This is a genomic window from Corynebacterium sp. c25Ua_89, assembly GCF_047459735.1.
GTDB lineage: Bacteria > Actinomycetota > Actinomycetes > Mycobacteriales > Mycobacteriaceae > Corynebacterium > Corynebacterium simulans.
This window is the reverse complement of the sequence record NZ_JASBOD010000002.1, coordinates 284,177-341,600: the sequence shown is the minus strand read 5'-3', so window position 1 is coordinate 341,600 and position 57,424 is coordinate 284,177. Positions and strand designations below refer to the sequence as shown.

Sequence of the window (57,424 nt, the reverse complement as noted above, 5' to 3'; positions counted from 1 at the left end):
GGATTTGGGGCCAGGTGGGGGAGCGGGCCTGCCGCTGCGCCTTACCATGCGCACGGATCAGTGCACGATGGAAAACATCGCCAAGCTCAAGCAGGTGCTGGTCAATAACAAGGGCGAGTCAGATGTGTACTTAACGCTTGTCGACGGCGCGGAGTCCACCATGATGGTCCTTGGCGAACATTTGCGCGTGGAGCGTTCGGGCAACCTGATGGGTGACTTGAAGGCCACGATGGGTGCCGGAATTCTGGGCTAGACGGCCGCGTGATTTTAATGGGTGAACTTAGCGGGTGAATCTAAAGAGCCAAAAGCCTTAAAGCGCGTGGAGCCTTCGGTTAATCTAGACAGCACAGTCTAGAAGTGAAGAAAAACGGAGGTACACGCACTTATGGTCAACAAGATTCGCACGACCCACGTGGGTTCGCTGCCGCGTACGAAGGAACTGCTGGAGGCTAACCTTCAGCGTTCTGCCGGAGAAATTAGCGATGAAGCCTTTCACGAGATCTTGGAGCGCTCGGTAGACGACGTCGTAAAGCGCCAAGTGGATATGGGCATCGACATCCTCAACGAAGGAGAATACGGCCATATCACCTCAGGTGCCGTGGATTATGGCGCGTGGTGGAATTACTCTTTTACCCGTTTGGGCGGGCTCACGATGACCGATAAGGATCGCTGGGAAATCGGCGATAAGATTCGCTCGGAGCCAGGTAAGATTCGCCTTTCTTCGATGAAGGATCGCCGTGACCGAGCGCTTTTCGCGGAGGCCTATAACGACCCTGACTCGGGCATTTTCACCGGCCGCAAGAAGGTGGCGAACCCAGAGTTCACCGGTCCCGTGACCTACATTGGCCAAGACCAGGTGGATGCGGATGTTTCCTTGCTGAAGCAGGCGATGAGCAAGACAGGGGCCAGCAACGGCTTCGTGGCGGCATTGTCACCGGGCTCGGCGGCGCGCCTTCCCAACAAGTTCTATGAGGAAGACATCGACCTGGTCCGCGCCTGCGGTGAGGCCCTGAAAGCGGAGTACAAGGCCATCACCGATGCTGGTCTGACTGTTCAGTTCGATGCCCCTGACCTGGCAGAGGCCTGGGATAGCGTGGTGCCGGAGCCGTCAGTGGCTGACTTCCAGGCTTTCCTGCATGAGCGCATCGCTGTGCTCAACGAGTCCATCAAGGACATCCCGCGCGAGCAGACCCGCTTGCACATCTGCTGGGGCTCGTGGCACGGGCCGCACGTCACCGACATCCCGTTCGGTGACATCATCGAAGAGATTTTGCAGGCCAAGGTCGGTGGTTTCTCCTTCGAGGGCGCTTCGCCGCGCCATGCCCACGAGTGGCGCGTGTGGCAGGACCACAAGCTGCCGGAGGGAACCGTCATCTACCCGGGCGTGGTTTCGCATTCCACCAATGCGGTGGAGCACCCGCAGCTCGTGGCCGATCGCATCATCAAGTTTGCCGAGCTGGTAGGCCCGGAAAACGTCGTGGCCTCGACTGACTGCGGCCTGGGTGGGCGTCTGCACTATCAGATTGCGTGGGCAAAGCTACAAGCGCTTGTCGATGGCGCCGAGCTCGCCACCCGCGAACTGTTCTAGTCCTTCTGAATAGGTCTTCCACATACGAAAAGCGGCACGCGCCCTACCCCGCGAAAGTGAGGAGCGCGTGCCGCTTCTTTAAGGTTTTAGAACTTGACGCCTGCGTTGCGCAGCATCTGCTTGACCGGCTCGAGGATGGCCGGGTTAGCCTTAGCAACCATTGCGAGGACCTGGACAACCGTAGCGACGCCGGTCAGGGCGATGGAGACCCAAGCGAAGACTTCCTTGGTCTCCTCAGATGGGCGAGCGGACTGTGCCCACTCCGGCATCTTTGACCAATTTTCCTCTTCCTTGGCCTTAGCGGCGGCGTCCTTTTCTGCAGCAACGCATGGCGGGGTTGCCGGCATGCCGGAGGAACCGTAGCCGCTGAGGATTCCCTTGAGCAGCTCCTGTGGGCCCATGAAAGAAGAACCCGCGGTGCCGGCCTCAACAGCATCCTTGTGGTCCTGAACAGCCTTATCTACCTGGGCCTGGCATTCAGCGGACAGTTCTGGCGTGGGAGCAGCTGGAGCGGCGTTTGCGGCGACAGGGGTGATGAGAGCGAGACCGGTGGCGCAAGCTGCGACCATGGTGGTGGAAAGACGCATGAGAATTAGTTCTCCTTGGAGTGTGGCGCGGGAGCCAGTGAAGGCAATTAATAACTCATCTACCGTAGCAAGCTCGCGCGAATCAAGAGCCTAAAATTTTACTAGAAGAATTTTTCCAGTTCAGAGCGCAGATGTCCAGGCAGGAAGCCGAGAATCTGGTCACGTAGGCCCGGTGTGAAGGCCACACCGACCACCGCTGCGATCAAAGCGAAGATGCTCAGCGCCGCGCCCACGGAGGAGCCATGCGCGGAGCTTCCGGTCGAGCTCAGGGAAGAACCTTGCGATGAAGCCCCGGAAGAGGCGCGCGCGGGTTCGTCTGCGGAGGCGAGGTCTTCGATGTCGTAGGTGGTGGTCGTGCCGGAGACCTCATTGCCGACGATGAGCATGTAACGCCCGGTTGGCGAGTCCTCCTTGTCTACGAACGCAAAGCCCTCAGGGCCTAGGTCGCCGGCCTGGGAGAATTCATCGGTGCTGAAGTCACGGTTGTTGACGTAGGTGGTGAACTTAGCATTTGCGGGGTCGGTGACGTCGTAGACAAAGATGCCGCCGAGGCGCTCGGCGCCGATGAATGCGTAGGTCCTATCGCCCACCTTGCCAACGGCAAGTGCCTCTGGTTCCGGGCCCTTGTTATCAGAGCGATCATCAAACTCCGCAGACTCATTGTCGGCGTTGTGGTTTAAGAGGCCTTCGGCATGCAGTTTGGCGCTGATTTCCTCGAACTCGGAGCCAGAATCGAATACAACATTGCCGGTGGCGTCGTAGATAGAAAAGGAACGGCTGCCAAAGCTATAGACCGTATCGAAGCATTCTTTGTCCGCATTCCAGCCGGAAGCCGTGGTGACCTTCAGGTTGCCGGCGACTTTCTTGCTGGCAAGCTCGTCGAGGTTGGCGTCGCCAAGCGCGCCCTCACATACCTTTCCTGCCTTAATGAGGTCCTTCAGCTCGGCCTCCTCGGAGTAGACGCCCGTGCCGTCATCTTCCTCATCGATGCCCCATTCGCGGGCATCGCCCTCGTTTGCGGTGGCGAAATAGGTTTGACCGTTGGTTTGGAAAGCGCCGATGGAATCCGGCATCGACAAGCCCTTAACCCCCAAGGTGCGCAGCTCGGCGGCGTCATCTTTGTTGGAGGTATCGAGGGCTACTTGGGAGTGGTCAGTGATGTGGGCAGGCAGAATCTTTTCCACGCTTGCTGATTCGATATCAACGACCGCAATGGCATTCGCTTCCTGCAGGCTCACGTAGGCCTTGCCCTCGGCGGAGGTGATGTACTCCGGCTCGAAGTCGATGGAAGGCCTAGCATCGTGTGCTTCCGGGCCAAACACGCGCACGCCTGCGGGAAGCGGGGTGTTATCAAAAGAACGGAAATCAGCGATGCGAGCATCTGCCTGCGTCGGCGCTGCGACATCCTGCGGCAGCGCGATGACGGAGATGGAACCCTCCGGATCGCTTAGGTAGTCATCGCCAGCTGCGTTGAGCTCGTTAGAAGGCTCGCCCTCATTGGCAAGCAGAGCGTAAGCGCCATCGGTAGTGATGTGTACGTTATCCGGCAGTGCTCCGACGGTAATACGCCCCAACTCCTCGCCCGAGTTGACGTCAAAGAAGAGAGCCTCGCCCTGCTCGGTCTTGTCTTGTTGCTGAACGGCTGCGACGGCAAGGCCATCAGGGCGGACGGCGACGGAGTTGATTTCCTTGTCGCCGCCAGCGGAGACGGTAGAAACCTTGCGCGGGTGCGCGGCGTCGGAAGCATCCAGGATATCGACCTCGCCCGATACCGCGTTGACGGTCAGGATGCGCTGGGAAGCGGCGTGGAAGGCCACGATTTCCGCGGCCGATTCGCCATACACCCCGGACTCGTAGGTGCCCAGCGGGGAGAGCTTGATTCCGGCGTCGGCGGCAGATTCTTCTACCGGTTTCGCCACGATGGCGCCATGTGCGGGGCTAACCAGCGAAAAACTGGTCACGAGGGCCGCACACATTGCGGTAGCGCGCCGGCGGAGAGAAAAACGGGGAGCTTGAGACATAAGTTGTGAATTCCTCGAAGAAAGTAGGAAGAGAGTAGGAAAGGAGAGATAGTTCGTGCGAGAAAACGCAGCGAAAGCCATCGAATACCTTCGCTGGAGAAAGTTATCCGCATGCTAACTTCACCTAACACTCCAGAAAGTTCTGAGTGAACTTCCCGTAAACCGGTCGATTATTAGATAATCGCATCCCGCGGGGTAGCGGACACGCTAAACTTGGCGCATGACTGAAACTTCCGCTGCTTATTCACCCATTCATGCCTCCGATATTCAGATGGCACAGGCGAGAATTAGCTCGGAAATTTCTCCCACACCCCTGCACTATTGCCCGCGCCTTTCCCAAGAAATAGGCGCTGAAGTTTATCTGAAGCGCGAAGACCTGCAAGACGTGCGCTCTTATAAAATCCGCGGCGCGCTGTATGGCATCTCAAACCTTTCGGCGGAGCAGCGCCGTCTCGGCATCGTGACAGCTTCGGCCGGAAACCATGCGCAAGGCGTAGCTTATGCTTGCCGTTCGATGGGCATTCGAGGAAAAATCTTCGTCCCAGAACCTACTCCGAAGCAAAAACGCGACCGCATTAAGGTACATGGGGCAGACATGGTGGAGCTGGTGGTCACCGGTTCCACCTTCGATGAGGCCGCCGCAGCCGCGCATGCCGACGCCGCCGAGCACGGCGCCATTTTCATCGAGCCCTTCGACGCGCGTGACACCGTTACGGGACAAGGCACCGTCGCTGCTGAGGTACTCGCGCAACTGTCAGCACAGGGAAAGTCCCTGGATACCACGGTGGTTCCCGTCGGCGGCGGAGGGTTGATCTCCGGAATTACCTCTTATCTTGCAGACATGTCCCCGCGCACCCAGGTGGTGGGAATTGAGCCGCAGGGCGCGGCGTCGCTTAGCGCGGCATTCGCGGCAGGCGAGCCGGTGACCTTGGAAAGCGTTGATCCTTTCGTCGATGGTGCTGCAGTCAAACGAGTAGGGGCGTTGCCTTTCCAGATCCTGCAGGAAAACAGGCAACGCGTGCGCTGGGACAGCGTTTCTGAAGGCGCTGTGTGCACCGAGCAGCTGGGGTTGTATCAGAACGAGGGCATCATTGCCGAGCCCGCCGGCGCGCTTTCGGTGGCAGGTCTGCGCGAGCTGGAGTTAGCGCCAGGCAGCGTGGTGGTGTGCGTGATATCCGGCGGTAACAATGACGTCTTGCGCTATGCCGAAATCATGGAGCGCTCGCTGGTGCATCGCGGCTTGAAGCACTACTTCTTGGTTAATTTCCCGCAGGAACCAGGCCAGCTGCGTCATTTCCTGCAGGATATTTTGGGCCCGGATGATGACATCACGCTGTTTGAGTACTTGAAGCGAAACAATCGTGAGACTGGGGCTGCCTTGGTGGGACTTGAGCTGGGGCGTGCAGAGGACCTGAACGGACTGCTTGAGCGCATGGAAAGTTCCAAGATTCACGTTCAACAGCTGCATCCAGGCACCGCCGAATATGACTTCCTGGTGGGATAGGTAGACTGACACGCAGTGTTGACCAGCTATGAACGGCCCGTTCCGGGCGAGATTGAAAATGAGATCGAGATTAAGCGCTCGCGCTTTATCACGCTCGTGGATCGAGTGACCTGTGAGAGTGAGGCGCGTGGGTTTATCGACGCCGCGCGCGAACGCTTCCCTGATGCCCGCCACCATTGCTCGGCGTATATCTACCACGTTGATGAAGCCAACCCAGTGGAGCGCTCCTCAGACGACGGCGAGCCTTCCGGCACGGCCGGAAAACCCATGCTTGACGTGCTGAAAGGCTCGGGAATGCTGGATATCTGTGCCGTAGTCGTGCGCTACTTCGGTGGCGTGAAGTTGGGCGCGGGCGGGCTCGTTCATGCTTATGGCGGTTCGGTCAGCGAGGCGCTCGAATTGGTCGAGCGCAGCACGCGGGCGCTGCGGGAGCTATATACCGCCGAATTCAGCCATGCCCAGGCCGGCCGCGTGGAAGCGGAGCTGCGCAATCGTGGTTATGAGATTACTGATACCGCATATGGTGCGGCGGTGACCTTTACTCTGGCTATCGAGCCCGGCGGCAGAGAAGCCCTGGATGCCACGCTCGCCGCACTTTCCCAGGGCGAGGTGGAATCTAGCGAAGCCGGCACTGCCTGGGTGGAGCTTGGCGCCTAGGGGCGAGGGAAAGTCGGCGCTGCGCTAGAATGGCCGCCATGACTATGCAACGACGCCCCAACAATCCGATCGAGCTGAAGAAGCAGCAGGTTCGTAAGTACTCCCGGAACGGAGTAGTTAGCGTGGTCGGCGGCGTTGCTGGTGGCGTGCTGCTTGGGTGGGCCTTGTCTGGTTTCTGGGTCTTTATGACCTTGGGCCTTATCGTCGCCGTGGTTGGCGGTGCCTATAACTGGCGCAAGGTGCAAAAGATCGTCAACGAAAACCACAATTACTAGATCCGAAGGCTTAGATGCCGATTCAACCTGACTCAAAACCCGTCCGCATCGATGCCTGGGTGTGGTCTGTGCGCATGGCAAAGACGCGCTCGGAGGCCGCTGAGGCGGTGAAGGCGGGGCACGTAAAGCTCAACGGCAATGCGGTAAAGCCTGCCCAGCAGGTGGTTCCGGGAGATCGCGTACGTATCTGGCGCAACCACTACGAGCATGACTTGGAAGTTCTAGCCACCGTGGCAAAGCGCGTCGGAGCGCCGGTGGCTCGTGCATGTTACATCGACCATGCGCCGCCGCCACCGCCGAAGGAGTTCATGCCTTCGGTTCCAGTCCGCGAGCGCGGCGCGGGCAGGCCTACCAAGAAGGAACGCCGCCAGATGGAAAAGTTCCGCGGTGGCTTCCGCTAGTTATTGGCCTCTTTTTTCTCCGTCTTTGAGGAGTGCGCGCGGTAATTCTGCAGCGCTTTGTAGCGGCCATTGAGGCGGCGCTTGCGGTCTTTGCGGTCTCCTGCAAGGGCAGTGGCCTCCACGTGCTGCTTGCCAAATTTATTAAGCAGCAGGTCGTCGATGAGGCGCACCTGGCCGGGGCGGAAGCGGTAATTGATGGCGTCGTGTACGAAGGCGATGTCACCTGCATTCAGCAGCGACTTCAATTGGCTCATTGTGGTCACACCGTTGAGCTCCAAAATCTCTGCTAGGAAGCGGTAGTGCTCCGAACGCGAGCGCGGGAAGCGCCCGCCCATCAACACAGCCAAGACACCGGGCAGGGTCTCGGCGGAAAGCTCTACGTCTTCGCTGGTATCCGTGGAAGGATCTTTCAGCGCAGCAATCTGATCGAATTGCTGGTCCGCCAGCTCGATAAGCCCGGCGGCCAAGGTAAAGAGGCGGTCAACCTGCGCGGAAGGAGCCGCAGTGCCTTGCTTATAGCGGATATCGTGCTCGAACTCTGCCCACGCATGCTGCAGCGCGGTGCGTATTTGTACCTCAAAGGTCCAGCCTTCGTACTCTGCGAGCTCTTCAATCGCGTTGGTCACGCGCAGCACTAAATGGTGGGAGCCGTAGCCAAAACCGCCGGAAATGCGGGTCTCTGCGGCCTTATCCACCGAGCGCACCACCGCAAAGGAATCGCCCAAGACCTCGAGCGCCTGGGGGATAGCGGTGGAGTGGAAGACCGTAATGCGCACGCCGAGAACGTCGTGGATGTCTTCCCAGGGTCTGGGGTAATAAAGCTCGCCGTTTGCGTGGCGCTTTTTGGCCTTGGCTTTTAGCGATGGCCAGCGCTTGACGCGGGCGGAGGCGCGGTCGAAGATAACGCCGGCGTCGTTAAGCAGGTCCTCGATGGCCTCGTTGAAGTCTGCTTCTGCTCGTGGATGCCGGCGAACCCACTCGTGATACTGGTTGCTCAACCGAGAGATGGCGGATTCCTTCACCCCGCACCGACCTCCTGACTTTTTGCTTAAGCATGCGTTTATTCCCCTAAGCTTCTAGAGGAAATCCGTTAGCCCATAATAGTGGTTCGGGCGCAAGAACCGCACCGCGCAGGCGCCTTTGCTCGTTTATGCGCCGTGACCAGTGCCGGACGCGCTTTAGCGGCGAGTCATGCAAGGCCACCACCGTGGCGGGATCCGGAACCAGGTAGTACAACGTCTGCCGAGCTGTTGCATGGGTTAAGCGGCGCAGGTGCGAGTCCATGATGCTGAAAGTCTGCGGATGCGCCAACCACGCGCTAGCCTCGGCGCCGCGGGCCTGGATTTGAATGCCTTCCTCGCAGCCCGGCAGAATCTCCGCCGCGCAACGGGTGCGAAAGCGCAGGCCTTGGGCAGTAAGAGCGCGCCTTTGCAGGTTCGCTGCCGCCAAGTCCCACGCTTGGCGGGTGCTCAAGCCGAAACCGCTGATAGTGCGATGCGAAACAAAAGCCCGCGGAGCGTGTGCGGAGGTGTCTGCGAACTCGTCGCGCTGAAGGAATAGCACCGAAAGCTGGCGGGAGAGCTGCACTCCAGCGGGAGTATCGCCAAAGCCCTGGTCCGTCAAGGTAGCACCCGAGAAGTCCTTCCGGCGTGCTAGGGCCGGCAGCAACCCCGCTAGGGCGATGGCCTCGAAATCTAGCGACTCAAACTTTTCCGGCGCAATGGCAGTGGTCATGGCGTGTGTCCTCCCCGCAGGACGAATAATTCACTTTCTGCACTAATTGGACTGCCATTTCCCGCCATCGGTTCCCAACGGAGCAGGAGAGATTTTAGAAAGGCGGCTGCTCATTGAGCTGGAGTTCTTCCAGCAGCTTCGACGCCGGCCACAACGCGATGTCCTGGCCTTTTTCGATGAGCTCTTCGGCGCGCTTTTCCTTCGAGGTCTTCGTTGCCCACTCGCCGAGGACCAGGATGGTGGTCTTCTTGGTGACGTTCTTTCCAATCTTGCCGCCGCGCTCAGCGATGCCCTTCCAGAGCAGACCTTTATCGAAAGGCTCAAAGTCACCGGTCAGAGTTACGTTCTGGCCAAAGAGCGCGCCTTCCGGATCCGCATCGAGGTTCGGGTCCGGAATGGTATCCGGCGTGGCTACCGACTGCCACGGCGCGGGTCCGCGGCTGGACTTCCTTTCCCTTCCGCCGGTCTTTACGTCGGTCTTAGTACCCGACTTACGGGTCTTGTCGCGGAAGTCCGTGCCAGCGCCAAGGTCGGCCGCAGAGGTAGGCGCGGTATGCGCGCGCAGCACTGGCAGAATTGCCTCTTTATCCAACTTACCGAGGCTAAATTCGCGGGAACGGAAGAGCTCATCCACCGAGCCCACGTGCCCAAAGCGCCGCGCAAGGTCCGCGACGATGACGCCGGCTGCGCGGGCGTCGGCAGTTGCCTCGTGGTGCTGGAAGTCATCGGCGCCACAGAATGCAGCCACCGTGGGTAGCTTGTGGTTGACCACATCGATAACGCCGGCAGAAGAGGCATCGCGAGCCAGTGCTAGCGAACATGCCAAGGTGATCTCCGGAATCGAACTGCCAGCCTTCAGCAGGCCCTGGCGCAAAGCGGTGGAATCAAACTGCGCATTGTGCGCGACCAAAACATCGCCGTCCATGAACTCAAAAAGTTCCGCCGCGGCCTCTGCAAAAGGCTGGGCTCCCTCGACGTCGGCAGGCTTAATGCCGTGGATCGAGATGTTGATATCGGCGAACTTCTCAAGGCCCGGCGGGGGAGTGCACAGCCACGTGCGGGATTCGGTTTCCTGCCCATCGCGGAAACGCACCGCACCAATCTGGCACACCGAACCCCAATCATCGTTGGCGGTTTCCACATCAACGGCGGTGAAGTTCAGCCCGCTGACCGAGGCCGCCTCCGCCGGCGCCTCGCCGCGCAGCGCAGCCTCGACCGCACGCGCGAAAGCCGCCGCGTCCTGATTGGGGGCAAAGGCAATGCGCTTGCCGACGCCGCCTAATTCCACGTATCCAAAGCCCGCCGCGGTGGGGGCGCAGACGGTGACATCGGTGACGTCGCTTAGCGCAACCTGCTCCTGTTTAGCCTTGCCCAGGCAAGCAGAAAGCAAAGAAACTTGGAAAATAAGCTCCTTATTCGTGACATCGATGCGGGTGGCGTGGGCGTGAAAAGACACGAACTACCTTTCCGGGAAAATCGGAGGAAAATTTCTTAAGCGTCGAAGACTGGCGGCTCTTCCTGGCGGAGAATCAGCGTCGAGCGCGGTTGAACAGTGATCGTACCCTCTGCATCAATGTAGGTTTCCTCCGCGGGGTAGCCGCCGGAATCTGCCGTATCGACCATAAGCCGCCAGCGCGCGCCCAAGTTCTTGGTAGGCAGGGTGAACTCAATCTCGCCGTGGTGGGCGTTGAAGATCATGATGAAGGAATCATCGGTGATGCGCTCGCCGCGGGCAGTGGTCTCGGTGATTGCGTTGCCGTTGAGGTAAACCATCAACGCGCGGCCAAAGTCATGATCCCAGTCGTCCTGCGTCATCAGCTTGCCAGAGGGCACCAGCCAGGCGATGTCGCGGTCCTGCACGTCGGAGCCCAGCGGGCCACCGGCCAAGAAACGCTGCCTGCGGAAGACCGGATGCGCGCGGCGGATGGCGAGCACGCGCTTGGTAAAGCCCAGCATTGCCTCGGACTTTTCTTCTTCCAGCAGCGACCAATCCATCCAGGAAATCTCGTTGTCCTGGCAATAGACGTTGTTATTGCCGCCCTGCGTGCGCCCGAACTCGTCGCCGTGGCAAAGCATCGGCGTGCCCTGGGAAAGCAACAAGGTGGTCAGGAAGTTGCGCACCTGCCGGCGGCGCAGCTTCTTTATCTCTTCGTCCTCGGTAGGCCCTTCCACGCCGTGGTTCCAGGAGCGGTTGAAGGACTCGCCGTCGCGGGAGTCCTCGCCGTTTTCCTCATTGTGTTTGTCGTTGTAGGTGACGAGGTCCCGCAGCGTGAATCCATCGTGGGCGGTGATGAAGTTGATGGAAGCGGTAGGGCGGCGGCCGTTGTTGCCGTAAAGATCGGAAGAGCCGGTAAGCCGCGAGGCAAACTCTCCCAAGGTGGCGGGCTCGCCGCGCCAGAAATCGCGCACGGTGTCGCGGTACTTGCCGTTCCACTCGCTCCAAATCGGTGGAAAGTTTCCCACTTGGTAGCCATCATGGCCCACGTCCCAGGGCTCTGCGATGAGTTTGACCTGGCTGACCACGGGGTCTTGTTGCACGAGGTCGAAGAAGGTGGCGAGCTTGTCGACGTCGTCAAGCTCCCGCGCCAGCGTCGCCGCCAGATCGAAGCGGAAGCCGTCCACATGCATCTCCGTGACCCAGTAGCGCAGCGAATCCATAATCAGCTGCAGCGAGTGCGGATGCCGAACGTTAAGGGAATTACCGGTGCCGGTGTAGTCCATGTAGAGGCTCTTATCCTCATCAACCAGGCGATAGTAGGCGTGGTTATCGATGCCGCGGAAGGCGAAGGTGGGGCCTAGATGGTTGCCCTCCGCAGTGTGGTTATAGACCACGTCGAGGATGACCTCGATGCCTTCCTCATGGAAGGCACGCACCATGGTCTTGAACTCCGCGACGGCCTCGCCGGGCTTTTTGGCATAGGCATAGTCCAGATGAGGAGCGAAGAAGCCGAAGGTGTTGTAGCCCCAGTAGTTGCGGAGGCCGAGGTTGCGTAGGCGATCATCCTGCAGGAACTGGTGCACCGGCATCAGTTCGACGGCGGTGACGCCGAGCTCCTTGAAATAATTGATGATCGCTGGATGCGCCATGCCCGCGTACGTGCCTCGCAGCTCCTCAGGCACGTCGGGATGGCGCATGGTCATGCCCTTGACGTGGGCTTCGTAGATGACCGTCTCATTATCAGGGGTGCGGGGGCGGCGGTCGCCGGCCCAATCGAAGAAGGGGTTGATGACCACCGAAAGCATGGTGTGGCCGAGGGAATCTTCAGTGTTGCGCCCGGTACCTTCCTCTTCGGCGTGGATGTCATAGGAGTAGAGGGAGGCGTCGCCATCGAAATCGCCGTCGAAGGCCCTAGCATACGGATCTACCAGCAGCTTTGAGGGATCGCAGCGCAGGCCATTGGCGGGGTCATAGGGGCCATAGATGCGGTAGCCATAGCGCTGGCCCGGCCCAACGTTGGGCAGGTAGGCATGCCAGACATGGGCTGTTATTTCATTCAGCTCGACGCGCTCTTCTTTTCCTTCGCGGTCGATGAGGCAGAGCTCGACTTTTTCGGCGATTTCAGAAAAGATGGCGAAGTTTGTACCGGAGCCATCGAACGTGGAGCCTAGTGGCGCGGGTTTTCCTGGCCAGGCGTGGGTTGGGCAGACAGCGGTTTCAGTCATGCCCTAGAGCATAATTAATTTCCCGTGTCTGCGAGCGGGTTACTTAGGCCGTTTACGATGATCTCGACGCCGCGGTGGATATCTGGGCCGTGGTTTACGGGGGAGCTATCCGCGGCGTCTGCAGTGGCTGTGGCCTTAGCTGACTCCACTAACTGCTGGCGCGATTGCTCCATCTGGGTAGCGCCCAAGATCAGGTGCGCGATGGCCAGTGACGCTGCCTGAACTTCGGCTTCCGAGGCGTAGTGGCCTTCGACTGACTTAAATGAGGCGGCGATCTTTTCGGTGAGTACTTCCCACGTTTCGGAATCAGGGTAGGCGAGGCCAGCGCTGGCAACCTCTGCGCCATCGCGCCAGCTGAGCAGGGCAGAGTGCAGGCTCTTTGCGACGTCTAGCGGGCTCGTGCCGGAAACAGGCGCTAGGATTTTCTCGGCCATGGCGGCGATGAGCGCTTGCTTGTTGGCGACGTGCCAGTACAGCGCGCCGGGCGCTACGCCGAGTGCGGTGGAGACTCTGCGCATCGTAACATCCGCGAGCCCGTAGGAATTTAAGAGCTCGAGGGCTGTCGAAAGAATTCGGTCTCGGTCTAATTGCACGCTGTTATCTTACCTGTCCGGCTGTCGGTGCATCCGTGCGGCGCGGCAGGTGTATAAGGCCTGTGCGTCGAATAGTGGTGACTGGCTTAACATTTGACAGTAAATGTGTAGGAAAAGGCCTAGGTTCACAGGTTTCTTTGAGGGATCCGGCATGTATTCCGCACCTTCGCCTTGTTAGGATGAGGCGGAAAGAAATCTGGCTCAGCCTGTTTTGCTTGCGCTGAATCGGCGTCCATTCGGAACCGATTTACAGCGGTCTACATTTAGCCTTGACGCCAGCCATCATAAATATTTCAGGAGCCTAACCCTTGTCTTTTCTAACCCCTGCGAAGAAGTCCCTCGTTGCTGTAGCCATGGTTCTGCCGATGGCTCTCGTTGCCTGCGGTAACGACGAAGAAGCCAACAACGCTCAGGGCGGCGACAAGACCACCGCCGCGAAGACCACGCAGGCTTCCAAGGATGCGGGCAAGTCTGCTGCTCCGAGCGAGGAAAAGAAGTCCGAGGACAAGGACGCAAACAAGGACAAGAAGGACGGCAAGGACGCCGAGAAGAAGGGAGGCACAGACAAGGACTCCAACGCAGCTGCTGCGGAGGAGACCCTGGCTAACCCATTCGAAGGTGGCTCCAACCCGCTTGAGAACGCCGCGCCGGTTGCTCCGGTTGAGGGCGCTCCGGCAGAGCAGGGAGATGTCGACGGCATCAATCAGCTGGTCCGCGGCCTCTACGAGACCAAGACCATGCGCCAGTTCTTCAAGTACATGCCGGATCACACCTGCTCCGCAGTGCTGAACGCGCAGGGCTCTGAGGTTGCCAACATGGACTACAACCAGATCCCGGATGTTCCGATGAATGAGCTGAAGAACATGCTCGCAGCTTCCGGTCAGGACACCTCCCAGCTGGATGGCTTCGACTGGAACGCAATTGGCGTTGAGTCCATCAACGACGTTGTTGTCAACGGTGACGATGCTTCCGCAACCGTCAACGTCAACACCAACGAGGGTCTGGATAGCTCCACCATGCGATTCCGCCGCGAGAACGGCAACTGGACCTTCTGTGGCGAGGTCTAAACTCTCCGCGGAGAAAATAGCGTCAAACAAGGCGCTGTAATTTATTAGGAGGGAGTGCTTTGGCACTTCCTCCTTTTCGTTTTTAGTTCCTTCGAGTCAGGCCTTATAAAGAAATGGTGTCCAAGTCCAAGTTTCGTATTCCTCGCTCCATCGGGTTCGGCGCGGGGCTGCTTGCCCTAATCCTTGTTGTCTATTCGGCAGTGGGGGCGGTGTGGGGGATGTGGCGCCCGACTCTTACCGGCCGTGAAGTAGAAGACGGCGGCTATGCCATCGAAAATGTTGCTGACGTGCAATTTTCTTCCTTCATTGTCTTCGCTGTCTTGGTGGGTTTCTTGGGGCTTTGTTTTGGGCTGTTTTCTTATATGCGCGGCGCGACGTTCCGCGGTGTAGGGCAATTGCTGTGGTGTGGGGTGGCCTGCCTGGCAGGTGCGGCGGCTTTCTACGTGGTAGGCGGGGTAACGGCGCATTCCGCGCCGGCGGATCCGGGGCAGGTGGTCCAGTTTGTGCCAAAGTTTGCCCCGGGTATCGCGTGGGTGGTTTCGCCGTTTATGGCGATGTTTGCTTATTGGTCGGCGGCCTTCGTGGATGTGCCGGGCGCAGATTAGAGGCCGAGGATGTGGGGCTCGGGGGTATACATTATGTGTAATTGGCTGGACGTGTGGCGGGAATCATGCTGTGGAGTAAATCAGCATTGTTCCAGCTATGCGGGTCGATTTTGTCCAAAAACTAAATAAGCACGGAAAAACCATTGGTATTTCGGGGTGGGTGCGACACAATGAAAAATAAGTCACACTAGTGAAAAGTTGTATCTCTCACCACTGAGGAATTTTCCCATGGACTATGTATTGGCTCTGGGTGAAAACCCAGACTTTCCTATCTGGTTGCGGGCCTCGCACCTCATTAACTTCGTGCTCATCGGTATGCTGCTGCGCTCCGGCATCGAAATGCTCTCTTCCTTGCCGCGCCTGTGGTGGCGCAGTGATTGCGCGCCTGGCACCGAGTGGATCAAATTTACAAAGCGTGAGCTGCCCAAAGAGGAGGGCGTTTACACCTCCCTTATGGATGAGCTTTCAGTCTCGCCGATGCTTTCCCTGCCCGGCCGCGAGAACATCGGATTGGGCCGCCACTGGCATGGCGCCGCGGTGATGCTGTGGGTGCTCAACGGCTTTGTCTACGTTACCTTGCTCTTTGCCACCGGCCTGTGGCGCCGGCTGATCCCAACCTCCTGGGATATCGTCCCTGAGGCCTGGGAATCGGCCAAGGTCTACTTGAGCCTGCAGGCACCCTCGCTGGAGCACTTCACGCCATACGACGCCCTCCAGCAGCTCGCGTACTCCTTCGTCATTTTCATCTTGGCGCCGTTTATGATGCTCACCGGCGTAGCCATGGCTCCGGCCGTGCGAGTGAAGTTCCCGCGCTACGTGAAGTTCTGGGGTGGCCACCAAGGTGCTCGCTCCCTGCACTTCATTGGAATGGTGCTGATGAGCGCGTTTATTGTGGTGCACGTCTTCCTCGTGTTCTTCGTTCACCGCGAGCACAACATGGTCCACATGGTCTTCGGCGACGTGAGCGTGGAGCGCTACGCGCAGGCCTTTACCACCGTGGTCTTTACCATCGTGGTGGTCATTTTGTTCTGGATCTTCTTGTCCTACTGGTCCCTGGCGGATCGTGCCCGTGCCCAGCGCATCGTGGTGAAGTTTACCGAGCTCGGCCGCAAGCTCTTCCTGAACTGGTTGAAGGTTTCGCCTTCTACCCAGCAGGCTTATACCGATAAGGACATCTCCAAGTTTCACTGGACCAACGGCCTGCCGCCGACGCCCGATGAGTCGCCGGAGTGGACCAAGTTCCGCGAGAATGACTGGAAGGGCTACGAAATCACGCTGGCTGATGACATTAATGGCGTAGAGAAGGTCGTTACCATCGAGCAGCTACGTGAGTTGCCGCAGCAGTCCTATGTGGCAACGCATACTTGCATGCAGGGGTGGTCGGCGACCTCCCGCTGGGCTGGTCCTTCCATCGAGGACGTGCTTAGCCTGTTGGGCCCGCGCCCAGAAGGCGCCAACTACGTCATGGTCGAGTCCTATGGCCTAGCGCAGAAGATGTACGACAACCGCCCGCGCGAGCCCTTTTATGCCTGCTTTAGCATTGACGACGCCCTGGATGCACAGTCTGTCATCGCCCTGTCCCGCAACGGCCATGAAGTCGACATCCATCTCGGCGCCCCGGCGCGCTGCCGCGTGGAATCCAACCACGGCTACAAGGCTGTGAAGTGGGTTTCCAGGGTTAGCTGGATCGCTGATTACGCAGGCTACGGCGACGGCCGCGGCGGTACCCGTGAGGATTCTGCGCTGCAGGCGTTCAACGGCCGTATCTAAGTTCGGGAATCTAACGGCAAAAGTCGTACAATTTGACTCATGTCGATTATTGTTTCCACTCACTACCACGTCAGCGGCGTAAAGAATGACAACGATGTCCGCAAAGCGCTGCAGGCACTCTATGACATCTTCGCTTCCGGTGGCCTGGGCCAGGCCACCTTCGAAATCACGAACCATGAGTATGCCCGCCTTGTGGTCAAGCACAAGGACGATGTGATCCCCTCCGTCCCGGCGATGAACGAGGCCCTGGCTAAGGCCGGCAACTACGAAATCGTCCAGTAGTTTGAGCCTTTAAGGCATTTTAAGGGCTGTTAAGGCCACTGCACCGGTGAGGCGCCAACCGCCTCTCGGGCAATATCGTCGATGCCGTGCAGGATGTGTTTCATGCCGCGGCCCAGGCTGGTCAATAGCTGGGCGTCGGTGAGCCCGCCGCCTGTCATGACTGTGTAATCCAAGCGCACCTGCAGGCCGTCGACGTTCGAGTGACAAAACGCCGCCGCCGAATGATGCGTGCGGTTCCAGTCGTTGCACGTTAAAAATATGCGGGTGAAATCCTCGCCCTTTAAGTTTGGGTCCCAGTGGCCCTTGATGATTAGGCTCGGGCCCACATCGAGCACGAATGCAAATAAAACATCGTTTATCCAGGCATAAACGGATTGCTCGGCGTCCGTCTGGAAGCGATTGATGCCTAGCCTGCGCAGGATATCCTCCACCCGTGCGATGTCCACGGGCAGCACCTCCGCTGTTGAGTCTTCCGACGCCGGTGAATCCTCCGCTGGGGATGGCTGGCTGCGGAGGGTAGGGAAGGCGTTGGCAAGCGCGTTCAAAAACAACCCCGCATTGCGCAAAGCCGGCACCAGCGCGGCCTCTAACTGGGAATCCTGCGGCTCGTCCTGAACCACCAGGAAGGTATGCCCCCACAGCGTGACCGCAGTGGGATCGGCATAATTCACCACCACGCGCGGCGAGATGCAGTCGTGGTTCCAGTCGTTGGCGAATTCGCCCAGCGCTGCTATATCCGCGAAGCCCAAGTGGCCTTGGTGGGTGGTATAAAAACGCAACACCGGCTCGCCCGCAGCGTCGAGGCTCACGCGGGTTTCACCCGCCGTGGAATGTGGAAAAATCACTAGCTCATCAGTGGCTTTAATGGAATGAATGCCCAAGCGGGAAGCGATCTCGCACATGCGATCCAGGAGCTTCGCGCTCGTGGCGGACTCGCAGCTGGCATCTGAATCGAATTCATCCATGCGCTGGGCCCTGCCTTCCATAATTTGCTTAAGCGATAGTGCAATAAGGGGAGAGAAGCTGTGGCCCAATTCTATTACCAAAACTCGCCCTACCGCTGGGGAATCGGCGTTAGTATATTGGTCTAGCTATAGAAAGGTCTCGGATTATGTTGCACACCATCGATCTGCGCGGAAAGACTTTAAGCCCCGCCCGCCTGCGCCGAGTCATGCCACGCGGCGGCGCTGACGTTGCGGCTTATCTGGACAAGGTAGCACCGATGGTGCATGCGGTGCGGGAAAAGGGCGCGGCTGCGGCATTGGACTATGGCGAGCAATTCGATCGCGTGCGCCCGGCCGCCGTGCGCGTTTCCCAAGCCGCGCTCGCCGCAGCCGCCGCCGGGCTGGAGCCTCGAGTCCGTGCCGCTATCGAGGAATCCATCAAGCGCGTGCGCAAGGTACACGCGGAGCAGAAGCCGGCAGCGCACACCACGACGCTTGGCCCGGGAGCCACGGTGACGGAGGTCTTCCAGCCGATAGAGCGCGTGGGCCTTTATGTTCCAGGTGGCAAGGCGGTCTATCCTTCCTCGGTCATCATGAATGCCGTTCCCGCGCAGGAGGCGGGCGCTTCCAGCCTGGTGGTGGCCTCGCCGCCGCAGGAGCAGTTCGCTGGCATGCCGCATCCGACAGTGCTGGCGACCTGCCACATGCTGGGCGTCGACGAGGTTTGGGCCGTCGGCGGGGGACAGGCCGTAGCCTTGCTGGCCTACGGCGACGAGGAACCGGTGACGGGGGAGGCCTCCCTCGAGCCGGTGGATATTATTACTGGCCCTGGCAATATCTTCGTCACCGCAGCCAAGCGCCTGGTACGCGGCGTGGTGGGCACCGATGCGGAGGCAGGGCCCACAGAGATTGCCATCCTCGCGGATTCCACGGCGAACCCGGTTTATATTGCCTACGATCTAATCTCTCAGGCAGAACACGATCCGCTGGCGGCGAGCGTGCTCATCACTGACTCGCCGGAGCTTGCTGCGCTTGTCGACGCCGAGGTTTCCGCGCGCTACCTTGTCACCCGCAACGCCGAGCGGGTGCGCGAGGCGCTGGAAGGCCAACAATCGGGAATCATTCTGGTCGATGACCTAGAGGCCGGAATCGCGGTTGCCAACGCCTATGCCGCCGAGCACCTGGAAATCCACACCAATGATGCCCGCGCTGTAGCCGAACGCATTAAGCATGCTGGAGCGATTTTCGTCGGGGAGTATGCACCGGTGCCGCTGGGGGATTATTCCGCAGGCTCCAACCACGTGCTGCCAACTTCTGGAACCGCCCGCTTTAGCGCCGGGTTATCCACCCATACTTTCCTGCGCCCAGTAAACCTCATCGAGTACGACCGAGCGGCGCTGGCAGAGATCTCTGACAACGTCATCGCCTTCGCCGCCGCCGAACAGTTGCCAGCCCATGGCGAATCCATCGCCGCCCGTTTTCAAGGAATATAGCCATGACCCAACTTTCTGATCTGCCCCTGCGTAAAGAGCTGCTCGGCAAGTCTGCCTACGGTGCGCCGCAGCTGCGCGTGGCCAACCAGCTCAACACCAACGAAAACCCTTATTCGCCTTCTGCCGCCCTCGTAGCGGATCTCGTGCGCAGCATCGAGGAGCAGGCAAGCACGCTCAATCGCTATCCGGATCGCGACGCCACCGAGCTACGCCGCGCGTTGGCCGAGTACTTAAGCGCCCAAACCGGCACCAACCTGAAAGCGGAAAACCTCTGGGCGGCAAATGGCTCCAACGAGGTTCTGCAGCAACTCCTGCAGGCCTTCGGCGGCCCAGGGCGTAAAGCCCTGGGCTTTAGCCCTAGCTACTCCATGCACCCCATCTTGTGCGCGGGCACCCACACCGAGTTCATCGATTGCCCACGCGGTGTGGATTTCCGCATCGACGTGCCTCGAGCGCTGGAAGCTATAGCGCAGCACCGCCCCGACATCGTGTTTATCACCACGCCGAATAATCCGACCGGCGATGTCACGCGCCTTGCAGACATCGAAAAACTGGTCCAGGCCGCGCCGGGAATCATCATCGTGGACGAGGCTTACATGGAGTTTTCTTCCTCGCCCTCGGCTGCCCACTTGGTTGCGAAATATCCCACCAAGGTGGTGGTCTCGCGCACCATGTCCAAGGCCTTTGACTTCGCCGGCGGGCGCCTGGGATACTTCGTGGCCGACCCAGCCTTCATCGAGGCCGTAATGCTCGTGCGCCTTCCTTTTCACCTTTCTACGCTTTCCCAGGCCGCGGCCATCGTCGCGCTGCGGCATAGCGCCGAGACACTGGAAACGGTGCACAAGCTGGCCGCGGAGCGCGAACGCGTCGTCGCAAAGCTGCAGGAACTGGGATATTTTGTGGTAGAAAGCGAGGCCAACTTCGTGTTCTTTGGCCGCTTTGCAGATCAGCACGCGGTCTGGGAGCAGGTTTTGAGTAGCGAGGTGCTGATTCGCGACGTCGGCCAGCGCGGATTTCTGCGCGCCACCATCGGGCTGCCGGCAGAAAACGATGCCTTCCTTGCGGTGGCAGCGAACCTTAGCGGTACAGTAACTGCGGAAGGAGAAAACTAATGGCAAACCGCATCGGCAAAGCGGAAAGGGTGACTAACGAGTCCCAAATCCGCGTCGAAATAAACCTCGACGGCAGCGGGGACGCAGACATTAGCAGCGGCCTGCCATTCTTCGACCACATGCTGGGCGCGATGTGCACCCACGGCAGCTTTGACCTCATGGTCCACGCCCAAGGCGATACCCACATCGATGCCCACCACACGGTGGAAGACACCGCGATTGTGTTGGGTCGCGCGCTTGCCGACGCCGCCGGCAACAAAGCTGGCATCCGCCGCTTCGGCTCGCAGCTTTTGCCCATGGATGAGACATTGGTAGAAGCAGTGGTGGATCTTTCCGGCCGCGCCTACTTCGTGATGAACGGCGAGCCGGAGCATCTACAATGGCAGATTATTGGCGGTCACTATGCCACAGTCATCAACCGCCACTTCTTCGAAACATTGGCCACACACGCGGCAATGACCTTGCACCTCAACGTGCGCTACGGGCGCGACCCGCACCACATCACCGAGGCAGAATTCAAGGCGGTAGCCCGTGCGCTGCGACAGGCCGTCGAACCGGATCCCCGAGTAAAGGGGATTCCTTCCACGAAGGGAGCTTTATAATTTCTGGAAACTTTTTGATTTTGGTCCTGTTCTTGGTGGCAGGACTTCTTTTTGGTGGTGCCTGGTCTGCTTATCAGCAAGGCTCTAAGTTCTTTACCATCGTGGCTGCTGTGCTCGGCGCGGTATCCATCGCAGCAGCGCTGGCGTGGATGTTTGGTGTGATGGGCCAGTGAGCAACGCGAAGCAGTCCATCTGGAAGGTCCCGGGCTATACCGCCACGATGATTGCCGTTGCGGCGGCCTTTGGTGCGTGGTCCATTCTGCTGCCGGTGGTCCCGCTGGCGGTGCTTGACTCGGGCGGCTCGGCAACCCTGGCGGGCGCCTCGACCGGCGCTTTCATGGCCGCCACGGTTATCACCCAGACTTTGACCCCGCGCATGCTGCGCACCTTTGGCTACCGTCCCGTCATGGCGGCGGCCGCGCTGCTGCTCGGCGTTCCGGCCTTCGGCCACTTGCTTGGTAACGCCGCCGTTGTCGTGCTTGCCTTTTCCGCCCTGCGCGGGATTGGCTTCGGCGCGTTGACAGTTTCGGAAAGCGCGCTGATCGCAGAAATCGCCCCCTCGCGGCTGCTGGGCAAGGCCACCGGCATGATCGGCGTCTTTGTCGGATTCGCCCAGATGGTCTTCTTGCCGGCCGGCATTGCGATGGGGCAGGCTTGGGGCTTTGAAACCGCGTACATCACCGCTGGCATCATCGGCATCATTGGCTTCGTGATGTGTTTGCGTGTGCCATCGCTGAAGGCGGCGTCGTCAAGCGTGGCGAATCGTGAGACCGGAGCCGTCGCGCCGATGTGGAAACTCTTCGCTGTGCCGGCCCTAGCTCTTACCACCTTCTCAATGAGCTACGGCGTGGTCTCCACGTTCATCGCCCCCGCGGCGCGAGAACTGGACCCAGTCACCGGCGCAGCCGTCGGCGGCCTGCTGCTTTCCTTAGTGGGTGCTGCGACGATGGTGATGCGTTACTTCGCAGGCGCGGTGGCAGACCGCCTTGGCAAACCCGGCACTTTGTATATCCCGGCCCAGCTCGCGGCCGCCGGTGGCGTGGCGTTGATTGCCTTCACGCTCGCGCAAGGGTGGTCGCTGTGGCTGCTGGTTTGTGGCGCCGTAATTTTCGGCGGTGCCTTTGGCATCGCGCAGAACGAGGCACTGCTGGCGATGTTCGACCGCGCGCCTCGCGAAAAGATTTCCGAGGCCTCTGCGGTGTGGAATATTTTCTACGACGCAGGCACCGGCTTGGGCTCCACGGTGCTGGGCGCGTTGGTCGCCAGCACCGGCTATAGCGGCGCGTTTGGTGCGGGCGCTGCGATTATCGCGGGCGGGCTGTTGCTGACCGTCAGCGATACGCTGCTGGGACGTACCCGCGTTAGCGAGACACACGATATTAAGACCCGTTTGCGAAGGTTGCGTAAGGTATAGCCCATGACAGGCAAGAATGTTGTTGTGCTGGACTATGGTGCCGGCAATCTGCGTTCGGCGCAGCGCGCGCTTGAACACGCAGGCGCGCAGGTCACCGTCACTGCGGATCCCCAGGTGGCCGTAGCTGCCGACGGCCTCGTGGTCCCCGGAGTCGGCGCCTTCGCCGCGTGCATGGAGGGGCTGAAAAAGGCCCAGGGCCCGCGGATCATCGGCCAGCGTTTGGCCGGTGGCAGGCCGGTGTTGGGGATCTGCGTGGGTATGCAAGTGCTTTTCGACGCCGGCTTCGAGCACGGCATTGCCACCGATGGTTGCGGGGAGTGGCCTGGCCGGGTGGAAAAGCTGCAGGCTGACGTGCTTCCGCATATGGGCTGGAATACCGTGGAATTTGCTGCAGACTCGGCGATGTTCGCGGGGATTTCCCCGGAAGAGCGCTTCTATTTCGTGCACTCCTATGCGGCCCGCCGCTGGGAGCTGGAAACCGAAATCACCGAGCCGCCGCGGGTGGCCTGGGCTGAGCACGGCGGGGACCGTTTCGTGGCGGCCGTGGAAAATGGCGCGCTGTGGGCCACCCAGTTCCACCCGGAGAAGTCCGGCGAGGTAGGGACGCAGTTGTTGCGCAACTGGATTAATACGCTTTAAGTAGGATTTGAAACCATGACCTTTACTTTGTTGCCGGCCGTCGACGTCGTTGACGGCCAGGCTGTGCGACTCGACCAAGGCGCGGCCGGAACCGAAAAGAACTATGGCACCCCGCGCGAGGCTGCGCTCAAGTGGCAGGAGCAGGGGGCTTTATGGCTGCACTTTGTCGACCTCGATGCGGCTTTTGGCCGCGGTTCCAATCACGCGCTGATGGCGGAGATCACCGCGGAGCTTTTGATGCAGGTGGAACTGAGCGGCGGAATTCGCGACGATGAGTCTTTGGAGCGTGCGCTTGCCACCGGCGCGCGGCGGGTCAACATCGGCACCGCGGCGCTGGAGAATCCGGAGTGGGTTGAAGAAATGCTGGAAAAGCACGGCGACAAAATTGCCGTGGACTTGGCGGTGCAGCTAGAAGAAGGCGAGTGGCGCTGCCGCGGCAACGGCTGGGTATCGGATGGCGGAGGCCTCTGGGAGGTACTCGAGCGTCTCGATGCGGCAGGCTGCCAGCGCTTCGTGGTCACCGACGTCACCAAAGACGGCACCCTCGAAGGGCCCAACGTGGAGCTGTTGCGTGAGGTTGCTGCGGCTACTGAGGCTAAGATTACGGCCTCGGGCGGCATCTCTAGCCTGGACGATCTTCGCGAGCTGGCGCTGTATGAAAACGAGGGCATCGATTCCGCGATTGTCGGGAAAGCGCTCTATGAGCAGCGTTTTAGCCTCGAAGAAGCAATCGCGGCGGTGGCGGAGGTAGAGCCGCTGCCGGAAGAAGATTACATCGACCCCATTGACACTTATTAAAGCGAGGAGCGCCAATTCATGACTCAACCGCGTGAGCTCGTGGCTTTTGCCGAGGCGGCCGTTGACCAAGTAAGCGAACTATTCCGCGCCGGCCTCGGCGCGCCGCCTGCCCATTTCAAGGGCGAGGGCGATTTTGCCACGGAAGTGGACCTGCAGATCGAGGCGCAGCTGCGCCAGCAGCTCACCCAGCTCACCGGCATTCCGGTTTATGGCGAGGAGTCTGCCTCGCCCTCCGGCGTGTTTGCGTCCGAGGAGACCATGTGGGTGGTCGATCCCATCGACGGCACCGCGAACTATTCCGCGGGCAACCCGCTGTGTGGCGTTCTGGTCAGCCTCATCCATGACTCGCGCCCCGTAGTTGCGGTGGCGGACTTCCCGCTGCTCGTGCGCCGCGTGGTGGCTGCCGAGGGCATGGGCCTGCGCTCGGTTGGCGGACCTGCCACCGGCTTTGGCGGCGGTGCGGATTCTCTCGGTTTTGACGAAGGCCGCGGGCACGTCGGCTGCTCTTCGCACCTGCCCACGGATATCTTCCACGAGCTGCGCGAGACCGGGCTGCGCCCACGCATGACCGGCTCCGTGGGGGTTGATTCGGCTTTCGTGGCGCAGGGCGTCTTCGACGGCGTGGTGAACTTCTCGCCGCATCCGTGGGACAACGCTGCGGGCGCTCTGCTCATCAAGGCCGCTGGCGGCATCGCGACCGACCCCGAAGGCAACGACTGGGCTCCGGGCGCCCGCGGTCTGGTCGCCGGCACCCCTCAAGTGCACGCCACGATTCTCGACATCGTGGCCCGCCACAGCCAAAAGTCTTAAAAAGGAGGATGCCATGGCCTTGGCCGTGCGTGTTATCCCTTGCCTCGATGTGGACAACGGCCGCGTGGTCAAGGGCATAAACTTTGAAAACCTGCGCGATGCCGGCGACCCAGTAGAGTTGGCCGCCCGCTACGACCAACTCGGTGCCGATGAACTGACCTTCCTCGACGTCAGCGCCTCGAAAGAAGGCCGGGGCACCATGCTCGAAGTCGTGCAACGTACCGCAGACCAGGTCTTTATCCCACTGACCGTGGGCGGCGGCGTGCGTTGCATCGACGACGCCCGTAAGCTGCTGCGCGCCGGCGCCGATAAAGTAGCCGTCAACTCCGCGGCGATTTCCCGCCCAGAGCTGCTGCGCGAGCTTGCTCGGGTCTTCGGCTCCCAATGCATCGTCTTATCCGTCGACGCCCGCAGAGCCCCACACATGCCTTCCGGCTTCGAGGTCACCACCCACGGCGGCACGCGCTCCGCTGGACTCGACGCCATCGAATGGGCGGCCCGCGGCGCGGAGCTGGGCGTCGGCGAGATTCTGCTGAACTCCATGGACGGCGACGGCACGAAGGCAGGTTTCGACGTCGAGCTCATCGAGAAGGTGCGTGCTGCGGTGTCTATCCCCGTCATCGCCTCCGGTGGAGCGGGCAAGGCAGCCGACTTCCCACCGGCTATTGCGGCTGGCGCCGACGCCGTCCTCGCGGCCTCCATCTTCCACTTCGGCGAGGTGGAAATCGCCGAGGTGAAGGATGCCCTCGCGGCGGCCTCCTACGAGGTACGCAAGTGAGTAGCCCAGCAGACTTCGAGCTAGACCCGGGCGTCGCTAAGCTGCTCAAGCGCAACGCCGACGGCCTGGTTCCCGCCATCGCCCAGTCCGAACAAGGCGAGGTGTTGATGTTGGCATGGATGGATGACCACGCACTCGCGCACACCTTGGCCACGCGCAAGGGCACCTATTATTCGCGTTCCCGGCAAGACTATTGGATAAAAGGCCAGACCTCGGGGCATATCCAAGAAGTACTGGGGGTGCGGCTGGATTGCGATGGCGACACCATCCTGGTTACAGTTCGCCAAGAAGGCGCGGCCTGCCATACCGGAGACCGCACTTGTTTCGATTCTCGTGACCTTTTGGGAGGCGCATTTTAGATGGCACGCCGTCTTGGCCCACTTTTAATTGCTGCAGGCGCAATCCTGCTGTGGCTTTCATCCCGCATGACGTGGGCTACCGCTGCCGTAGAAGACGATAAGTCCGGCTCCAGCACCGTCGACATGGTGGGTTCCTTCTGGTCCCTCGAACTAATCGCGCTGACCCTTGTGCTTTTGGCCGGTTCCGTCGCCGTGGCGGCCCTGCGTCGCACCTCCCGCCGCATCGTGGCCGTCATTTGCGCGCTGGCCGCAGCCGCCGTGGCGTGGAGTCCAGTCTCCCTGCTGACCTACGGCGCCGACGCCGCTCGCGCCCAAGAACTCCTGCGCGCCGGCTCCTCCGACGAGAATGCCGTCAACGGTGCGCATATCTCGGAGTGGGCCACCGTTATTAGCACCGAGACCGCAAAGGCTGGCCCCATTCTTGCCATCTTCGGCGCAGCGTGCGCGCTGTTTGGGGCGATGCTGCTGGTGCGCAAACCGGGCGTCGACAAGCCCCGCTCGACCAAGTACGAAAGCCCGGCCGCCCGCCAGGAGCGCATCGCCGAGGAACTGGAGACCACCACCGATTCCGGTCGCGTGATGTGGGATGCGCTCGACGCCGACATTGACCCCACGGACGTAAAACGCCCCTGAATTTCTATTTCGCGGGCCATCGCGATAGCCTAAGTGTGATCTCAAACGCCCCTGTGGAGGGAGGTGCTGATGTCCACTCCGATCGCCGTAGACCACCTGATAGCAGGTGTGCTTGACGACGTCGCCGTGCGCGAAGCCCGCGTCTCCTTCCAAGACATCAAAGCGCGCTCGCGTTCCATGAGCGAGCCACGCGACGTCCGTGCTGCGCTGTTGCGCCAGGGCTGCTCCGTGATTACCGAAATCAAACGCGCCGTGCCTTATGCCGGCGAAATCGCACACCTGGCCTCACCGGAGTCGGTGGCGCAGATGGCCGCGCAGCTAGCTGCCACGGGGGTCCACCTGATGGCCTGCCAGACCGACAGGCGGCGCTTCCACGGTTCTTTGGAGGATATGCGTCAGGCCCGCGCGGCGATCGATATCCCGATGATTTGCCGCGACATCATCGTGGACCCGTACCAGATCCACGAGGCGCGCTGCTATGGCGCGGATGCGGTGCCGCTGCAGGTGGAGATCTTGGAGCAAGCGCGGTTGGAGGCGCTGCTCGATCGCATTGAATCGCTGGGAATGACCGCAATTTTAGAGGTGCGCACCTGTGATGAAGTCGACCGCGCCATCAAGGCCGGTGGCAGCGTGGTGGCCATTAACGCATGGTCGGTGGCCTCGGATGCCATCAACCGCGAGGCCTTCTCCGAGATTGTGCCGGGGCTGCCGGAATCCATCGTGCGCATCGCAATCGGCGGTGTGAATTCGCCACGTAACGTGTTGAGATATGCCTCCCAGGGCGCCGATGCGGTGCTGGTAGGAGAGGCCATCATGGCGGCCCAAGACCCCGCCGCCGCGGCGCGTTCCTTGGTCGCTGCTGGCCAGCACCCGGCGTGCCCTTCGCGGAAGTCTCTTTAGTGGCTTTGTCCAGCCGGATAAGGCAAACTGTCTAGCGTGCAAATTCTGGCAAACATCCCGTCCCCGCCGCAGGGCGTGTGGCATTTAGGTCCGTTTCCGCTGCGTGCTTACGCACTTTGTATCATTGTCGGCATTCTGGTGGCGATGTGGATGACGCAGCGCCGCTACGTTGCGCGTGGCGGCAATTCCGATGTCGTGTGGGATGCGGCCATCGTTATCATCCCGGCGGGCATCGTCGGCGGGCGCTTGTATCACGTGATTACGGATCACCAGAAGTATTTCTGTGCCGACTGTAACCCGGCCGATGCCTTGAAAATCACCAACGGCGGCCTCGGTATTTGGGGCGCGGTGGCGCTCGGTGTGTTCGCGATTTGGGTGATGTTCAAGATTAAAAAGGTGCCCATGGCGCCGTTTGCCGACGCCGTCGCTCCCGGTCTCATTCTTGCCCAAGCCATCGGGCGGCTCGGCAACTGGTTTAACCAGGAGCTCTACGGCCGGCCCACCGACGTCCCGTGGGCGCTGGATATTTACTACCGCATCAACGAGGCAGGGGAGTATGCGCCGGTATCGGGCCGCTCAACTGGGGAAGTAATAACGTCCGTGCACCCGACCTTCCTCTACGAGCTGGTCTGGAATGTTGCCGTGTGTTTGTTCCTGCTGTGGGCGCAAAAGGCGTGGAAGCTGGGGCACGGCCGCGTGTTTGCGCTCTATGTGGCGGGGTATACGCTGGGCCGTTTCTTCGTTGAGAATATGCGCTCGGATGAGGCCACGATGGTCTTCGGCCTACGTATCAACGTCATTGTTTCAGTAGTGCTTTTCATCGTGGCGCTGGTGGTATTTTTCAAGCTTCCGCGCGGGCAGGAGACTCCCGCTGAGGTAGATCCTGCGCGTAACGGGCCGAAAGCGCTCGATGAGTCGCAGGAATCACACTAAGTAGCGTACGTTGCCCATTCATGCCCGCTTTTATGCGGGTATTTCTGGTTTTGGTGAGATTTTCTGTGGATTTGCGGGTTCATGTTGGGTTTGGCAGTGGCCGTTGCCAGCGAACGCGGGTAGGTTGGGTGACGTTAGCATTCCCGATGTGAAGAGGGCTTTTAATGTTGGATAGAAGAACCAAAATCGTTTGTACCTTAGGTCCCGCTGTGGCAAGCAAGGACGGAATCCTGCGCCTCGTGCAAGAGGGCATGGACGTCGCTCGCCTTAACATGTCCCACGGCGAGCACACCGACCACGAAGCCAATTATCGCTGGGTACGTGAGGCCACCGATGAAACTGGCCGCGCCGTCGGCATCCTAGCCGACCTGCAGGGCCCGAAAATCCGCTTGGGTCGCTTCATCAACGGCGAGGAGATGTGGGCAGAAGGTGAAATCGTTCGCATCACCGTCGACGACGTTGAAGGCACCCACGACCGCGTTTCCACCACCTACAAGAACCTCGCGAAGGATGCGAAGGCCGGCGACCGACTGCTTATCGACGACGGCAAGGTCGCCGTGGTCTGTAAAGAAGTAGATGGCAACGACGTCGTCTGTGAGGTCACTGAAGGTGGCCCCGTATCCAACAACAAGGGTGTTTCCCTGCCCGGCATGGATATCTCCGTGCCGGCTCTATCCGAAAAGGACATCACCGACCTGCGCTTCGCTCTGCAGCTCGGCGTCGACATGATCGCGCTGTCCTTCGTGCGCTCGCCAGCCGACGTCGACCTAGTCCACGCCATCATGGACGAAGAGGGCCGTCGCGTGCCGGTCATCGCGAAGCTGGAGAAGCCGGAGGCGGTCGATGCTCTGGAGTCCATCGTCCTTGCTTTCGACGCTATCATGATTGCCCGTGGTGACCTGGGCGTCGAGGTGCCGCTCGAGCAGGTGCCGCTGTTCCAGAAGCGCGCCATCCAAATCGCGCGTGAAAACGCTAAGCCGGTCATCGTGGCAACCCAGATGCTGGATTCCATGATCAGCAACCTGCGCCCGACCCGCGCGGAAGCATCAGATGTGGCCAATGCCGTGCTCGATGGCGCCGACGCCGTCATGCTCTCCGGCGAGACCTCCGTGGGCATCGACCCGCAGAACGTCGTGCGCACCATGTCTCGTATCGTGCAGAACGCTGAGTCCGATGGCCAGGTGCCGCCGCTTTCGCACGTTCCGCGCACCAAGCGCGGCGTGGTGTCCTACTCGGCGCGCGACATCGCGGAGCGCCTGAATGCGAAGGCAATCGTTGCCTTCACCACCTCCGGCGATACCGCAAAGCGCGTGGCGCGTTTGCACTCCAAGCTGCCGCTGCTTGCGTTTACCCCGTTCCCGGAGGTGCGCTCGCAGCTGGCCCTGACCTGGGGCGCGCAGACTTTCCTGAGCGATGCCGTGGACTCCACCGACGACATGATGGCTACCATCGATCGCTCGCTGCTGGCCATGGATAGTTACAAGGAAGGCGACCTCATCGTCGTCATCGCTGGCACCCCGCCGGGAATTGCGGGCAACACCAACATGATTCAGTGCCACATGTTGGGTGAAAGCCGCTAACCGAGCTCCTTGAGCGCGCTTCGCCGGCGCTCGGTAATCGCTGGCCCGTCAGCCCTGTGGCCTTCCTGCTTTTGCGCAGGGAGGCCTCTTTTTGTGGATAGCTTTGTGGCCGCGTCATCGGAAAGCGCGTTTTAGCCTCTTTTAGGCGAAGTTATCCACAGACCAAAAACTGATGCTTGTGGCGGTTCGTGGGTGCTTTTAGCGTGAAAGGTATGAACCTTCAGACGTATTTGCAAGCACGGGCGCGCGGCGTGGATCTTCTCGCCGAGGCGGCCGCGCTAAGCAAGTCTGAAATCATGGCATTAGGCGCAAGCCCCGATGACGCCGACCATCTCATCCGCCTCGCCGAGCCTTATTTTGGCAAGACGCCGTATACCCGCAAGCAGGCTCGTGCGCTCGCCGGCGCGCGGCGCCGTGGCCATGGATTGAGCGTGCTGGCCCGGATCGAGAAATACGTCGCGCGGGTGCGCAACCGCCATCATGCGTGGGACCTAAGAGTCGAGTTGTGCCACGCGCCAGCCAATAACGTGGACGGGCTCGCGCGCGCTCGGCTACGCGAGATCCTCACTCCGCCGCAGCCCCAGCCGCAGGTATCGCATACCCGGTACTCCAACGGCCTGGGCGCAATCCGTATCACCGATAAGGCGATGACCATCGAGGACTTCCGCGCCATCATTTCGCATGCGGACGGCGCCCTTGCGGGCTTCCGCGCGTTGGTGGCCGGAAACGCGAGCGGCGGGGCCGTTAAAGTATCGACCTCGGCGATTGTTTATCTTGACCAACTCGACCGCATCGTAAATGGTGAGGGTGAGGAGGTCACCATTGAGCTGAGTAACGGCGCGGTGGTCTCTGGCGCGCAGTATATTCAGCGCGCGCTGGCCCAGCATGGGGAGGCCGTCCTCGTGCATCCGCTGGCTGGGCCGGTCGATGCCTTCCGAACCCAGCGCATCGCAAACGATAAACAGCGTGCCATACTCAAAGCGAAGTTCCGCGAGTGTGTATGGCCGGGATGTTCCGTGCCTTTCGATGACTGCCAAATCCACCACATCGAAGCCTGGAACCACGGCGGGTACACCAACCTCCAAAATTTGGTGCCACTTTGCGCCTATCACAACGGGCTCAACCAGGATGACCCGCTAGGGCCCGCGCATCGCGGACGTATGACGCTTATCGACGGCCATCTTGCCTGGCTTTCACCAAAAACAGGCAGGCCGATGTTTCTAAAACACAACCTCCGCCCGCCACCCTAGATTTGCGCCGGGCTGCCCCTGCCGGTCGCTCGTGCAAACGGAGCCACGGGTTGCACGGCGTGGGTGCAAGTGGCGGCGGTTGAGTGGCGGCGGTTGAGTGGCAGCGGTTGAGTGGCGGGGCCGCGTAGGGCGGGGAAAGCCAAAAAGGCGCTAGGTGAAATGCCTAGCGCCTACTGGTCGTGGTTACTTATTAATTGGGGTGGGGTTGAGCTTCCAGACTTCGGCGGCGTAATCGGCAATCGTGCGATCAGAGGAGAAGCGGCCGGAAAGGCAGATATTCAGCCATGCCTTCTTGGCCCAGTCGAGTGGGGCGTCGACGTAGTCTTGTGCCATGCGGTCGCGGGTCTTCCGGTAAGAGTCGAAGTCACCGAGAACGTAGTAGGTGTCTTGGGCGTGGATGCCCTGGCCGTCGAGAAGCGAGGAGCGCAAGTCGCCGAACATGCCGGAATTCTCGTGGCCTAAAGTGCCATTGTTGAGGGCGTCCAGAACGCGCTTCAAACCCGAGACGGATTCGTAGAGCTCGCCAGGGTTATAAGACTCTCGTAGCGCTGGCAGCTCCTCGTTGGAAGCGCCGAAGATATACGCGTTGTCCTCGCCGACTGCCTCCACGATTTCAACGTTTGCCCCGTCCATCGTTCCCAAGGTGAGCGCGCCATTCATCATGAACTTCATGTTCGAGGTGCCGGATGCTTCCTTACCCGCCACCGAAATCTGCTCCGAGATGTCGGCGGCCGGGATGATGTGCTCGGCAGGGGAGACGTTGTAATTTTCCACGAACACAACGCGAATGACATCGCGGGTGTCTTCGTCGTTGTTGACCAGCTCAGCGATGGAGTTGATGAGCTTGATGATCTCCTTAGCGCGGACATAGCCCGGGGCGGCCTTCGCACCAAAGATGAAGGTACGCTTCGGCACGGACTCGCCGTCTTCCTTGATACGGAAATACAAGTCCAGGATATAAAGCGCATTCAACAGCTGACGCTTGTACTCGTGCAGGCGCTTGATCTGCACGTCGAAGATAGAATCCGGGTCGACTTCCGCGCCCTGATGCTGCATGATCCACTCTGCGAAGTCGACTTTGTTTTTGTGCTTTACCTCCATGAGCTTGCGCAGAACCTTCTTGTTCTCAGAAAGCTGGGTAAGCGAGGCAAGTGAGTTAAGGTCGGTGACCCACTCATCAGAACCGGACTGCTTGGTTAGAAGCTTCGCCAGGCGCGGGTTACACATCTTCAGCCACCGGCGAGGCGTGACACCGTTGGTCTTGTTGTTGAATTTCTCCGGCCACAATTCATGCCACTCGCAGAGCGTGTCGGCCTTGATGATTTCCGTATGCAGGGCGGCGACGCCGTTGATAGAAAACGCTGCGTAGCAGGCAATCCACGCCATGTGCACCTGCCCGTTGGACACCGGCGCCATGTATTCGATGCGCTGGGAATCGACGCCCCGAGCTTCCATATCCAGCCGGAAACGACGATCGATTTCTTCCACCAACTGCCAGATGCGCCAAAACAGCTTCTGGAAAATAGACACTTCCCAGCTCTCCAGCGCCTCGGCGAGAACGGTGTGGTTGGTATAAGCAAAAGTCTCTGTGACAACCTGCCAGGCATCGTCCCAGGACAAGCCGTGGTCGTCGAGAAGCAGGCGCAAAAGCTCTGGAATCGCCAGCACCGGGTGTGTGTCGTTGAGCTGGATGCAGTTGTACTTCGCGAATCCGCGCAGGTCGTCGCCGTGGTGGGCGATGTAGTTATCGATCATCTGCTGCAGCGAAGCAGAAACGAAGAAGTACTGCTGGCGCACGCGCAGCACCTTGCCCTCGTAGGTCGTGTCGTTGGGGTAGAGCACTCGGCAGATGTCCATGACGCGCTCGCGCTCGACGATGGCGTCGGTAAACCGCTGTGAGTTGAACGCATCGTAGTCGAATTCGTCGATGGGTTCGGACTTCCACAGGCGCAGGGTGCCGACGTTGTCGGTGCCGTAGCCGGTGATCGGCATGTCATAGGGAATCGCACGGACGTCCATGTCATCGAAGTGCACACGACGCTGATCGGAAGCACGGCGAATGACAAACTCGTAACCGTTTTCCATCCATGCGTCGGGCTGCTCCTTTTGGTGCCCATTGTCAAAGGACTGGCGGAACAAGCCGTAGCGGTAGAGCAGGCCGTAGCCGGTGACTGGGTAGTCCTGCGTGACCGCCGAATCGAGGAAGCAAGCAGCGAGTCGGCCTAGGCCACCATTGCCGAGGGCGGCGTCGTGCTCGGCCTCGAGGACGTCGGAAAGCTCGCGGCCGGCTGCCTTCGCTGCGGCCTTGGCTTCGTCGACCAAGTCCAGGTTGGTGAGGTTATTAAGCAGCGCGCGGCCTTGCAGGAACTCGGCGGAAAAGTAGTGCTGCTGGCGGGTCGCAGAGTAGGCAGCGCGGGTAGCTTCCCAATTGTCAGCGATTTCGGCTACGACAGCAGAAGATAAGCCGGACCAGAATTTGCGCTGGCTGGCAGCAGAAGGGCTAACCCCGGCAGCGGAGCGCACGTGTGCGGGGACAGTGGACTGAAAAGCAGAGTGCTTGGGCTGGCTCATTTATTACCTATCTGGTTCTTTAAGAGAATGGAAAATACCGTGTGCCAGCTTATCCGGCCTTGAGCGCAAGCGCTTGCTTAATTTGCGAGGTAGGCCAGCACCGCTGCTGCGGCGGCTTGGGTACTCGATGCCACGGTGGGTTCATAATCGGGCAGGAATATCGCTTGGTGGTTGACGGGTGGGTTATCTGCCAGTTCCGCGGGTGTCGAGCCAATAAACCAGAAATAATACGGCACACCCCAAGCTTGGGGGAGGTAACAAAAGTCCTCGGAGGCCGTCGAAGGTTCGGCTGTACCCGAGGCCGCGCCGAAGACGGCGTCGAAGACTGCGCGCACGGTTTCGTGGGCGGCAGGATCGTTGTCGGTGACTTCGCCGTGGGCAAAGTACTCGAATTCCGGCGGCTTGGGGGCGTCGGAGGCTTCGCATTCCGCGCGCACCATTCGCTCGAGGGAGGCATACACACGCTTGGCGACGTCCGGTTTGTAATAACGGGTATTCAACACCAGCTCGGCGGTCTCAGGAATGATGTTGTTTTTATCGCCTGAATGCAGCTCCCCTACAGAAATGACAAAGAAGTCATGTGGTGCCACCTCGCGTCCAACGATGGCTTGCAAACGCGTGATGACCATGGCGGCGATATAGGTCGGGTCAACGGCTGCGTGCGGCATCGAGGCATGTGCCGAGCGTCCGTGAATGGTGATGCGCAGGGAGTCGCAACCGGCCATGATTGCTCCGGAGCGGGACAGAACATCGCCTGCTTTGCCGGGCATAACGTGTTGGCCGAGGCAGATGTCGGGTTTCGGGACGCGGGTAGTAAGGGAATCGGCCAGCATATATTTTGCTCCCATGGAAGATTCTTCTGCTGGCTGGAAAAGAGCGAGGAAGGTGCCGGACCAGCCGTCGCGGTGGGCGTCGAGAAGCGCGCAGGCTCCGAGCAGCGCTGTAGTGTGCATGTCGTGGCCGCAAGCATGCATGTTGCCGTTGCGGGAGGCGTATGCAACTGCTGTTTCCTCTTGCACGGGCAGCCCGTCGAAGTCAGCGCGGAAAAGAGCGGTGGGGCCGGGGCCGTTGCGGAAGATGGCCACGGCCCCGAAACCGCCGATAGGCTGGACAATCTCGCAGTCGAAAGTGCGCAGGCGCTCGAGGATTCGACCGGCGGTGCGCTCTTCTTCGTGGGAGAGCTCAGGGTGAGCGTGAAGGTCCTCGTAGAATTCGCGCTGCCAGCTAAGGTCTCCGTGGGAGTCTTTCAAGAGGTTTGCGATTTTGGTGGAATCTGCCATAGCTAATTTTCTTTTCGTTTGGGTAGGGTTACCTACATGCCAATTATTCAGTTTGATGTTCTTGTGCCGAACGCTCAGGCCAAGCGAGTGGCGGAGGTCTTTAGCACTGCCACCGAAAAGCTGGTTGCACATGAAACGCTGGCCGCTGCCCGCGTAACCCGCGAGGAAGATCCCACCTTGCCGGCCGGCTTGGAGGAGCAGTTGCGTCAGACCTACCGCGACGAGCACTTTGACCGCGAGCTAGAAAATGCCAATGTTTATCGCTACAACATTGAGGTCGACGGTGTGAAGGGATCCGTGAACCAGCTGACGATGGTGCTAGCGCGACTTCTCACCCCGCACGCGGTGTTGCCGAAGGACCACGTGCTTTTGGAAGATGAGGTCGCGCACGAGCGGCCTGCTATTTTTCCGTGGTCTGTACAGGTGCAACCTTAGCGGCCAGCGCGTGGGCGGCGGCGCGCAATTGCTCCACGACGTCGCCTTTCGCGGCGCCTTGAGCACTGTCGAGTTCGATTCCTACGGCGCCGTGGGGAAGCGGCGATGCGATGGAGCCTGCGATGACGCCGACTGGCGTTTCGCCGGCTAGCTCGGCGACGGTGCCGACAACTTTGCCGGTGAGGGATTGCTCATCAAAGCGGCCCTCGCCGGTGACAACGAGGTCTGCCTCGGCGAGTTTCGCCGACAGGCCGATTTTTTCTGCCACATACGCGCCGCCGGGGACTACTTCGAAATGTTCTTCGCTTCCCCAGAGCGTTTGCGAAAGCCAGTGCAAAGCGATGGGGATGCCGCCTGCGGCACCAAAGGATTCGGCGTTTTCGTCGGTGCCGGTTACTTCGCAGAGGCGAAGAAGAGCGCCCGCGAGCAGCGCGATGTGTTCTCCCTCGACGCCTTTTTGTGGGCCGTACATGGTCGCGGCCTGGATAGGCACGGCTCGGGTATCAGCGAGCAGGGTGTAGTCAAGGGCACCGGCCTTGATGTTGAGCTGGGCGGTGTCGATGTTGTCGAGGCGAACGAGGGGAGCACCGCCCTTGGGTAGTGCGTAGCCGCGCTCGTCGTGTGCCGCCGCACCAAGTGCGGCGAGGATGCCCATTCCGCCGTCGATGGTCGCGCTGCCGCCAAGACATAAAACGATGTGCTTAGCGCCGCGGGCTTCGGCGTCCGCGATGAGCACGCCGGTGCCGTAGGAATCCGAGTGCAGTGGGTCGAGGTCATTGGCGACGGCGGGCAGCCCGGTGGCGGAGGCGACGTCGATTAGCGCATGCTCGCCGGCCAGGAAGTAGCTGGCTTCGGTCAGCCGCCCGCGGGCGTCGGTGGTGGGCAGTGTAATCGTTTGCACCTCGACGCCGGAAAGGCTGGCGGCGGTGGCGAGGATTTCGGAGGTGCCTTCGCCGCCGTCGGCCATGGGGCAGGTGGTGATGGTGGCGTCGGGAAGGGCCTCGCGCAGACCGCCAGCGATGGCTGCCGCGGCCTGCATTGCGCTTGCTGTCCCTTTGAAAGAGTCCGGTGCGACGATGATATGCATGCCGAAAAGTATAGGTGGCCACTAATTCGTGGGCGGTTTCACCTCGCGGGTAGTTGCACTTTTGGTCAAACGATAGAAAACTGTTTGGTGTCCTGTAAACCACCGATTCGGCACCCTCGCCGGCGAAAGGCGCACCAGATGCACATCGAAAAGCAAATTTCCAACTACTACGACATGCTTTTAAAGCGAAACGCCGGCGAGCCTGAGTTTCACCAAGCCCTCTCTGAGGTGCTGGATTCGCTGAAGATTGTCCTGAACAAGGACCCGCACTACGCCGACTACGGCCTGGTCGAGCGCCTATGCGAACCCGAGCGCCAGCTCATCTTCCGCGTTCCCTGGACCGATGATCGCGGAAACGTTTGCGTCAACCGCGGTTTCCGTGTGCAATTCAATTCCGCACTGGGCCCGTACAAAGGCGGGTTGCGTTTCCATCCTTCGGTGAACCTGGGCATCATCAAGTTCTTGGGCTTCGAGCAGATTTTTAAAAACTCGCTGACCGGCCTGCCCATCGGTGGCGGTAAGGGCGGTTCTGATTTCGACCCGAAGGGCAAGTCGGATGCGGAAATCATGCGCTTTTGTCAGTCCTTTATGACGGAATTGCACCGCTACATCGGTGAATATCAGGATGTTCCGGCAGGCGATATCGGTGTTGGCGGGCGCGAGATTGGTTACTTGTTCGGCCAGTTCCGCAGGCTGGAAAATCGCCACGAGTCTGGCGTGCTGACAGGCAAGGGGCTGTCCTGGGGTGGCTCCCTGGTGCGCACCGAGGCCACCGGCTACGGCTTGGTCTATCTCACCGCAGAGATGATGAAAACCCATGGCGAGTCCTTTGACGGTGCGAAGGTCATTGTCTCTGGTTCCGGAAACGTGGCGATTTACGCGGCCGAGAAGGTCCAGCAGTTGGGTGGCACTGTCGTGGCGATGTCCGACTCCGCGGGGTACGTCGAAACCCCAAACGGCGTTGACATCGAGCTGCTGAAGGACGTCAAGGAGGTGCGCCGCGAGCGCATTAGCGTATATGCCCAGGAAGCGGGGGTGAAATATGACGAGGGCGGCAATATCTGGGCCACGCCTGCCGACGTTGCGTTGCCGTGCGCTACCCAAAACGAGCTCGACGTCGATGCCGCGCGGCTGCTGGCAGAAAATGGCGTGCGCTACGTCGCCGAAGGCGCGAACATGCCGTGTACCGCAGAAGCGGTCCACTACTTCGTGGGCTCGCAGCTCAATTTCGCGCCGGGCAAGGCCGCGAATGCAGGCGGCGTGGCTACCTCTGCGCTAGAGATGCAGCAAAATGCTTCGCGCGATTCGTGGTCTTTTGACTACACCGACAAACGATTGCACGAAATCATGTCGAATATCTTCAAAAACATCGACCGCACCGCGCGGGAGTATGACATGGAGGGCGATTATGTCGCGGGCGCGAATATTGCGGGCTTTAAGAAGGTGGCTGATGCGATGTTGGCGCAGGGCGTCGTTTAGCGCCGCTCTAAGCCTGAAGTCGAACTTTAGATTTTTATTGCAAGTGCCGCGTGGGAAACGTGTGAAAAAAGTTTCTTTGGTTACTCTGAGCGCATGTACCGCGTATTTGAGTCCCTTGATGAACTTGTTCGCAACTTGGAGCAGGCCTACTCCGTTCCCATGACGGCCAACTGCATGGTCCCGCGCCACGAGATGCTCGCGCTTCTCGACGACCTCCGTAACGCCCTGCCTGTCGAAATGGACGATGCACAGGATGTCCTAGATAAGCAGGATGAAATCTTGGCTGGCGCGGAGGAACGCGCTGCGCAGATTGTCGCGGATGCAAACGCGCAGTCTGACGAGATTATGGCGCGTGCGCAGGAAGACTCTGACGCCATGCTTTCCGACGCCCAGCAGCGCTCGACCACCATGGTTGTCCAGGCGGAAGACGATGCGAGCGCCATGATTGAAAGCGCGCGTGCCGATGCGGACCGCACCATCGCGCAGGGCAATCAGGAATACGAGCGCAGCGTCGCCGCAGGCCAGGCGGAGCAGGAACGCTTGGTCTCTGAGTCCGAGGTGGTCCGCCGCTCGAACGATGAGGCGCAGCGCATTGTGGAGACCGCCCACACCGAGTCGAATCGTTTGCGCACCGAGTGCGACGAGTTTGTCGATTCCAAGCTCGGCGAGTTTGAAAGCACCCTTTCCGGCCTGCTGCGTACCGTGAACTCTGACCGTCAAGCGCTGCGCCGCGGCGCGGGTGTGCGTTCCCGCATCAGCGATTCGCGCGCAGATGTGCGCAGCGAGCGTGGCGAGTACCGCACCGACCGTGGCGAGCGCGGCGAGTACCGCGCCGAAAGCTCCGAGCGCTACGAACGCTAAGACCTATAGCGCGGATGCACAGAAGCGCCGAGAGCTTCCGGCGCCCGGGCGCTAGCGCGGCGAATGCACACTCTGTTTGCATAGGGTTTGCATAGCTCGGCTGCGGCGCGGAGACGATGGCCCTTGCTGGTGGCCAGACGGTTTGTCGTACACCGTCTGTTCATCAGCTGGGGCCATCGTCTTTGTAGCAACGGCAATCGCCGCCGATACCGCTGCGGGAAAACCGAACACGCCCCACAACAATGCAAACGTTTCCATAGGCGTACCCGCGATGAGGCGCACAGAAAATAGCGCCTCCACCAAATATTGCCCTGCGACAACGCTCAAAATACCGCCGAGCGCCGTAGCAACGGACATGAGAACGCCCGATAGCCCTTCGCGCGCATTCCAGGCCAGCCACGCGGTGCCAAGGCCTAGGAGCGCGGAGGCGACAATCATCGTGATGTCGAAGGGCAGTGGAAGCGCCACGAAAGCACCAAGCACAAACCCCAAACCCAGACCGCGATAGGCCAGGGAGTGCAGTGCCATCCCCGGCCGCAGGCGGCTGCGGTGGTGTCGCAGATATGCGATTGCGCCAAGCGCTACCACCGGCAGCACACAAAGCAGAGAAAACGCCCATCCAAGCTGGGCTAATTCGCTGTTTTGTGTAGTGGTGCCGTAATTCATAGTCCCTAGCCTAAGACCCGCTAAGTCATTGGGAAACCACCCGCCTTTAGCGCATAGGACCTTGTGCGGTGCAGTTCAGGCAACACCCAGATAGCGGGCAAAAGGCGGCGTCGGCAAGCATGGGCAAAGCTCGGCTAAAAGGATGGAGCCGCACAATGTAGGCTAAGAGACGTTATGGCAGATGTATTGGAATCACCGCTGAAATTTAACGTGGCCGAGCTCTTGCGTGGCCAGGGCGCTGCCGCAATGCCGGAGCAGCGCGTGCAGAAGGGCCCTGCGCCCGAACGTATCGGCGTCGAGATGATCGCCGTTGCAAAAGGCGACGAGATTACGGTCGACGCCACCTTGACACCCCTGGGATCGGGCGTGCTTGTCGACGCCACGGTTACCGGCACTCTCACCGGCGAATGCGCTCGTTGCTTGCGCCCGCTGCACCCGCAGCTGGATCTGCAGGTCTCGCAGGTTTTTGCCGCAGACGAGTCTTTCATCAGCGGCGACGAACTCGATGATGAGGATGCAGGCTCTGGCGATGAAGTTCCTGAGGTCGTAGACGACGAAATCGATTTACTGCAGACCGTCATCGATGAAGCCGGCCTGAGCCTGCCTTTTGCGCCGGTGTGCGAGGAAGGCTGCGACATAGAGATGCCGGAGGGCGTTTCCACCGGAGTCTCTGGCGAAGAGGAAGACAAAGTCGATATCCGTTGGTCTGGACTGGAGAAGTTCCTGTGAGCAAGAAGAAGAAGCTGACCGGCGAGGAAGCCCTCCAGCAGGCCTATAGCGCCGTCGATCATGGCCCGTTGCTGCAGGCATTGGGCATCGACCTGGCCGATGAAAACTTGCGTCTGGCGCTGACCCACCGCTCTTTTGCCAACGAAAACGGGTACTTGCCCAACAACGAACGCCTCGAGTTTCTAGGCGACGCTGTCCTTGGCCTGTCCGTGGCTTCGAAGCTCTACGAGCAGTATCCTTCGCGTCCGGAATCGGATATTTCGAAGATGCGCGCTTCCATCGTCTCGCGATATGGGCTTTCCGATATCGCTCGCGAGATTGAGCTGGGCCAACATATCCTGCTGGGCAAGGGCGAGCAGTCCACTGGCGGCCGTGACAAAGATTCGATTCTGGCGGATACCACCGAAGCCATCTTCGGCGCGATTTATCGCCAGCACGGCTTTGAGGTCGCGCGCGATGTCATTCTGCGCCTGTTCCAGAAGAAGATCGACAACGCTGTCGTCTCCGGCCGCCACATGGACTGGAAGACCAACCTGCAGGAGCTGTGCGCCGAGCTGAAGGCCCCGATGCCGGTCTATACCGCTACCTCTACCGGCCCAGAGCACGACCAGACCTTCACCGCGGTGGCTACCGTCGCAGGCCTGACCGTGGGTAACGGCGTTGGCCACAACAAGAAGCTGGCCGAGCAGCAGGCGGCGCAAGAGGCGTGCGATACTCTGCGCGAAACTCCGCTTTTGGTCCAGGGCACCGCTAATCGCGAGAATTAATGCCTGAACTTCCAGAAGTCGAGTCCGTCCGCCGCGGGCTGGAGGCCTATCTTCCCGGCCGCCGCTTCGAGTCCGTGAAAGTCTTGCACTCGCGGGCCAACCGCGGCCAGGATGGCCCCTTGGAACAGCTCCTAGCCGGCCGCGAAATCGCGAGTGTGGCACGGCGCGGCAAGTTCATGTGGCTGGAATTCGCCGACGAGGACCTCACGGATCCCGGCCGCGATGTGCTTTTCGTACATCTCGGCATGTCCGGCCAAATGCGGGTGGGGGAGATGGACTCGAAACATGTACGCATCGCGGCGTCGTTAAGCGGCGGCGTCCAGCTGAACTTCGTGGACCAGCGCACCTTTGGATATTGGTTGCTGGCCCCATGGACGAAGATCGCGCACCTCGCGCGGGATCCGCTGGAGTCGGACTTTGACCTTGTTGCCACGGCGCGGCGGCTGCGTGGGAAGAAGACGGCGGTGAAGACGGCGTTGTTGGATCAGACTGTGGTCTCGGGAATCGGTAATATTTATGCCGACGAGGCGCTCTGGTTAGCCCGCATACAGCCCCAAAAGAAGGCCTCCACGCTGCGTCAACGCGACGCAGTTGCGCTTGTCGACGCCGCCGCGACCGTCATGCGCGCTGCCCTTAAAGTCGGCGGCACTAGCTTTGATGCGCTTTATGTCAACGTCAATGGCGAGTCGGGTTACTTCGACCGCTCTTTGCATGCCTACGGTCGTGGCGATGAGCCGTGCGATAGGTGTGCGACGCCGCTAAAAAGGGTGGTTGTGGGCGGTAGATCTACCCACTATTGCCCCCGCTGCCAAACCTATTAATGGATCGATAGGGGATATATAGCGTTTAATACTCCATATGGAATTTATTGAGAACGCTGTGACAACGTTCAACGATTCGGTATGGACTTATCTGATCCCGTGGATCTTGATTGCTGCGGGACTATTTTTCGGCTTTAGGACTGCGCTCGTACAGGTGCGCATGGTCCCGCAAATGTTCAAGGCTGTGGTGGAACGTCCGAAGGGCGTCGGCCGCGACGAAGATGAGGACTACGGCGGAATCTCCGCTTTCAAGGCTTTTACCATTTCGGCGGCCTCGCGCGTGGGCACCGGCAACGTCGCGGGCGTGGCTGTGGCTATTTCCGTGGGCGGACCTGGTGCCGTGTTCTGGATGTGGCTGATTGCCATCCTGGGCGGTGCGACGGCGTTTATCGAGTCCACCCTGGCTCAGGTGTGGAAGGTCCGTGAAGGCACTGCTTACCGCGGCGGCCCGGCTTATTACATGAAGCGTGGCCTAGGCTGGGGCCCGCTTGCCGCTATCTTCTCTGTGGCCATCGCCTTTACCTTCGGCTTTGTCTACAACGCATTCCAGACCAACGCCATTGCCGATTCCATCGCGTTCTCCTTCGGCCGTGACGACTTCTCCTTCCGCTTTATCATCGGCGGCGTTATCGCTGCTATCTCCGCTCTCATCATCTTCGGTGGTGTGCAGCGTATTGCGAATATCACTCAGGTCATCGTTCCGTTTATGGCGATTGCCTACCTGCTCATCGGTGGCTTCGTTGTCGTGGCCAATTTTGACAAGGTCCCGGGCATGATCGGTGACATCATCGGCCACGCCTTGGGCTTCAAGGAAATCGCCGGCGCCGGTCTAGGCACTGCCATGATGAAGGGAATCCAGCGCGGCCTATTTTCCAATGAGGCCGGCGAGGGCTCCGCGCCGAACGCCGCAGCTACCGCCGCCGTGTCGCACCCAGTCAAACAGGGGCTGGTGCAGACCTTGGGCGTTTATTTCGACACGCTAGTTGTCTGTTCTATCACCGCCTTCATCATCCTGCTGGGGCCTACCGTCAACTACGGCGCGGAAGCCGAGGGTGTTTCCCTGACACAGGCTGCACTGGCTTCTGAGGTGGGCGATTGGGGCATCCATTTCGTCAGCTTCATCCTATTCTTCCTGGCATTTTCTTCGATTCTGGGCAACTACTACTTGGCAGAGGCCAACGTGGAGTACTTAACCCGCAAAAAGAGCCTGCTGATCCTCTTCCGCCTCGTGGTGCTCTTCTTCGTATGGTTTGGCGCCGTGGGCTCTTTGCCTTTGGTCTTCGCCCTGGCAGATACCGGCGCGGCAACGATGGTATTCCTGAATATTCTTGCCATCGTTCCTTTGTCCGGCGTGGCCATCAAGCTGCTGAAGAACTTCAACGAACAGCGTCGTGACGGCGTGGACCCGATTTTCCATCGCGACATGATGCCGGAACTGAAAAACGTCGAGTGCTGGGACGGCTCTGACCCGGTTACCCGCCGCAGCCCGGAGGACCGCAAGCACTTGCAGCACAAGTATGACCTGTCGGATCGCACCAATCTACGGGAGTACTAAATGCAACGCCTGACCGCTTTCGTGCACGGTACGGTCCAAGGCGTTGGCTTCCGCTGGTGGACGCGCTCTCGGGCCCTCGAATTGGGTCTTGCGGGCCACGCCACGAACTTAAAGGGCGGGCGCGTGCAGGTTGTTGCCGAAGGCCTGCGCGAGGACTGCGAGCGCCTGCTCGAGTTATTGCGCGAGCAGCCTTCTACTACCAAGCGCCCGGGAACCGTAACCACCGTGGTGGAGCAGTGGTCGGACCCACGCGGTGAGAGCGGCTTTATCGAACGCTAGCGCCTAGGCTTGCTAAACTTTCACGAATGCACCTGAAATCGCTCACGCTCAAAGGCTTCAAGTCTTTCGCGTCCGCGACGAACCTGAAATTCGAGCCCGGCATCTGCGCCGTGGTTGGTCCGAACGGCTCAGGTAAGTCGAACGTCGTCGACGCGTTGGCGTGGGTCATGGGCGAGGGCAGCGCCAAGACCCTGCGCGGCGGCAAGATGCAGGATGTCATCTTCGCTGGCGCGGGCGACCGCAAGGCGCTAGGCCGCGCCGAGGTAACCCTTACCATCGACAACTCCGATGGCGCGCTGCCCATCGAATACTCCGAGGTTTCTGTCACCCGCCGCATGTTCCGCGACGGCGCCAGCGAGTATGAAATCAACGGCGCCAAAGCGCGCCTTATGGATATCCAGGAGCTGCTTTCTGACTCCGGTATCGGCCGCGAGATGCACATCATCGTCGGTCAGGGCAAGCTCTCCGAAATCCTAGAATCGCGCCCAGAAGATCGCCGCGCCTACATTGAGGAAGCCGCCGGCGTGCTCAAACACCGGCGTCGTAAAGAAAAAGCGCAGCGCAAGCTCACCGGCATGCAGGCCAACTTGGATCGCTTGCAGGATCTCACCGAAGAGCTGGGTAAACAGCTAAAGCCTTTGGCCCGTCAGGCCGAAACCGCCCAGCGCGCGGCCACCGTCCAAGCGGATTTGCGCGATGCCCGCCTGCGCATCGCCGGCGACCAAGTCGTGCAAACCCGCAAGAAGTACGCCGATGCCGAGCAACAGGCTCAGGTGCTCGCCGAGCAGGTGGCGGAAGCTACCGAGCAGCACGAAGAGGCCACCGGCGTCCAATTGGAAATCGAGGCCCAGCTCGAGGAGGTTAATCCGCAGGCCGAGGCCGCGCAGAAGCTGTGGTTCGACCTGTCGACGCTGTCCGAGCGCATCGCTGCCACCCAGCGCATTGCAGAAGAGCGCGCGAAAAACGTCGGCGCACAGGTCGCCTATGCAGGCCAAGACCCAGAAGAGCTGGAGGCCCGTGCTCTGCGCGCGGACGAGGAGCACGCAGAGCTGCTCATGGAGGCCGAAGAGGCCGCCGAGCGCCTGGAGTCCATCCGCGAGGAGGTGGCGCAACGCCGCGCCGTCTTCGAAGAGGTGGAAAAGGAACACATGGCGCAGCTACGCGCGATTGCGGATCGTCGCGAGGGAGTGGTTCGCCTCATCGCCTCCGAGGAAAACCTCGCCGGGCAGGTCTCCGCGGCAGAGGAGGAGCTCGCGCGCCAGGAGGAGACGCTGCAGTCGACCAAGGCGCGCACGCGCACGGCGCGGGCGGAGGCGGACGAAGTTGCCGATAAGTTGGAGGCCTTAAACGCCGAGCGCGAGCCGCTGGAAGAGGCTCACGTGCGGGCCGCGAGTGAGTCAGGGGCGGCCGAAAAACGCCTGGAGCAGCTTCGCGACGGTCAGCGCGAACGCGAGCGCGCGGTCTACACGCTGCGCTCGCGCATCGATACTTTGGCGCAGACCGCCCCGGAAAACATCGACTTGGGCGAGGGCTTTAAGCCGCTGGCGCAATACATCACCACCTCCCATGACACGGCCGTTGCGGCGGCGTTGGGCGCGTTCGCGGAGGCGCAAACGGGCGTGGTTACAGAGGACATCGTGGCAGCCTTGAGCACCGCCGCCCGCACCCCGTTGGTGGATACCACTGCCGCGGGTGCCTCCGACTGGCGTCTGGACGCCAACCTGCCCAGCGGTGCGACCTGGCTGCTGGATGAGATGCAGCTTGCACCCGAGGTGCAGGCGGCGCTGACGCGTCTGCTTTCCGACGTCGCGCTGGTCGGCGATCTTGCCCTAGCCCGCGAGTTGGTGCGCGAGGATCCGCGCCTGCGCGCGGTTACCGCCGAGGGCCTGTTGGTGGGCGAGGGCTGGGTCGAGGCCGGCACCGGCGCTTCTTCTACCGTCGAGGTCACCGCGCGCATCGCGGAGGCAGAAAGCCAGCTGGAATCTGCCACGCAGGAGTTGGAAGAGCTTTCCGGCACCCTGGAGGGCGCGAAGATGGCGGCCGAGGAGGCTCGCGTCGCAGCGGCCTCGGCAAAGGCGGCCTTGCGTGAGCACGACACGATCGTGGAAGCCTGGCAGCGCGACCATCAGCGCCTGCTGAAGCAGCACGAGGTCAACAAGGCTGAGCATGAGAAAGCCGCGGCCCGTGCGACCGAGATTGAGGTCAAACTTGCCGAAGTGCGTGAGCAGCTGGCGGAGACCCGCGACCGCCTCTCGCGCGTGGATGAGGAGGTCGAAGACGGCGAGCCTTCCTCCCACGAGCGCGATGCTGCCTCGGCCGCTTTGGAGCAGGTCAAGGCCATGGAGATGGAGGCTCAGCTCGCGGCGCGCACCGCCCAAGACAAGGTGGGGCAGGCTGCGGGTAAGGGCGACGCGCTGCGTCGCCAAGCGCAGCATGAACGTCAGGCAAAGGCCCGCCATGAGCAGGCGATGGCGCGTCGTAAAGCACAGGCCGCCTTAGCTCAAGCGGTGGCGGGTCATGCCACGGACCTTGCCGGACGCGCATCCCAGGCCCTGGAGCGCGCCACCGCTGAGCGCGATGAGTTGGTCAATCAGCGCAACGTGTTAGGTGGGCGCTTGCAAGCGGCCAAGCAGCAGGTTTCGGCAACACGGCAGAAGCTCGACCGCCTGACGGCGAACGCCAATAATTCCGAAATCGCCCGCTCGCAGGCGCAGGTGCGCGTGGATGAGACCGAAGCGAAGATCGTGGACCAGTTGGGCATTGCGATCCCTGACTTGCTGCGCGATTACACGCCGGGCGAGGACTTCGACCGTAGCGCGGAAAAGGCTCGCCTGAAGCAGGCAGAAAAGGACCTGAACTCCCTGGGCAAGGTCAACCCGCTGGCGCTGGAGGAATACAAGGCGCTGGAGGAGCGCTATTCCTTCCTGTCTACGCAGCTCGATGACGTTATCCAGGCGCGCAAGGATTTGGCGGGCGTGATTGAGGATGTGGATCAACAGATTCTGCAGCTTTTCACCGATGCGTGGAACGACGTGGAGGCGGAGTTCCCGAAGGTCTTCCAGACCCTCTTCCCGGGTGGCGAGGGCCGCCTGATCCTGACGGAGCCGGATGACATGCTGGCCACCGGCATTGAGGTTGAGGCGCGCCCGCCGGGCAAGAAAGTCAAGCGCCTATCCTTGCTTTCCGGTGGTGAGAAGTCCCTGACCGCCTTGGCGATGCTGGTGGCCATCTTCCGTGCGCGCCCGAGCCCGTTCTACGTGATGGACGAGGTTGAAGCCGCGCTTGATGACGTCAACCTGCGACGCCTCATCGCCCTGTTTGAGGAACTGCGCAAGGATTCGCAGCTTATCGTCATCACGCACCAGAAGCCGACGATGGATGTGGCTAACGTCCTCTACGGCGTGACGATGCGTGGCGATGGCGTCACGCGCGTGATTTCGCAGCGTATGAGCCAGGCCGGCGACGCCCCTGGTTCCGCCGCTGCAGCCGAGGACGCCACGCGCCTAGGCGTCGATGCCCCGCGCGGCGCTACGCTTGGCGATGCCGTCGAGCCCGACGCTGGGCCCGACGCTGGGCCCGACTCTGAGTCCAAAACCCAGGGTTAATCCGCAGGGTAGTAGTGCCAGGCTTCACCAAGCCTGGCACTATAGAGGGCATGAATACGACGTTGATGTGGATTCTTATTGCCGTAGCCGTCATTGTGCTGCTGGCGATTGTGCTGGTAGCAGTAGGTAAAAAGCGCGGCGATGCCAAGAAAGTATCGTTCGACAAGCCTGCCGAGGATGCTCCCAAGGAGCTGACCCAGGAGCAAAAGTCTGGCAACTACCAGGCCAAGTCCGGGTTCAACTTTGCCCCCGCCGGCAGCGGCGCCAAGGAGCCTGAGAAGGTTCCCGCTCAGCCAGCCAAGCCGGCTGAGCCTGCCAAGCCGGCTGAGCCTGCCAAGCCGGCCGAGCCTGCTGAGCCTAAGGCTGAGAAGTCCGCACCCGCCGCTGGTGTTGCAACCGGCGCGGCCGCTGCCGGTACTGCTGCCGCAGGAGCTGCAGCTGCTGCTGCCTCCAAGCCGGCTGAGTCTGAGCCTGCCAAGACTGAACCTGAAAAGACCAAGCCGGTAACAGATGAAAACCCGGTTGAACAGCCGGCCGTCGAGGAGCCGGTAGCAGATGAACCGGTTGCTGAGGCGCCGCAGGAGGAAGCGGTCGCGGAAGAGCCGACGGTTGTTTCCGAAACTACAGACGAAGTCCCGGCAGATGAAGCCCCGGAATCTCCAGCAGAAACTTCTGATGCCGAAGCTGCGGAGGCTGAGGAAGCCGCGGCGGCAGCCGATGCGCAGACGAAGGGCGCTGAGGCAGCGCTAGAGGCCGAGCCGGAGGAGCTTGAAGTCTCTGGGGACGCTGAGGTTGTCGAGGCGCCGGAGGCGACGGAACCTGATATCGCGCCGGCAGGTGGCCGCTTGGGTCGTTTGCGCGGCCGCCTGTCGCGCTCGCAGAACGCTATTGGACAGGGCCTGATGGGCATCTTGTCCGCGGGTGACCTCGACGAGGAAGCGTGGGAGGAAATCGAAGACACCCTCATCATGGCGGACCTGGGCACCAAGTCCACTATGAAGGTCACGGAGGCGCTGCGCGATAAGTTCGCAGAGCGCGGCGTCGCCAGTGAGGAAGAGGCCCGCGCGATGCTGCGCGAGTGCCTCATAGAGGCTGGCCACCCGGAGATGGACCGTTCCATCAAGGCCATGCCGAACGAAGGCAAGCCCGCTGTCATCATGGTCGTCGGCGTCAACGGCACCGGCAAGACCACCACCACGGGCAAGCTTGCGCGCGTGCTCGTCGCGATGGGTCACAAGGTGTTGTTGGGCGCCGCGGATACCTTCCGCGCAGCCGCGGCGGATCAGCTCGAAACCTGGGGCCGCCGCGTCGGCGCCAGCACGGTCCGCGGCAAGGAGGGCGCTGACCCGGCATCCGTTGCTTTCGATGCCGTTGCAGCGGGCGTTGACCAAGGCGTAGACGTCGTCCTCGTCGACACCGCCGGCCGCCTGCACACTTCTGTTGACCTGATGGATCAGCTGGGCAAGGTCAAGCGCGTGGTGGAAAAGAAGACTGAGGTGGACGAGGTTCTGCTGGTTCTCGACGCCACCGTTGGCCAGAACGGCCTCACACAGGCCCGCATTTTCCGTGAGGTCGTCGACATCACGGGCGTGGTGCTGACCAAGCTCGATGGCACTGCCAAGGGCGGCATTGTCTTCCAGGTTCAGGAGGAGCTCGGCGTCCCAGTCAAGCTTGTTGGCCTGGGCGAGGGTGCCGATGACCTCGCGCCATTCGAGGTCGAGGGCTTCGTCGACGCCCTGCTCGGGGAGAAGTAGCCTCCTTTAGCCTCGCGTTTGCCGCCGTGGATTTCTTTCCGCGGCGGCTTTTTCTTGTATGGGGTGGTGCTTTCCGGAGCCGCCGCTAGAACGACGCTGGAAAGCGCTGCTTGGAGGTTGTTTTTCTTGTAAAATCGCCGCGCGAGTTGTCGCCTTGAATACCGAAAAAATGTGCTTTGACGTGGGCCACAATGGTAGTGTGGGAACGTCGTATTTTATGCGCGCTCTAAGTAATAAATCTCTACACAATGGTTTGTGAGGCTAATTTTTCGTGACACTTCTTTATGTTGTCCTCCTCGCAGCTTTGGCAGTGGTTCTTGCCCCAGTAACCGTCAAGGTTGCTGATCGCGCCGCCGGCTACCCCCTAGCCGGCATTTTTATTGTGGCGGCAGGTCTTCTTGCCAAAGAATTTGGAACTTTATCGGCGGGCGAAGAGCTGTCTTTCTCGCGCACGTGGGTTGGCGACGTCGTAGACACCGGCATCGACGTCCACTTCGCTCTGCGCGGCGATGCCTTGGGCGTATTCTTCGCCATGCTGGCTTTGGTCATCGGCGCCGTAGTCCTTACCTACTCGGCCGCCTACCTGCCCAAGGGCAAAGGAAACACCAGCTTCTACCTGCTGATGACGGCATTTACCATGTCGATCCTGCTGCTGGCGCTGGCTAACGACGTCATCCTGCTCTTTCTTGCCTGGGAGCTGGTTTCCCTGGCCTCGTTTATGCTTATCGCGCGTTCGGGTAAGGCAGGTGAGAAGGGCTCGCAGCGCACGCTGATTTTGACCTTTATCGGTGGCCTTACCCTGTTGGCAGGCGTGGCCATCGCGGCGACGGCCGCGGGTACTACCAACCTGGAAAAGATTCTGGCCTCCGGTGTCTGGCACGAGCGCCCAGGCCTTACTGCCGCCGTGGCAGTTCTTATTGCTTGCTCCGCTTTTACCAAGGCCGCGCAGTTTCCGTTCCACTTCTGGCTGCCAGAGGCCATGGCCGCAGCAACGCCGGTCTCTGCCTTCCTGCACGCAGCCGCAGTGGTCAAGGCAGGCGTGTACTTGCTGATTCGTTTCTCCACCATCTTCCACGACGTGGCCGTGTGGAACTGGCTGCTCATCGTCGTTGGTATGGGCACCGCCGTTATGTCCGCGGTCTTTGCGGTGCAAAAGACTGACCTGAAGAAGCTGACCGCTTATTCCACCGTCTCGCACCTGGGCTGGATCGTGGCCACCATCGGCGTCGGCACGCCTTTTGCTATCACCGCCGCCCTGGTGCACACGCTGGCGCACGCACTGTTTAAGTCTTCCATCTTCATGCTCATCGGCGTGATTGATCACGAGGCCGGCTCCCGCGATATCCGCCGCCTCGGCGTGCTGTGGAACAAGATGCCATGGACCTTCGGCTCCATGGTTATCGGCGCGGCATCGATGGCCGCGGTTCCACCGCTTTTGGGCTTCGTTTCCAAGGAGGGCATGCTCACCGCCTTCGAAGACGCGCCCATCGGTGGGGCAGGGCAGCTGGTGCTGCTGATGGTTGCCGCAATCGGCGCCTTCTTTACCTTCACCTACTCCGCCAAGATCGTCTTCGGCGCCTTCTTCGACGGCCCGCGCAACATGTCCAAGGTCCACGAGGCGCCTGTTCGCCTCTGGCTGCCGGCAGCACTTCCGGGCTTTATGTCCTTGCCGCTGGTCTTCGTGTTGGGCAAGTTCGACAAGCCTTTGGACTTGATGGCAGGTTCCGTGGGAATGGAATCTCACGCCCATCTTTCCTTGTGGCACGGGGTGAACGTTCCACTGGTCATCTCCGTTGTAGTGCTCATTGCAGGCATCGCTGGCATCTTCATTCGCAAGCAGTTGTGGTCCGCATTCGAGGACACCAAGCTGGTTCCGCGCACCGGCAACGAGATTCTGCGCTCCGTCCAAAATGGCGCGACCGCGATCGGCCGCTTCGTCGGCCGCATGTCCGATACCCATAATCCTTCACGCCTGATGCTGCCCATCGTCTTGCTGCTCATCATTCTGGCTGCGGCAGGCCTTATCAGCGAGGGCGTCGACGGCGTCGCACTTGCACCACGCGTCGAAGGCCTGGATAATCCATGGGATATTTTGCCGCTTTCCATCGTCGCGCTGTCCATGTTTGGCCTGGTGCGCACCCGCAACCGCCTGACGGGCGCGGTGATGATCGGCATCGCCGGCACGGGCGTGACCCTGCAGATGTTCCTGCTCGGCGCACCCGACGTCGCGCTGACCCAGTTCACCGTCGAGGCGCTGTCTGTCATCGTGATGATGATGGTGCTGCGCTACCTGCCGGAGAAGTTCCGCCCAGTGCAAGAGACATCGCGTAAGACCGGCTCCATCGTGGTAGCTGTCCTCGCCGGCGTGGCCGCCTTCCTTGGTGTCTGGGGCCTGATGGGCCGCCACGAGCGTTCCGATATTTCTCTGTGGTACCTGGACAACGCTCCGGATATCACCGGCGGCGACAACGTCGTGGCCACCATCATCGTGGAGTTCCGTGCACTCGATACCCTGGGCGAGCTTTCAGTTCTGGGCATGGCCGCCGTGGTGATTGCTTCTGTTACCTCCACGCTGCCGCGCTTCCCATTTACCTCCGGCACGCGCCCGGCTCCGTTCGGCCAGTCGCAGCTAAATTCGGTTCCGCTGCGTAAGGCCATTGCCATCGTTATTCCGATTCTGGTTGTCACCTCCGTCGTGGTCTTCTACCGCGGTCACCAGGCCTCGGGTGGCGGCTTCCCGGCCGCGCTGATTATGGGCGCAGCCATCGGCCTGACCTACCTGTCCCGCGGCTCCGACGAGATTGTCTTCGGCCGTATGACCCCGATTCACCTCACGGGCATCGGCATCATCGTGGCGCTGACTGCAGGCTTTATCGGTTACATCCCGCACCACGGCGAGCCGGGCGGCTTCCTGACCGCCATCCATGGCCACGCCTTGGGCCAGCACTGGACCACGTCGCTGATTTTCGACCTCGGTATTTATCTCGCGGTTCTGGGCATGCTGACCATGGCCATCAACGCCCTCGGCGGTTATCTGCGCCCGGGCACGGAGCGCGACTTCTTGCCATGGATCCACGATGACGATTCCGCGTTGCCGACGACCCCGCGCGTTGTGCTTGACGACGTCGATGATCCTTACCCCGAGCCCATCAACCCTTCGAGCAATCCGCTGGCTTTGCTCAACAAGTCTGAGGCTCGAACTAAGAAGGACTCGCCGCGCGTGGCACGCCAGAAAGGCGGGGAGAAATAATGATTCTTGCACTAACCATCGCACTGCTTATCGGTTCTGCGGTCTATCTCATCCAGCAGCGTGGCTTGGTCCACATCGTGCTGGGCATGATGGCCTTCGGCCACGGCGCTAACCTGACGCTGCTCGCTACGGGCGTGTACTCCTACCGCGGGGAATCTTTTCCCTCGCAGGTCGCACACGACCAGATGGCGGACCCGCTTCCGCAGGCCTTCGTGCTTACCGCCGTGGTCATTTCCATGGCGACCTCCACGATCTTGCTAACCATGGCGGCTATGGGCGCCAATGATGACACGGACATCGTGGAGCCGGTTGATGACAACACCATTGACCACGCGTTTTCCACGCTGGGTCGTGATTCTAAGAATCGAGAGATTTTGCAGCGTTCGGCCAACAAGATGGATCGCGTCAAGCAGTTGGATCACAGTGAGGAAGGGGAGAAGTAATGGCTGAACTCGTCAGTGCACTGTTGCCGCTATTCCCAGCGGTTCCCCTCGTGGCCGCGGCCTTGGCCCTAATGGCCCCGTGGCGCGGCGTGCGTGATTCCATCATGCTGATTATCCCGGGCATCGGAATCTTTGCTGGCTTCGCGCTCTTGCTCTATACCTTGAACAACGGCGTGGTGGCCCACACCGTGGGCGGCTACCCAGGTAACGCGGGTATTGCCTTCGCGGCAGATACCTTCTCAGCGTTGATGATTGTCACGACGATGATCGTCGCATTCGGCGCCAACTGGTTTGCCATCGTGGGCGGCGAGACGAAGTCGCGCTACTACCCATCGTTGACGCTGATTCTCATCACCGGTGTTTGCGGCGCGCTGCTTACCGCAGACCTCTTCAACTTCTTCGTGTTCATCGAGGTCATGTTGCTGCCTTCTTATGGCCTCATCACGATGTCCGGTACCTGGTCGCGCCTCGCGGCCGGCCGTGCCTTCGTTCTGGTTAACCTCTTTGCCTCGACGCTGCTGGTCGTCGGCGTGGGCTATATCTACTCCGTTACCGGCGCGGTCAACCTCGCCGCACTAGAGGGCGCTGCGGCAGGCCACGGCCCGGTGACCGTGGCCTCGGGAATCGTAGTCATCGCCATCGCGGCGAAGGCCGGCGTCTTCCCCGTGCAGTCCTGGCTGCCGCGTACCTACCCAGGCACCTCGGCTGCCGTGATGGGCTTGTTCTCCGGCCTGCACACCAAGGTTGCGGTCTACATGCTCTACCGCCTGTGGGTCCACCTTTTTGGCATGGACCAGCGCTGGGGCACGCTCATCATCGTGGTCATGATCATCTCGATGCTGATCGGCGCATTTGGTGGCTTGGCCGAAAACTCCATCCGCCGCGTGTTGGGCTATCAGATGCTCAACGGCATGCCTTTCATCTTGGTGATGATGGCCTTTACCACCCACGATCCGCAGCGAGCTCTCGCCGCCGGCATCTTGTACACCATCCACCACATGCTCACGGTGGGCTCGCTCATCCTGGCCTCTGGTGCCATCGAAGAGACCTACGGCACTGGCTTGCTATCTAAGCTTTCGGGCTTGGCACGCCGCGATCCGCTCATCGCCTGGATCTTCGCCGCCGGTGCCTTTTCCGTGGTGGGCTTCCCGCCATTTTCTGGCATGTGGGGCAAGGTCTTGATCGTCATCGAGATCGCCCGCACCGGTGGGGTATGGGCATGGATTGTCATCGCGGTCATCATCATCGCTTCCTTTGCCGCCTTCTTGTCCATGCTGCGCGTGTGGCGCGAGGTTTTCTGGGGCAAGGATCTGCCAAAGCAGAAGGTGCCGAAGGAACTGATCATCCGCAAGAAGCTGATGGCTCCTTCCGCGGCGCTGATCATGGGCTCGCTGACCATGTTCGTCCTGGCAGGCCCGTTCATGGATATCACCCTGCACGCGGCACAGGATCTGCTGGATACTCAGGCTTATACCGAAGCCGTGCTTGGCGACGCCCCCGTTGCCTTGCCGGACATCGACTCCATCCAGGGAGGTCGCTAAATGAAACTTTTCTTCCACTCCTGTGCCTATGGCCTATGGCTGATTAAGGAGATCTTCGTTGCCGGTTTCGGCCTGGCCGTGGAGTCTTTCAAGCCACATAATTCCTACCACCCGGTCATCGTGCGCTACCCGCTGCGCGTGACCGATGCGTGGGAGATCTTCTGGTTTACCTCGTCTATCACCGCAACCCCTGGCACTTTGTCGCTGGGCCTGCGCGAGCCGGTGGCAGAGGGTTTGCCGCGTATCGTGCTCGTCCAGGCGGTCATGGGCGATGACCCGGTAGAAATCATGGAGTCGCTCGCGGACATGGAGGAGCGCTTGGCGCCGCACGTGAAGGATATCGACTATGGCGTGCCAGGCCAGAGCGATACCAAGGACCTGGATCCGGCCTTCTACGAGTACCCACTCGAGACCGTCGGCCGCCACATGCGTGCGCCGGATATCGCGCAAGAAGAAGACACCCCGTTGCCAGCGGATGAGACGGAGAAGTATTCCGTCTGGCCGCTGCGTCCGGAAAGGAAGGGCGAATAATGGTAGATTTCGCGCACTTTAGCGCTTTCGAATGGGTCATTTTCGTCTGCATATTCGTGATGGGCGGTGCCCTGGCTTCGGCCTTGATCTTGGCGCTGCGCTCCCGCGACGAGCTGACACGTACCGTCATGTCAGACATGGCCTTCTACGGCATGCTGTGCATGTACATCGCTTGGACCTTTGTCAATCACGCCTCGATTCTCTATGACATCGCCATGCTGGCAGCGATTGCAGCCGGCGTGCTGCCTACGTTGTCGATGGCGCGCATCATTTCGAAGGGACGTCGATAAGCATGGCGTGGTACGAAATCATCGCATCCATTCTCCTCATCGTGGCCACCTTGTTGGTGGTTGCTACCGCAATCGCGCTGTGGCGCGCCCCCGACGCGTTGACCCGAGTAAACCTCTTGGGCCCGACCGTCGGCCTTGCGGTGCCGCTGTTGCTCGTGGGAAAGCTCGTGGTGGACTTTGCTGAAAACGGCTTTGATCTGTGGTCGCTGGTGCGCGTTCTTATCGCATGCTTTGGCGTGTGGATTATCGGCTCCGTTGGCTCTTTCTACATGGGCCGCTCCATCTACGGCGTCACCGTCACGGACGTGAAGTATGCGCGCCGCGTGCGGAAGCAGACCGACATGGTAGAGGCCAGTGAAGACGAGATTTAATTAGCGCCGCGGCGGCGCCGTTGACGCTAATATGATCACATTAGGCACATACTTTCAATCGGAGCCCAAGGAGTAGGACATGAAACTCATCACTGCTGTTGTAAAGCCTTTTACGCTGCCGGATATTCGCGAGGCATTGGAACAGCTTGAGGTTCATGGTCTCACCGTGACTGAGACGCAGGGCTTTGGCCAGCAGCGCGGACACAGCGAGGTCTACCGCGGCGCCGAGTACGCCACCGACTTCGTCCCGAAGGTCAAGCTGGAGGTCGTTGTTAATGACGCAGCGGTAGAAGAGACCATCAACGCCATCGTTGAGGCTGCCTACACCGGCAAGATCGGTGACGGCAAGCTGTGGGTAACCCCAGTCGAGGACGTCATCCGCGTGCGCACCGGCGAGCGCGGCGAGGCTGCTGTCTAAATGGACAAAGCCGCGCAGCTGCGCGCAGAAGCTTTCGATGCGGCAGAAGCATTGATTAAGACCCTGGAGCTGCCAGAGGGCACCGCCCTCGCAGCGACGGGGTCTTTTGCGCGCCGCGAGATGACAAAGTATTCCGATCTGGATCTGCTGTTGATTCATCCAGAGGGGATGGTGCTAGACGAGCAGGCGGTGGCCAATATTTGGTATCCCATCTGGCAGGCGGGGTATCACCTGGATTATGCCCTGCGTACCCCGGGCGAGTGCGCGGAGATAGCCGGCACGGATCCGGCGGCGGGTTTTGCGCAGCTGGATCTGTCTTTTGTGGCGGGGAGCAAGGCGCTTGTCGACGAAGCCCGCGCCAAGCTTCTATCCCAGTGGCGGGTGCTGCTGCAAAAGCATTTCGATTCTTTCGTCAGCACCGCAATTGCGCGCTGGCGGCGTTCGGGCACGTTGGCCACGATGGCGAATCCGGACATTAAAAACGGGCGGGGTGGCCTGCGCGATATCCAGTTCATTAGGGCCCTGGCCCTGGGCAATCTTGCCGACGCCCCGCGGCTGGATGCCGAGCGTGACCTGCTGCTCGATGTCCGAAGCCTTTTGCATATGCATGCCCATCGTCACCGCGACCTTTTGGACCCTGAATTCGCCGCGGAGATCGCTGACGAGCTGGGTTTCGCGGACCGTTACGAGCTTTCGGCGACGGTGGTGCGCGCGGCATCGACAGTCGATAGGGCGATGGAGCGCGCGCTTGCCACGGCCCGCGGCGTCGTGGGCAAAAGGCAACGAGACCGTTCGCGCAAGCCTTTGGATCTAGGCGTCGTCGATAGTGGCGGCTACGTCACGCTGGCGCGCAACGCTGATCTGCAGGACCCAGGGCTAGGGCTGCGCGTGGCGGCGGCGTCGGCGCGCACGAGCCGGCCCATAGAGCCGGGCGTGTGGAAGCTGCTGGCTAACGCGCCTGCGCTTCCGGAGTGTTGGAATACCGCGATAACCGACGCCTTCTTTACCATCTTGTCTTCGCCCACCGACACGCCACGGCTCATTGAGGAGCTTGACGAAGTGGGACTGTGGGAGACTCTGATGCCGGAGTGGGGGCACATCCGCGGGATGCTGCCACGGGAGCGTAGTCACGCCCACACTGTGGATTATCACACCATGCTGACCGTGGCGCGCTGCGCGGAGGTACGTACCACGGTCGCGCGTCCGGACTTATTGCTGCTAGCGGCGCTGTACCACGACATCGGCAAGGGCTATGGCCGCCCGCATTCCGTCGTAGGAGCGGAAATGGTGGCCAAGGCCGCGGCAAAAATGCGGCTGAGCCTGGCGGATCGTTCGCGCGTGCAGACGCTCGTGGCAGAGCACACAACCTTGGCCGCACTGGTCTCCCGCATGGACCCGGAATCGGACGCGGCCCGGGATAAGTTGCTGGCGGCGGTGCATTATGACCACCTGACGCTCTCGCTGTTGCTGGTCTTGGCACGCGCGGACGCTTTATCGACTGGCCCCAGCGTGTGGAATTCGCGCTTGGAGGCGGGCATTCGAGTGCTGTCTTCGCGCGCCTTTGCTCAGATGGAGGCGCTGGCACCTACGAAGCCGGTGGTGTATGCGGAAAAGGAGATTGCGCTCAAGGCGAACTATGATGAACGCACCCTGACGGTTTCGTGGCGGGGCAAGTATCAGCGCGAGGTCATCCGCCCGC

55 protein-coding genes (2 of these 55 cut by a window edge) are annotated in these 57,424 nt (G+C 60.7%); 43 read left to right on the top strand and 12 right to left on the bottom strand.

Translation table 11 applies throughout. The annotated features are described in order from the left end of the window. Together dnaE and QKB66_RS04430 are read left to right on the top strand one after the other, a co-directional pair. Positions 1–253: the 3' end of a DNA polymerase III subunit alpha gene (gene dnaE / locus QKB66_RS04435; RefSeq protein ID WP_311517918.1), read on the top strand. It extends 3,320 nt beyond the left edge of the window; the window shows 253 of its 3,573 coding nt (coding positions 3,321–3,573); its start codon lies beyond the left edge, outside the window; its stop codon occupies positions 251–253. A gap of 132 nt (positions 254–385) precedes the next feature. After that, complete coding sequence (locus QKB66_RS04430) at positions 386–1,588, top strand: cobalamin-independent methionine synthase II family protein (protein ID WP_311517916.1); 1,203 nt, start codon at positions 386–388, stop codon at positions 1,586–1,588. Between the two features lie 86 nt (positions 1,589–1,674). Here the strand turns inward: QKB66_RS04430 and QKB66_RS04425 are convergent, their stop codons facing one another. Both QKB66_RS04425 and QKB66_RS04420 read right to left on the bottom strand, forming a co-directional pair. Beyond that, positions 1,675–2,175 (bottom strand): hypothetical protein, encoded by a 501-nt coding sequence (locus tag QKB66_RS04425; protein WP_061923410.1) that lies wholly within the window; start codon positions 2,173–2,175, stop codon positions 1,675–1,677. Between the two features lie 101 nt (positions 2,176–2,276). Then, entirely contained in the window at positions 2,277–4,196 is a 1,920-nt protein-coding gene (locus tag QKB66_RS04420) for a choice-of-anchor I family protein (protein WP_414252777.1), read from the bottom strand. 220 nt (positions 4,197–4,416) lie between these two features. On the opposite strand from QKB66_RS04420, the gene ilvA reads away from it, so the two are divergent. The 4 genes from ilvA to QKB66_RS04400 are packed head-to-tail and all read left to right on the top strand — an operon-like array spanning position 4,417 to position 7,033. Continuing rightward, entirely contained in the window at positions 4,417–5,700 is a 1,284-nt protein-coding gene (gene ilvA / locus QKB66_RS04415) for a threonine ammonia-lyase IlvA (protein WP_070497124.1), read from the top strand. A gap of 15 nt (positions 5,701–5,715) precedes the next feature. Continuing rightward, on the top strand, positions 5,716–6,357 hold the full coding sequence (locus tag QKB66_RS04410; protein ID WP_248091448.1) for a YigZ family protein: 642 nt from the start codon (positions 5,716–5,718) through the stop codon (positions 6,355–6,357). 38 nt (positions 6,358–6,395) lie between these two features. Continuing rightward, entirely contained in the window at positions 6,396–6,632 is a 237-nt protein-coding gene (locus tag QKB66_RS04405; RefSeq protein ID WP_061923691.1) for a hypothetical protein, read from the top strand. A gap of 14 nt (positions 6,633–6,646) precedes the next feature. Beyond that, positions 6,647–7,033, top strand: a complete 387-nt coding sequence (locus QKB66_RS04400) for an RNA-binding S4 domain-containing protein (RefSeq protein ID WP_070497132.1) — start codon at positions 6,647–6,649, stop codon at positions 7,031–7,033. Here the strand turns inward: QKB66_RS04400 and QKB66_RS04395 are convergent. The 5 genes from QKB66_RS04395 to QKB66_RS04375 form a co-directional block, all read right to left on the bottom strand. Next, the gene (locus QKB66_RS04395) at positions 7,030–8,055 is read right to left on the bottom strand and encodes a GTP pyrophosphokinase family protein (protein WP_061923395.1); all 1,026 of its coding nucleotides are present in this window, start codon (positions 8,053–8,055) and stop codon (positions 7,030–7,032) included. The two genes, QKB66_RS04400 and QKB66_RS04395, sit on opposite strands and share 4 nt — an antisense overlap. Before the next feature lie 46 nt (positions 8,056–8,101). Next, complete coding sequence (locus QKB66_RS04390) at positions 8,102–8,767, bottom strand: hypothetical protein (protein WP_070497136.1); 666 nt, start codon at positions 8,765–8,767, stop codon at positions 8,102–8,104. Positions 8,768–8,861: 94 nt separating this feature from the next. Beyond that, complete coding sequence (locus QKB66_RS04385) at positions 8,862–10,223, bottom strand: exonuclease domain-containing protein (RefSeq protein ID WP_414252776.1); 1,362 nt, start codon at positions 10,221–10,223, stop codon at positions 8,862–8,864. 35 nt (positions 10,224–10,258) lie between these two features. Then, positions 10,259–12,430, bottom strand: coding sequence for a glycogen debranching protein GlgX (gene glgX / locus QKB66_RS04380; RefSeq protein WP_414252775.1), 2,172 nt, complete (start codon positions 12,428–12,430; stop codon positions 10,259–10,261). A 14-nt stretch (positions 12,431–12,444) separates the two neighbouring features. Continuing rightward, positions 12,445–13,023, bottom strand: a complete 579-nt coding sequence (locus QKB66_RS04375) for a TetR family transcriptional regulator (protein ID WP_414252774.1) — start codon at positions 13,021–13,023, stop codon at positions 12,445–12,447. A 308-nt stretch (positions 13,024–13,331) separates the two neighbouring features. Between QKB66_RS04375 and QKB66_RS04370 the strand changes: the two genes are divergently transcribed. The 4 genes from QKB66_RS04370 to QKB66_RS04355 all read left to right on the top strand — a co-directional run bounded on the left by QKB66_RS04370 (position 13,332) and on the right by QKB66_RS04355 (position 16,747). Next, positions 13,332–14,090, top strand: coding sequence for a hypothetical protein (locus tag QKB66_RS04370; RefSeq protein ID WP_311517909.1), 759 nt, complete (start codon positions 13,332–13,334; stop codon positions 14,088–14,090). 116 nt (positions 14,091–14,206) lie between these two features. Continuing rightward, entirely contained in the window at positions 14,207–14,695 is a 489-nt protein-coding gene (locus QKB66_RS04365; RefSeq protein ID WP_284789997.1) for a hypothetical protein, read from the top strand. A gap of 228 nt (positions 14,696–14,923) precedes the next feature. Next, positions 14,924–16,465, top strand: coding sequence for a molybdopterin-dependent oxidoreductase (locus QKB66_RS04360; RefSeq protein WP_414252773.1), 1,542 nt, complete (start codon positions 14,924–14,926; stop codon positions 16,463–16,465). Positions 16,466–16,504: 39 nt separating this feature from the next. After that, a complete protein-coding gene (locus QKB66_RS04355; protein WP_414252772.1) occupies positions 16,505–16,747 on the top strand; it encodes a hypothetical protein in 243 nt (80 codons plus the stop codon). A 29-nt stretch (positions 16,748–16,776) separates the two neighbouring features. Here QKB66_RS04355 and QKB66_RS04350 read toward each other — a convergent pair whose 3' ends face one another. Beyond that, positions 16,777–17,712, bottom strand: a complete 936-nt coding sequence (locus tag QKB66_RS04350) for a YbjN domain-containing protein (RefSeq protein WP_414252771.1) — start codon at positions 17,710–17,712, stop codon at positions 16,777–16,779. Between the two features lie 146 nt (positions 17,713–17,858). Between QKB66_RS04350 and hisD the strand changes: the two genes are divergently transcribed. From hisD to QKB66_RS04275, 15 genes are all read left to right on the top strand, one after another. Continuing rightward, on the top strand, positions 17,859–19,184 hold the full coding sequence (gene hisD / locus QKB66_RS04345) for a histidinol dehydrogenase (RefSeq protein WP_248091476.1): 1,326 nt from the start codon (positions 17,859–17,861) through the stop codon (positions 19,182–19,184). Positions 19,185–19,186: 2 nt separating this feature from the next. Beyond that, entirely contained in the window at positions 19,187–20,296 is a 1,110-nt protein-coding gene (locus tag QKB66_RS04340) for a histidinol-phosphate transaminase (RefSeq protein ID WP_414252770.1), read from the top strand. Next, the gene (gene hisB / locus QKB66_RS04335; RefSeq protein ID WP_070497155.1) at positions 20,296–20,898 is read left to right on the top strand and encodes an imidazoleglycerol-phosphate dehydratase HisB; all 603 of its coding nucleotides are present in this window, start codon (positions 20,296–20,298) and stop codon (positions 20,896–20,898) included. Before QKB66_RS04340 ends, hisB begins: the two co-directional genes overlap by 1 nt. Positions 20,899–20,918: 20 nt before the next feature. Further along, positions 20,919–21,071, top strand: a complete 153-nt coding sequence (locus tag QKB66_RS04330; RefSeq protein WP_168161740.1) for a hypothetical protein — start codon at positions 20,919–20,921, stop codon at positions 21,069–21,071. Then, positions 21,068–22,312: an MFS transporter gene (locus QKB66_RS04325; protein ID WP_414252769.1), complete on the top strand. Its 1,245-nt coding sequence runs from the start codon at positions 21,068–21,070 to the stop codon at positions 22,310–22,312. The genes QKB66_RS04330 and QKB66_RS04325 overlap by 4 nt, the downstream gene beginning before the upstream one ends. A gap of 3 nt (positions 22,313–22,315) precedes the next feature. Further along, entirely contained in the window at positions 22,316–22,951 is a 636-nt protein-coding gene (gene hisH, locus QKB66_RS04320) for an imidazole glycerol phosphate synthase subunit HisH (protein WP_070497159.1), read from the top strand. Between the two features lie 15 nt (positions 22,952–22,966). Further along, positions 22,967–23,749 (top strand): bifunctional 1-(5-phosphoribosyl)-5-((5-phosphoribosylamino)methylideneamino)imidazole-4-carboxamide isomerase/phosphoribosylanthranilate isomerase PriA, encoded by a 783-nt coding sequence (priA, locus tag QKB66_RS04315; protein WP_414252768.1) that lies wholly within the window; start codon positions 22,967–22,969, stop codon positions 23,747–23,749. Between the two features lie 18 nt (positions 23,750–23,767). Next, complete coding sequence (locus QKB66_RS04310; protein ID WP_070497163.1) at positions 23,768–24,559, top strand: inositol monophosphatase family protein; 792 nt, start codon at positions 23,768–23,770, stop codon at positions 24,557–24,559. Between the two features lie 13 nt (positions 24,560–24,572). Next, a complete protein-coding gene (gene hisF, locus QKB66_RS04305; RefSeq protein ID WP_414252767.1) occupies positions 24,573–25,337 on the top strand; it encodes an imidazole glycerol phosphate synthase subunit HisF in 765 nt (254 codons plus the stop codon). Beyond that, positions 25,334–25,696, top strand: a complete 363-nt coding sequence (hisI, locus tag QKB66_RS04300; protein ID WP_414252766.1) for a phosphoribosyl-AMP cyclohydrolase — start codon at positions 25,334–25,336, stop codon at positions 25,694–25,696. The genes hisF and hisI overlap by 4 nt, the downstream gene beginning before the upstream one ends. Continuing rightward, positions 25,697–26,329 (top strand): TIGR02234 family membrane protein, encoded by a 633-nt coding sequence (locus QKB66_RS04295; RefSeq protein WP_414252765.1) that lies wholly within the window; start codon positions 25,697–25,699, stop codon positions 26,327–26,329. It begins immediately after the preceding gene. A gap of 69 nt (positions 26,330–26,398) precedes the next feature. Next, complete coding sequence (locus QKB66_RS04290) at positions 26,399–27,229, top strand: indole-3-glycerol phosphate synthase TrpC (RefSeq protein ID WP_070497174.1); 831 nt, start codon at positions 26,399–26,401, stop codon at positions 27,227–27,229. Positions 27,230–27,265: 36 nt separating this feature from the next. Next, entirely contained in the window at positions 27,266–28,162 is an 897-nt protein-coding gene (lgt, locus tag QKB66_RS04285; protein ID WP_311517893.1) for a prolipoprotein diacylglyceryl transferase, read from the top strand. Positions 28,163–28,329: 167 nt separating this feature from the next. Continuing rightward, positions 28,330–29,742 (top strand): pyruvate kinase, encoded by a 1,413-nt coding sequence (pyk, locus tag QKB66_RS04280; RefSeq protein ID WP_311517957.1) that lies wholly within the window; start codon positions 28,330–28,332, stop codon positions 29,740–29,742. A 212-nt stretch (positions 29,743–29,954) separates the two neighbouring features. Further along, on the top strand, positions 29,955–30,992 hold the full coding sequence (locus tag QKB66_RS04275) for an HNH endonuclease signature motif containing protein (protein WP_414252764.1): 1,038 nt from the start codon (positions 29,955–29,957) through the stop codon (positions 30,990–30,992). A 183-nt stretch (positions 30,993–31,175) separates the two neighbouring features. Here QKB66_RS04275 and QKB66_RS04270 read toward each other — a convergent pair whose 3' ends face one another. Beyond that, positions 31,176–33,563: a glycogen/starch/alpha-glucan phosphorylase gene (locus QKB66_RS04270; protein ID WP_248091530.1), complete on the bottom strand. Its 2,388-nt coding sequence runs from the start codon at positions 33,561–33,563 to the stop codon at positions 31,176–31,178. A 77-nt stretch (positions 33,564–33,640) separates the two neighbouring features. Next, complete coding sequence (locus QKB66_RS04265) at positions 33,641–34,843, bottom strand: amidohydrolase (RefSeq protein WP_414252763.1); 1,203 nt, start codon at positions 34,841–34,843, stop codon at positions 33,641–33,643. A 36-nt stretch (positions 34,844–34,879) separates the two neighbouring features. Here QKB66_RS04265 and QKB66_RS04260 point away from each other — a divergent pair, with 36 nt between their 5' ends. Then, positions 34,880–35,278 (top strand): hypothetical protein, encoded by a 399-nt coding sequence (locus tag QKB66_RS04260; RefSeq protein ID WP_070587316.1) that lies wholly within the window; start codon positions 34,880–34,882, stop codon positions 35,276–35,278. Here QKB66_RS04260 and QKB66_RS04255 read toward each other — a convergent pair. Next, positions 35,244–36,365, bottom strand: coding sequence for a glycerate kinase (locus QKB66_RS04255; RefSeq protein ID WP_248091536.1), 1,122 nt, complete (start codon positions 36,363–36,365; stop codon positions 35,244–35,246). The two genes, QKB66_RS04260 and QKB66_RS04255, sit on opposite strands and share 35 nt — an antisense overlap. Positions 36,366–36,503: 138 nt before the next feature. Here QKB66_RS04255 and gdhA point away from each other — a divergent pair, with 138 nt between their 5' ends. Further along, positions 36,504–37,844 (top strand): NADP-specific glutamate dehydrogenase, encoded by a 1,341-nt coding sequence (gene gdhA / locus QKB66_RS04250; RefSeq protein ID WP_414252762.1) that lies wholly within the window; start codon positions 36,504–36,506, stop codon positions 37,842–37,844. A 93-nt stretch (positions 37,845–37,937) separates the two neighbouring features. Then, complete coding sequence (locus QKB66_RS04245) at positions 37,938–38,705, top strand: DivIVA domain-containing protein (protein WP_248091541.1); 768 nt, start codon at positions 37,938–37,940, stop codon at positions 38,703–38,705. Between the two features lie 51 nt (positions 38,706–38,756). On the opposite strand, the gene QKB66_RS04240 is transcribed toward QKB66_RS04245, so the two are convergent. After that, positions 38,757–39,371, bottom strand: a complete 615-nt coding sequence (locus tag QKB66_RS04240) for a hypothetical protein (protein ID WP_311517886.1) — start codon at positions 39,369–39,371, stop codon at positions 38,757–38,759. A gap of 174 nt (positions 39,372–39,545) precedes the next feature. Between QKB66_RS04240 and QKB66_RS04235 the strand changes: the two genes are divergently transcribed. The 15 genes from QKB66_RS04235 to QKB66_RS04165 form a co-directional block, all read left to right on the top strand. Continuing rightward, entirely contained in the window at positions 39,546–40,100 is a 555-nt protein-coding gene (locus QKB66_RS04235) for a YceD family protein (RefSeq protein WP_239238367.1), read from the top strand. Further along, positions 40,097–40,867: a ribonuclease III gene (gene rnc / locus QKB66_RS04230; RefSeq protein ID WP_248091558.1), complete on the top strand. Its 771-nt coding sequence runs from the start codon at positions 40,097–40,099 to the stop codon at positions 40,865–40,867. Before QKB66_RS04235 ends, rnc begins: the two co-directional genes overlap by 4 nt. Further along, a complete protein-coding gene (gene mutM, locus QKB66_RS04225; RefSeq protein WP_414252761.1) occupies positions 40,867–41,688 on the top strand; it encodes a bifunctional DNA-formamidopyrimidine glycosylase/DNA-(apurinic or apyrimidinic site) lyase in 822 nt (273 codons plus the stop codon). The genes rnc and mutM overlap by 1 nt, the downstream gene beginning before the upstream one ends. A 37-nt stretch (positions 41,689–41,725) precedes the next feature. Then, positions 41,726–43,243: an alanine/glycine:cation symporter family protein gene (locus QKB66_RS04220; RefSeq protein ID WP_070733371.1), complete on the top strand. Its 1,518-nt coding sequence runs from the start codon at positions 41,726–41,728 to the stop codon at positions 43,241–43,243. Beyond that, positions 43,244–43,522, top strand: a complete 279-nt coding sequence (locus QKB66_RS04215) for an acylphosphatase (RefSeq protein WP_070733367.1) — start codon at positions 43,244–43,246, stop codon at positions 43,520–43,522. Between the two features lie 26 nt (positions 43,523–43,548). Next, positions 43,549–47,127 carry a chromosome segregation protein SMC gene (gene smc, locus QKB66_RS04210; protein WP_414252760.1) on the top strand — a complete coding sequence of 1,193 codons (3,579 nt, stop codon included), beginning with the start codon at positions 43,549–43,551 and terminating at the stop codon, positions 47,125–47,127. 50 nt (positions 47,128–47,177) lie between these two features. Continuing rightward, complete coding sequence (gene ftsY / locus QKB66_RS04205; RefSeq protein ID WP_414252759.1) at positions 47,178–48,881, top strand: signal recognition particle-docking protein FtsY; 1,704 nt, start codon at positions 47,178–47,180, stop codon at positions 48,879–48,881. A 271-nt stretch (positions 48,882–49,152) separates the two neighbouring features. Continuing rightward, a complete protein-coding gene (locus tag QKB66_RS04200) occupies positions 49,153–52,131 on the top strand; it encodes a DUF4040 family protein (protein WP_414252758.1) in 2,979 nt (992 codons plus the stop codon). After that, a complete protein-coding gene (locus QKB66_RS04195; protein WP_062038374.1) occupies positions 52,131–52,574 on the top strand; it encodes a cation:proton antiporter subunit C in 444 nt (147 codons plus the stop codon). Before QKB66_RS04200 ends, QKB66_RS04195 begins: the two co-directional genes overlap by 1 nt. Continuing rightward, positions 52,574–54,115, top strand: a complete 1,542-nt coding sequence (locus QKB66_RS04190) for a monovalent cation/H+ antiporter subunit D family protein (protein WP_070587304.1) — start codon at positions 52,574–52,576, stop codon at positions 54,113–54,115. The genes QKB66_RS04195 and QKB66_RS04190 overlap by 1 nt, the downstream gene beginning before the upstream one ends. After that, entirely contained in the window at positions 54,116–54,646 is a 531-nt protein-coding gene (locus QKB66_RS04185; protein WP_239238384.1) for a monovalent cation/H+ antiporter subunit E, read from the top strand. Continuing rightward, on the top strand, positions 54,646–54,936 hold the full coding sequence (locus QKB66_RS04180) for a cation:proton antiporter (protein ID WP_070587299.1): 291 nt from the start codon (positions 54,646–54,648) through the stop codon (positions 54,934–54,936). Before QKB66_RS04185 ends, QKB66_RS04180 begins: the two co-directional genes overlap by 1 nt. Positions 54,937–54,938: 2 nt before the next feature. Beyond that, positions 54,939–55,307, top strand: coding sequence for a Na+/H+ antiporter subunit G (locus QKB66_RS04175; RefSeq protein ID WP_414252757.1), 369 nt, complete (start codon positions 54,939–54,941; stop codon positions 55,305–55,307). A 79-nt stretch (positions 55,308–55,386) separates the two neighbouring features. Next, complete coding sequence (locus QKB66_RS04170) at positions 55,387–55,725, top strand: P-II family nitrogen regulator (protein ID WP_062038390.1); 339 nt, start codon at positions 55,387–55,389, stop codon at positions 55,723–55,725. Next, positions 55,726–57,424, top strand: partial view of a [protein-PII] uridylyltransferase gene (locus QKB66_RS04165; RefSeq protein WP_070587296.1) — the 5' portion only. It continues 413 nt past the right edge of the window; only the first 1,699 of its 2,112 coding nucleotides appear in the window; it begins with the start codon at positions 55,726–55,728; its stop codon lies beyond the right edge, outside the window.

Coding starts and splice junctions, on each gene's coding strand:
- QKB66_RS04275 (WP_414252764.1), top strand. CDS start 29,955: ATGAACCTTCAGACGTATTTGCAAGCACGGGCGCGCGGCGTGGATCTT.
- hisF (WP_414252767.1), top strand. CDS start 24,573: ATGGCCTTGGCCGTGCGTGTTATCCCTTGCCTCGATGTGGACAACGGC.
- QKB66_RS04255 (WP_248091536.1), bottom strand. CDS start 36,365: ATGCATATCATCGTCGCACCGGACTCTTTCAAAGGGACAGCAAGCGCA.
- QKB66_RS04420 (WP_414252777.1), bottom strand. CDS start 4,196: ATGTCTCAAGCTCCCCGTTTTTCTCTCCGCCGGCGCGCTACCGCAATG.
- QKB66_RS04390 (WP_070497136.1), bottom strand. CDS start 8,767: ATGACCACTGCCATTGCGCCGGAAAAGTTTGAGTCGCTAGATTTCGAG.
- QKB66_RS04310 (WP_070497163.1), top strand. CDS start 23,768: ATGACTCAACCGCGTGAGCTCGTGGCTTTTGCCGAGGCGGCCGTTGAC.
- priA (WP_414252768.1), top strand. CDS start 22,967: ATGACCTTTACTTTGTTGCCGGCCGTCGACGTCGTTGACGGCCAGGCT.
- QKB66_RS04270 (WP_248091530.1), bottom strand. CDS start 33,563: ATGAGCCAGCCCAAGCACTCTGCTTTTCAGTCCACTGTCCCCGCACAC.
- QKB66_RS04290 (WP_070497174.1), top strand. CDS start 26,399: ATGTCCACTCCGATCGCCGTAGACCACCTGATAGCAGGTGTGCTTGAC.
- hisH (WP_070497159.1), top strand. CDS start 22,316: ATGACAGGCAAGAATGTTGTTGTGCTGGACTATGGTGCCGGCAATCTG.
- QKB66_RS04340 (WP_414252770.1), top strand. CDS start 19,187: ATGACCCAACTTTCTGATCTGCCCCTGCGTAAAGAGCTGCTCGGCAAG.
- QKB66_RS04180 (WP_070587299.1), top strand. CDS start 54,646: ATGGTAGATTTCGCGCACTTTAGCGCTTTCGAATGGGTCATTTTCGTC.
- gdhA (WP_414252762.1), top strand. CDS start 36,504: ATGCACATCGAAAAGCAAATTTCCAACTACTACGACATGCTTTTAAAG.
- QKB66_RS04360 (WP_414252773.1), top strand. CDS start 14,924: ATGGACTATGTATTGGCTCTGGGTGAAAACCCAGACTTTCCTATCTGG.
- mutM (WP_414252761.1), top strand. CDS start 40,867: ATGCCTGAACTTCCAGAAGTCGAGTCCGTCCGCCGCGGGCTGGAGGCC.
- QKB66_RS04355 (WP_414252772.1), top strand. CDS start 16,505: ATGTCGATTATTGTTTCCACTCACTACCACGTCAGCGGCGTAAAGAAT.
- QKB66_RS04185 (WP_239238384.1), top strand. CDS start 54,116: ATGAAACTTTTCTTCCACTCCTGTGCCTATGGCCTATGGCTGATTAAG.
- QKB66_RS04240 (WP_311517886.1), bottom strand. CDS start 39,371: ATGAATTACGGCACCACTACACAAAACAGCGAATTAGCCCAGCTTGGA.
- QKB66_RS04295 (WP_414252765.1), top strand. CDS start 25,697: ATGGCACGCCGTCTTGGCCCACTTTTAATTGCTGCAGGCGCAATCCTG.
- QKB66_RS04265 (WP_414252763.1), bottom strand. CDS start 34,843: ATGGCAGATTCCACCAAAATCGCAAACCTCTTGAAAGACTCCCACGGA.
- QKB66_RS04400 (WP_070497132.1), top strand. CDS start 6,647: ATGCCGATTCAACCTGACTCAAAACCCGTCCGCATCGATGCCTGGGTG.
- smc (WP_414252760.1), top strand. CDS start 43,549: ATGCACCTGAAATCGCTCACGCTCAAAGGCTTCAAGTCTTTCGCGTCC.
- QKB66_RS04195 (WP_062038374.1), top strand. CDS start 52,131: ATGATTCTTGCACTAACCATCGCACTGCTTATCGGTTCTGCGGTCTAT.
- QKB66_RS04430 (WP_311517916.1), top strand. CDS start 386: ATGGTCAACAAGATTCGCACGACCCACGTGGGTTCGCTGCCGCGTACG.
- QKB66_RS04235 (WP_239238367.1), top strand. CDS start 39,546: ATGGCAGATGTATTGGAATCACCGCTGAAATTTAACGTGGCCGAGCTC.
- QKB66_RS04190 (WP_070587304.1), top strand. CDS start 52,574: ATGGCTGAACTCGTCAGTGCACTGTTGCCGCTATTCCCAGCGGTTCCC.
- QKB66_RS04350 (WP_414252771.1), bottom strand. CDS start 17,712: ATGGATGAATTCGATTCAGATGCCAGCTGCGAGTCCGCCACGAGCGCG.
- QKB66_RS04405 (WP_061923691.1), top strand. CDS start 6,396: ATGACTATGCAACGACGCCCCAACAATCCGATCGAGCTGAAGAAGCAG.
- hisD (WP_248091476.1), top strand. CDS start 17,859: ATGTTGCACACCATCGATCTGCGCGGAAAGACTTTAAGCCCCGCCCGC.
- ftsY (WP_414252759.1), top strand. CDS start 47,178: ATGAATACGACGTTGATGTGGATTCTTATTGCCGTAGCCGTCATTGTG.
- QKB66_RS04220 (WP_070733371.1), top strand. CDS start 41,726: ATGGAATTTATTGAGAACGCTGTGACAACGTTCAACGATTCGGTATGG.
- QKB66_RS04425 (WP_061923410.1), bottom strand. CDS start 2,175: ATGCGTCTTTCCACCACCATGGTCGCAGCTTGCGCCACCGGTCTCGCT.
- glgX (WP_414252775.1), bottom strand. CDS start 12,430: ATGACTGAAACCGCTGTCTGCCCAACCCACGCCTGGCCAGGAAAACCC.
- QKB66_RS04170 (WP_062038390.1), top strand. CDS start 55,387: ATGAAACTCATCACTGCTGTTGTAAAGCCTTTTACGCTGCCGGATATT.
- QKB66_RS04245 (WP_248091541.1), top strand. CDS start 37,938: ATGTACCGCGTATTTGAGTCCCTTGATGAACTTGTTCGCAACTTGGAG.
- QKB66_RS04215 (WP_070733367.1), top strand. CDS start 43,244: ATGCAACGCCTGACCGCTTTCGTGCACGGTACGGTCCAAGGCGTTGGC.
- ilvA (WP_070497124.1), top strand. CDS start 4,417: ATGACTGAAACTTCCGCTGCTTATTCACCCATTCATGCCTCCGATATT.
- QKB66_RS04175 (WP_414252757.1), top strand. CDS start 54,939: ATGGCGTGGTACGAAATCATCGCATCCATTCTCCTCATCGTGGCCACC.
- hisB (WP_070497155.1), top strand. CDS start 20,296: ATGGCAAACCGCATCGGCAAAGCGGAAAGGGTGACTAACGAGTCCCAA.
- QKB66_RS04260 (WP_070587316.1), top strand. CDS start 34,880: ATGCCAATTATTCAGTTTGATGTTCTTGTGCCGAACGCTCAGGCCAAG.